Below are 42,468 nucleotides of genomic sequence, written 5' to 3' on the forward strand. Positions count from 1 at the left end.
CGACCATCCAAAACAGTCACGTTGGTCGTGCGTTGGTCACGTGGCCAACCCTGCTGCCACATCACCGGGAGCCCGTCAGTGCGCCAGTACACCCTTGACGATCTGGACCCGCCGCAGGGAAGCTCGTGCAAGTTGGCGTAAGCCACTCGACACCGGAGGCAGTCATGGCACTACGGTTCATCGGGATTGATCCAGACACCGGGCAACAGGGTTCCCCCACCGTTTGGGTGGACGAAGAGAAGAGGGAACTCGTGCTCCAGGGTTGGAAGCCAGACGAGAAGCTAGAGGCAGAGTGCGCAGCGTTCGAGGCTCCCGGACACGCGCCGGGCATTCCGGCGCACGAAGCCGTCATTCGGATTCCGGCCCGCATGGTGCCGATGCTCAGGGAGGCGTGTGATGTCGCAGAACGAGCCGGGCTTTAACGAACTGCTGGCGGCAGCCAAGTACTCAGCCGTGCATCTGGAGATGCGCGACTCGTACGGGGTGGGCGATGAGGCCGAGGACTTCGAGAACTGGAAGCGCACGGGGCAACGCGACGTGGACCCCGCCTCCGAGTACTGGACGCCTTGGGTCGATTTGATTCGGAGCACGGTGGCCAGAGGCGTTGCGGTTCGTCGTGCCCGCGTCGTCTCCGAACCGGTCACCGACTACATCCGGTACGAGCACGCTGGCACCGTGGTCAACCTCCAGGCTGGGGAACAAGTCCGCTGGTTGCCCAGGCGGCAGGCGTCGGACATCGCCCTGCCCGGTAATGACTGCTGGGTGTTCGACGGTGAGACCGTGCTTTTCAACCACTTCTCGGGTGATGGAAACTGGTCCGAACCGGGCTGGGAGGTTCGCACTGAACCGGCCGTAGCCAGGCTGACATCAGCCGCATTCGAGGCGGTGTGGGAGCGGGGCATCCCGCACGAGAAGTACCCCGTCTGACCTAGCGAAACACTGAAGAGCCAACTCATGTCCGCGTCCCCCTCGTCCAGTGCTCAGGCCGCCCGCGAAGTCCTTGCCGCTCGCCTCGGGGAGCTACGCAGAGATGCGGAGCTGACCGGACACGAGCTGGCGCTTCGGTGTGGCTGGAGTCCCGCGAAGTCGTCACGCATCGAGCGGGCGAAGACGCCCGCGTCTGATGCCGACATCCGTGCATGGTGCAAAGCGTGCGGTGCGGAAGACCAAACCGCCGATCTCGTCGCAGCGAACCGCCAAGCCGACCAAATGTACGTCCACTGGAAGAAGCTCCACCGGCACGGAATGCGCCGGGCACAGGAGGAAGTTGTTCCCCTGTACGAGGGCACGCGGCACTTTCGCGTGTACTGCTCAAACGTCGTGCCCGGCATGCTCCAGACCGAGACGTACGCGGCTGCTCTGCTCTCCACAATCGCCACCTTCCAAGGCACCCCCGATGACTCGTCCGAAGCCGCAGCCTCACGCGTGGAGCGTTCACATGTCCTCCACGAAGGCGGCCACCGGTTCGCGTTGCTCATGGAAGAAGCGGTGCTTCGCTACCGCATCGGTGACGCCGACACGATGGCCGGCCAGCTTGGCTACCTGCTCGCGGTGATGGCGCTTCCGAACGTGAGCCTCGGCATCATCCCGTTCGCCGCTGAGCGACGTGTGTGGCCCCTGGAGGCGTTCTACCTGTTCGACGACCACCGCGCGAGCGTCGAACTCCTGACGGCGGCTGTGAACGTGTCGGCTCCGAGTGAGATCAACATCTATGCCAAGGCGTTCTCCCAGCTCGCAGAAATGGCCGTGTACGGCTCGGATGCCCGCGTCCTCATCACAGAGGCGATTAGCTCGCTCCGGTAATCTGTGTGCAAGCTCATGCAAGAACATGGACTGGCAACTTTCCCTCTCTCTACTGTCCTTGACATAGCGGAGTCACCGGAGAGGGCGGGCCATGGTGGGCGAAGGCAGGACGCACGACACTCGAGCGACTGATCACATGGGCAGCAGCGAGGCCCGACAGTTTCTCTCCCGTCTCTCCGGGGCTCTGGGAGTCGGCGGCGTGCTCATGGTGCGCAAGTCCGGCCCGAGACCGGAGGGGGCGGACGTTGTCCCTGGCGACGGCCTGAAGTGGCCTAAGTGCCAGTGCGGAAGCCCCCGTTGCCCGGACTATGTGCCCCCGGCGAAGTCCGCGACGGAAGACCTGAGTCCCAGGGTGGCCGAAGCCAACAGGCGGAGTCGTAGGGGCGGACTGTGAGCATCAAGGCGGCCATGCGGTACGTGGTGCACCGGATCACGGAGCACCCGGATACGGACGTGAGCTTTGGGGCCGAGTGCCTTCACTGCAAGTGGAAGGCGACGCCTGCCGATGACTCGGCGGCTGTCGATGTGGAGTGCATGACCCACACCGGCCGGTCTGGCCACGCTGCCTTTCGGCGCATCCGTACGTCGTTCGCGATGGTGGTGCGCGCCGAGTAGAGACCCCCGCCCCGGTGGATCACGGCCCTAGGACGGCCAGAGTGCCCGCCGGGGCGGGTCAGTAAGGTGCAGTGCACCACTCCCATTTGAGAGAGGTACCACGCATGACCGTTCCCGAGTTCGAGTTCCGCACGTCCAGCGCGTGCCAGTACAACAACAACGACCCGCGCTGTGTCGAGGTCGCGACCAACGTCCCCGGCAAGGTGGCAGTCCGCAACTCCGTGACCGGCCAGACGGTTGAGTTCACCGCCGTGGAGTGGGCGGAGTTCCTTCCTGGTGCCAAGGTGGGGGAGTTCGACGTCACGGCGTAGGGAGTCGTCATGCAGCAGTGCCCCCGGTGTGGTGGCAGCGCGGAGAGAGACCCGGAGCACTCAGGGGTGATGCGCTGCCTGTCGTGTTGGGACGTGTGGGCACTGCCAACTGAACGACGTTGTCCAGGTGTAGGCCGGGGCACCTTCGCCCCCGCACTGCGGCTGTTGGAGGAGTACCGGGAGCTGAACCGCTGATCTAGCCAACGAACGCCCCTGCCGGACAACGGACGCTGTTGGTTAATCCGGGGGCCTGCGTGACGACGGCCTGTACGACCCCGTTGGGGTTGTGCAGGCCGTCGTCGTGTTCAGGGGTGGGTTCGTGTCGTTGCGTGGGGTGGAACTGGCGGAGATCCCGGGGGAAACCGTGCGGGTGGCGCGTGCGGTGTTCCCGAAGGGGTGTCTGGCAATGCGGGTGCGGGACGTGCTCGGGCCGCACTTCACCGATGCCGACTTCGAGGAGTTGTTCCCGGTGCGAGGGCGACCAGCGGTGTCGCCGGCCAGGCTGGCGCTGGTGTCGGTGTTGCAGTTCGCGGAGGGGCTGACCGACCGGCAGGCCGCGCACGCGGTCCGCTCGCGACTGGACTGGAAGTACGCCCTCTCGTTGGAGCTGACCGATACCGGTTTCGACTTCTCGGTGCTCAGCGAGTTCCGGTCTCGGCTGGTCGACGGCCACGCACGTGCTGGCCGCGACGAGGGATCTGAACCGGCTGGAGTTCGTGGTCGAGACTCTGCGGGCGGCGCTGAACCAGCTTGCCGTGGTTCGACCGCTATTCCGCCCGGCCGGAGGACAGCCGTTTCCCGTCTCGGTGGGCTGCCCGTGTCGAACACGGAGACCAGTGCGGCGCCGACGGAACGGTGCTGCTGGAGGCCCTCTGGTCGGTCTCGGCGCCGCCCGGATTGCGGGTTCTGCCTGCGGTGGAGTTCCTGCGCCGGACGTGGGTGCAGCAGTTCCACCAAGTCGATGATGTCGTGCGCTGGCGTGAGCCGAAGAACCTTCCGCCTGGCCTGATCCGCTTACGCACCCCGCATGAACCCGAGGCCAGGACCGGATCGAAGCGGGATCTGGGCTGGTCCGGCTACAAGGTCCATCTCAGCGAGACCTGCGAGCCGGACGCCCCGCACCTGATCACCCACGTCCACACCACCCCGGCCCCGGTCAACGACGTTGTCGTCCTGGAGAACATTCATACCGCCATGGCGGAGCGGGGACTACTGCCGGACGAACACCTGGTGGACGCCGGATACGTCGACGCCGAACAGATCCACCACGCCCAGCGCGATCACAACATGGAGCTGGTCGGACCGGTCAAGAAGATCTCCAACCAGAAGCAGGTCAGTGGGAACTTCTTCGATCGCCGGGCTGCACTATGCCCGGCACGGGCACTCACGTAAGAACTGAGCGCGGAAGCTCGCCGCCTCCGGTGCCGGCCGACTCGGCCTGTCGTTCCTGGTCTGATCAGGCGATTCGCTGGGCTGTTGGTCACGTGATGGGTCACGCCAAGCCGAGAAAAGCAAAAAACCCCACGCGCAGTGGGGTCCCAGCTGGTGTCCGAGGGGGGACTTGAACCCCCACGCCCGATAAAGGGCACTAGCACCTCAAGCTAGCGCGTCTGCCATTCCGCCACCCGGACTAGGTGGTCGGCCCCGGTTTCCCGCGGCGACATGGAAAACAATACCAGGGGTTGGGGGCGCGTTTCACCTGCGTATCCCGTGGTCAGTGGCTTGCGGCGGCCTTGATCGGCGCGACCCGGCCGACGTCGTTCGGTGGCGCGCACAGAGTGTTGCCATCTGTGTACGCGTAGCGTTCGCGGGATGAGTTTCGGATACGGATTCGGCCGGCGCGGGCGTGGGTCTCGGCGGCCGCGTGCGCTGTCACCGTTGCGGGAGCATCTGCGGGATACGTTCTGGTTCGCGCCCACGCTGGGGCTGGTCTGTGTGTTCGCCGTGTGGTGGGCGGCCTCGGCGCTCGATGCGGAGATCGTTGAGTATCTCCAGGGCGAGGAGGCGTACGACGAGGTCAGCGATCTGATCGGGATCGTCGAGGACGCCAAGACGATCGTCACCACGATCAGCTCAGCGATGATGACCTTCATCGGTGTGGTCTTCAGCATCTCGCTGGTGGCGGTCCAGATGGCGAGCGGGGGCTTCACGCCCCGGGTTGTGCGGATCTTCGTCCGGAGCCGGATCACCAAGCTCACGCTCACGGTGTTTCTGGCGACGTTTCTGTTCTCGCTGCTGGTGCTGACCCAGTACGACAGCAAGTCCGATCCGCGGCTGGTGACAACGGTACCGCTCGTGCAGAGCGTCCTGGTGATGACCATGGTCGTGCTGAGTTTGTTGTTGTTCATCGCTTATGTGTCTTCCACGCTGCGGCTGATGCAGGTGGGGCCCGTCGTCGACCGTATTGCGCGTGAGTCTTTCCGGGTGCTGGGCAGGCAGCCGGGTGGGGAGTCCGGTTCGGAGCCGCTCGTGCCTGAGAGTCGGAGGATCGCGCATCAGGGGCGGGCCGGTGTGCTGCGGGATGTGAATGTCGCGCGGCTGGTGCGGGCCGCCAGGCGGGAGGGTGTCGTGCTGCGGCTCATTCCCCGGATCGGGGACTTTGTCGTGCCCGGGACGCCGGTGCTGGCTGTGCACGGTGAAGGCGCGCCGTCGCGGCGGGCGCTTCAGTACACCGTGTCCGTCGGGGTGGAACGCACCTCGCATCAGGATCTCGGGTTCGGGCTGCGGCAGTTGTCCGACATTGGGTTGCGGGCGCTGTCGCCTGCCGTCAATGACCCGACGACCGCCGTGCAGTGTCTGGACCGGATCGTGCAGTTTCTCGCCGCTGTGGTGGAGATGCCGCTCGGGGCCGTCCATCACCGGGACCGCCGCGGTGTGGTGCGGCTGGTGCAGGACGTACCGGAGTGGGGTGATCTGGTGGATCTCGGGTTCGCCGAGATCAGGGGGTACGCGGTCGGCAGTCCGCAGGTGTCGCGGCGGCTGCTCGCCGGGATCGACGATCTGTTGCTGCTGGCGCCGGAGAGCAGGAGAGGACCGCTGGTGCGGCACCGTACGCTCCTCGTTCAGGCCGTGGAGCGTACGGTGCCGGAGGCGGCCGAGCGGGCGTTCGCCCTGCTTCCCGATCACCAGGGCATCGGCTAGGGCATCAGGTGGTAGTCCGGGAAGTTGCCTGGGAGGCGTTCGTCCTGCGCGCCCTCGGTCACTGAGCGGATCAGGAGTTCTCCGCCTACGAACGCGCCTCGCCAGGATGCGCCGAAGCCGCCGAAGAGTTCGTCGCGGTCGCCTCGGGAACGGGGCTTTCCGTGGCCGACCTTGAAGGAACGGATCTGGGGTGCCAGCCGTTCATACGTCGAGGGGTCATCGGTGGAAAGCGTCGCCACCAGGGCTCCGTTGGAGGCGTTCATCGCGGCGAGGAGTTCCGCCTCCGTGTCTACGAGGACGATCGTGTCCACCGGACCGAAGGGCTCCGCGTGGTGGAGGGGGGACGATGGCGGCGGGTTCAGGAGGGTGACGGGCGGCAGGTAGGCGCTGGTGTCCTGGCCGGGCAGGAAGCGGGCGTCGGTGAGGGAGCCCCGGTGGAGCGGGACCGCGCCCCGGTCTATGGCCTCGGTCACCTGGTCGGCCAGTTCCTTCGCCTTGGCCGCGTTGATGAGCGGGCCGAAGTCCAGGGTGGGGAGCGGGTCTTCGGGGTTCTCGACGGCCAGGGGGTGGCCGGTGCGGATGGAGCGTACGGCGGGCAGGTACGCCGCCAGGAACTCGTCGAACAGCGTCCGCTGGACGACGAAGCGGGGGTAGGCGGTGCAGCGCTGCTTGCCGTAGTCGAAGAGCTTGGGGATGAGGGAGGTCAGGGTGGGCCAGTCCGAGTAGTTCCAGATGCCCCAGGTGTTCAGGCCCTCCTGTTCGAGGATGTGGCGCTTGCCGAGGTCGGCCACGGCGGTGGCGATACGGGCGCCCGTGTCGCGGCCTCCGACGAACGAGACGCAGCCGATCTCCGGGGAGCGGACCAGGGACGCGGAGAGTTCGCTGCCGCTGCCGCTGAGGAGGGTGACGGGGATGCCTTCGCGGGCTGCCAGGGCCGAGGCCAGGGTGAGGCAGGCCACGCCGCCGTCGGTCGGGGTCTTGGCGATGACCGCGTTGCCGGCGAGGGCCTGCACCAGCATGGCGTGGACCAGGACGGACATCGGATAGTTCCAGCTGGCGATGTTCGAGACCGGGCCGGAGAGCGGGGTGCGGTGGGCGAGCATGGGCTCGATGCCGTCGACGTACCAGCGCACGCCGTCGATCGCGCGGTCGACGTCGGCCTGGGCGAGGCGCCACGGCTTGCCTATCTCCCAGACGAGGAGGAGGGCGAGGAGTTCGCGGTGTTCGGTGAGGGCGTCGAGCGTGGCCGCCACGCGGGCGCGGCGTTCCGGCAGGGGGACGTGGCGCCAGGCGCGGTGCTGGTCGAGTGAGGCGCGTACGGCCTGGTCGGCGGTGGGGGCGTCCAGGCGCGGCGGGCCCGCGATGGGGCTGCCGTCGATGGGTGAGGTGGCTGCCAGGGTGCGGCCGTCGGGCTTCCAGGCGGAGGCCCAGTGGTTGAGTACGCGGTCGTCCTGGAAGGCCTCCGGTGCGACTGCCTGGCAGCGCTGCCAGGCTTCGGACCATGCTGTTCCGGGCTTGAGGGTGAGGGTGGGTGCCATCTGTTCTCTCCGCTCGTGAAAGGGGGCGGGGGTGCGATGGGTCGAGTGGCGTGGCCGTCCCTGCGCCAGGGCGTGTCCGGTGGAGCTTTTCCCCTACCCGCCCCTTCCCGAACGGGGGCGCTGCCCCCGACCCCGGTCCTCAAACGCCGGACGGGCTGAGAATTGCCGCTGCGCGGCAAATCCAGCCCCGCCCGGCAATTCCAGCCCGTCCGGCGTTTGAGGACACGCCCGCAGGGCGTCCGGGGCCTGGGGCTTGCCCCAGTTCGGGAAGGGGCGGGGAGGGGAAAGCCCCGCGCAGCGGCCGCCACGCCCTCAGGGCGTTCCTGCTTGGACCGTAGTGACGTCAGCCCGCCCTGGGTATCACCGGCGGCTCAACTGTGCGCGACGTCACGCCAGTTGGGACAGCACGAGCCTCGCCGTCTCGGAGGGGGTCGAGCCGACTCGTACGCCTGCCGCCTCCAGGGCCAGCTTCTTCGCCTCCGCCGTGCCCGACGAGCCCGAGACGATCGCTCCCGCGTGGCCCATCGTCTTGCCTTCGGGGGCGGTGAAGCCCGCGATGTAGCCGACGACGGGTTTGGTGATGTGGGACGAGATGTACGCCGCCGCCCGCTCCTCCGCGTCGCCGCCGATCTCGCCTATCAGGATGATGAGTTCGGTGTCGGGGTCTTCCTCGAAGGCCGCCAGGCAGTCGATGTGGGTGGTGCCTATCACCGGGTCGCCGCCGATACCTACCGCCGTGGTGAAGCCCGTCTCGCGCAGTTCGTACATGAGCTGGTAGGTGAGCGTGCCGGATTTGGAGACCAGTCCTATGCGGCCCGGCTCGGTGGCGATGTCGGACGGGATGATGCCCGCGTTCGACTGGCCGGGGCTGATCAGGCCGGGCAGTTGGGGCCGATGATGCGGGTGCCTCGCGCTTTCGCGTACGCGTGAAAGGCGACCGCGTCGTGGACCGGGATGCCTTCCGTGATGACCACCGCTAGGCCGATGCCCGCGTCTGCCGCCTCCGTCACGGCGGCCTTGGCGAACGGCGGCGGGACGACGACGATCGTGACGTCGGCGGCCGTGGCGGCCATCGCTTCGGACACCGTGCCGAAGACCGGCACCGTACGGTCGTCGAAGTCGACCACCCGGCCCGCCTTGCGCGGGTTGACGCCGCCCACGACATCGGTGCCCGCGGCGAGCATGCGGCGGGTGTGCTTCATGCCCTCGGCTCCGGTCATGCCCTGGACGAGGACCTTGCTCTCCTTGGTCAGGTAGATGGCCATGTCGGTCTCTCCTCGGTTCAGACAGTGAGGGCTAGTTGAGCGGCTCGGCGGGCGGCGCTGTCCATCGTGGTGGCCTGGTGGACGAGGGGGTGGGCGCGGTCGTCGAGGATGGCGCGGCCCCGGGCGGCGGCGTTGCCGTCCAGGCGTACGACCAGGGGGCGGGTCAGCCGGACCGACTCCAGGGCCTGCACTATGCCGTCGGCCACCGAGTCGCAGGCCGTGATGCCGCCGAAGACGTTGACGAGGACGGACTTCACGGCCGGGTCGGAGAGGATGACGGAAAGGCCGTCGGCCATGACCCGGGCGGACGCCCCTCCCCCGATGTCGAGGAAGTTGGCGGGGCGGGCGCCGCAGCCCGCGACCACGTCGAGGGTGGACATGACGAGGCCCGCGCCGTTGCCGATGATGCCGACCTCGCCGTCGAGCTTGACGTAGTTGAGGCCCTTGGCCGTCGCCGCGGCTTCCAGCGGGTCCGTCTGCTGGTCTGACGCATACGCCCCCCAGCGCGCCTGGCGGAAGCGGGCGTTGTCGTCGACCGTGACCTTGCCGTCCAGGGCGAGGATCCGGCCGTCTGTGCACCGTACGAGCGGGTTGACCTCCACCAGCAGGGCGTCCTCCTGGGTCAGGACCTGCCACAGCTGCTGGAGTACGGGCGCCACCTCTGGCGGGAGCCCCGCCGCCGCGGCGATTTTGGCGGCCTTGGAGGCGGTGACGCCCTCGTCCGGGTCCACGGGGATGCGGGCCACCGCCCTGGGGCGGGTCGCCGCCACCTCCTCGATGTCCATGCCGCCCTCGGCCGACGCGATGGCCAGGAAGCGGCCGGCGGTGCGGTCGAGGACGTACGAGACGTAGAACTCCGTTTCGATGCCGACCGGTTGCGCCAGCATGACCTTGCGGACCGTGTGGCCCTTGATGTCCATGCCGAGGATCTGGCGGGCGGTCAGTTCGGCCGCCGCCGGGTCGACCGCGAGCTTCACCCCGCCCGCTTTACCGCGGCCCCCGGTCTTCACCTGCGCCTTGACGACGACGCGGCCGCCCAGGCGCTCCGCCGCGTCACGTGCCTCACGCGGCGTGTCCGCCACCTCGGCGTCCGGCACCAATACGCCGTACCGCGCGAAGAGTTCCCTTGCCTGGTGCTCGTACAGGTCCATACCGGCTCCTCGATCCTCAGTCAGTCGGAAAGTGCCGCACGCCCCCTGGACACCACCCACCGGATGCGGGATAACAAGCTTCATACAGTATTCGTCGACTGTATACAATTTACCGCGTCACCGCTCCAGTACGGCTCCAGCACCCCTACGAAGGGAACGGACTTCGCCATGCCCGACGACAGCCAGGAACTCATCTCCGGTGGGCATTTGGTCGCCAAGGCGCTCAAAGCAGAAGGGGTCGACCGCATCTACACCCTCTGCGGCGGCCACATCATCGACATCTACGACGGCTGCGTCGACGAGGGCATCGACGTCGTCGACGTACGCCACGAGCAGGTCGCCGCCCACGCCGCCGACGGCTACTCCCGCATCACCGGAAAGCCGGGCTGCGCCGTCGTGACGGCCGGGCCCGGCACGACCGACGCCGTCACCGGTGTCGCCAACGCCTTCCGCGCGGAGTCGCCCATGCTGCTGATCGGCGGCCAGGGCGCGCTCACCCAGCACAAGATGGGGTCCCTCCAGGACCTGCCGCACGTCGACATGATGGCGCCGATCACCAAGTTCGCCGCGACCGTGCCGGACACCGCACGGGCCGCCGACATGGTGTCCATGGCGTTCCGCGAGTGCTACCACGGCGCCCCCGGTCCTTCGTTCCTGGAGATTCCGCGCGACGTCCTCGACGCCAAGGTGCCCGTAGACAAGGCGCGGGTGCCGATGGCAGGGCAGTACCGGGCCTCCACGCGCGCCGCCGGTGACCCGGACGCGATCGAGAAGCTGGCCGATCTGCTCGTACACGCCGAGAAGCCGGCGATCCTGCTCGGCAGCCAGGTGTGGACGACCCGCGCGACGGACGCGGCAACCGAGCTCGTACGGACGCTGAACGTGCCCGCGTACATGAACGGCGCGGGGCGCGGAACGCTGCCGCCCGGCGACCCGCACCACTTCCAGCTCTCGCGGCGCTACGCGTTCGCCAACGCCGACCTCATCATCATCGTCGGTACGCCCTTCGACTTCCGGATGGGATACGGAAAGCGGCTCTCGCCGAACGCGACCGTCGTGCAGATCGACCTGGACTACCGGACCGTCGGCAAGAACAGGGACATCGACCTGGGAATCGTGGGTGACGCCTCACTGATACTGCGGTCCGCCACCCAAGCCGCGTCCGGCCGGCTCAACGGCGGCTCCGTCATGCGAAAGGCATGGCTGGAGGAGCTGCGTACCGCTGAGCAGACGGCCATCGAAAAGCGCCTGCCGCAGCTGAAGTCGGACGCGTCGCCCATCCACCCGTACCGGCTGGTGAGCGAGATCAACGACTTCCTGACCGAGGGCTCCGTCTACATCGGCGACGGCGGCGACATCGTCACCTTCTCCGGGCAGGTCGTCCAGCCCAGGACCCCCGGCCACTGGATGGACCCGGGCCCGCTCGGCACGCTCGGCGTCGGCGTCCCCTTCGTCCTCGCGGCAAAGCAGGCGCGTCCCGACAAGGAGGTCGTGGCGCTCTTCGGGGACGGCGCGTTCTCCCTCACCGGCTGGGACTTCGAGACGCTGGTCCGCTACAACCTCCCCTTCGTCGGGATCGTCGGCAACAACTCGTCGATGAACCAGATCCGTTACGGCCAGAAGGCCAAGTACGGCGACGAGCGCGAGCGGGTCGGCAACACCCTCGGCGACGTCCACTACGACAAGTTCGCGCAAATGCTGGGCGGTTACGGCGAAGAGGTCCGCGACCCCGCCGACATCGCGCCCGCCCTGCGCCGCGCCCGCGAGTCGGGGCTGCCGTCGCTGGTCAATGTGTGGCTCGACCCGGACGTGTACGCCCCCGGAACCATGAACCAGACCATGTACAAGTAGTGGAGGCCTCCCATGACCAAGGCCCTTGAGGGCGTGCGCGTCCTCGACATGACCCACGTACAGTCCGGCCCCTCCGCCACCCAGCTCCTCGGCTGGCTCGGCGCGGACGTGGTGAAGCTGGAGGCACCGACCGGCGACATCACGCGGGGGCAGCTGCGCGACCTGCCGGACGTCGACTCCCTCTACTTCACGATGCTCAACTGCAACAAGCGGAGCATCACCCTCAACACGAAGACCGAGCGCGGGAAGGAGATCCTGACCGAGCTCATCCGCCGCTCCGACGTGATGGTCGAGAACTTCGGCCCCGGCGCCGTCGACCGCATGGGCTTCACCTGGGAGCGCATCCAGGAGATCAACCCGCGGATCGTCTACGCCTCGATCAAGGGCTTCGGGGAGGGCCCGTACACCAACTTCAAGGCGTACGAAGTCGTCGCCCAGGCCATGGGCGGGTCCATGGCCACCACCGGCTTCGAGGGCGGACCGCCGCTCGCCACCGGCGCCCAGATCGGTGACTCCGGGACCGGGATCCACGCCGTCGCCGGGATCCTCGCCGCGCTCTTCCAGCGCGAGAACACCGGGCGCGGCCAGCGCGTCAACGTCGCCATGCAGCACGCCGTGCTCAACCTGTGCCGCGTGAAGCTGCGCGACCAGCAACGCCTCGCGCACGGTCCGCTCGCCGAGTATCCGAACGACGATTTCGGTGACGAGGTGCCGCGCAGCGGCAACGCGAGCGGCGGCGGGCAGCCCGGCTGGGCGGTCAAGTGCGCGCCCGGCGGGCCCAACGACTACGTGTACGTCATCGTCCAGCCCGTCGGCTGGCGGCCGCTGGCCGAGCTGATCGGCCGGCCGGAGCTGGCCGACGATCCCGAGTGGGCGACTCCGGCGGACCGGCTGCCCAAGCTCGGCAAGATGTTCCAGCTGATCGAGGAGTGGTCCTCGACCCTCCCCAAGTGGAACGTGCTGGAGCAGCTGAACGCCCACAACATCCCCTGCGGGCCCATCCTTTCGACGAAGGAGATCTTCGAGGACGCGTCGCTCGCAGCGAACGAGATGGTCGTGGAGGTCGAGCACCCCGAGCGCGGCCGCTTCACCACCGTCGGCAACCCCATCAAGCTGTCCGACTCGCCCTTCGACGTGGTCACCTCGCCGCTGCTCGGTGAGCACAACGCGGAGGTGTACGTCGGCGAGCTCGGCCTCGGCGACGAGGAGCTGCGGCTGCTCAAGACGAACGGAGTGATCTGATGGCCGCCCTGACCCATGACGTCGCTGCGGTACGGGCCGTGCTGGACGCGGCGAGCCGCGACGGCCGCAGCGCGCTCACCGCCCCCGAGGCGAAGCTCATCGCCGACGCGTACGGCATCCCGGTGCCGGCGGAGGCGCTGGCCGAGACCGTGGACGAGGCCGTCGCCTTCGCCGACCGGATTGGCTTCCCGGTCGCGCTCAAGATCGTCTCGCCCGAGATCGTGCACAAGACGGACGCGGGCGGGGTGCTGATCGGGCTGAAGTCGGCGGGCGAGGTGCGGGCGGCGTACACGGAGATCGTGGCCAATGCCCGTGCGTACGATCCGAAGGCGCGCATCCAGGGGGTCCAGGTCCAGCAGATGGTGCCGGCGGGGCAGGAGGTCATCGTCGGGGCCGTCACCGATCCGACCTTCGGGAAGATCGTGGCGTTCGGGCTTGGCGGGGTGCTGGTGGAGGTGCTGAAGGACATCACCTTCCGGCTCGCGCCCGCCTCCGAGGACGACGCGCTCTCCATGCTCGACTCGATCCGGGCCGCCGAGGTCCTGCGCGGCGTGCGGGGCGCGGCGTCCGTGGACCGTTCGGCACTCGCCGGGCTCATCGTGCGGGTCTCGGAGCTGGCCGCCGACTTCCCCGAGATCGCGGAGGTCGACCTCAACCCCGTGTTCGCGACGGCCGGCGGGGTGATGGCGGCCGACGTACGCATTCTGCTCGGCGGTCCGGCGCCCCCGCCCCGGCGCAAGTACAGCCGCGACGAGATCCTCACCTCGATGCGGCGGCTGATGCAGCCGAGGTCGGTCGCCGTCGTCGGCGCCTCCAACGAGCAGGGCAAAATCGGCAATTCGGTGATGCGCAACCTCATCGACGGCGGTTTTCCCGGCGAGATCCATCCGGTGAATCCCCGGGCCGATGACATCTTGGGCCGCAAGGCGTACAAGAGTGTGACGGACGTTCCGGGTGAGGTGGATGTGGCGGTCTTCGCGATCCCCGCCAAGTTCGTTGCGGCGGCGCTGGAGGAGGTGGGGCGCAAGGGGATTCCCAATGCCGTGCTCATCCCGTCCGGCTTCGCCGAGACCGGCGAACACGCGCTCCAGGCGGAGATCGTGGCCATCGCGGAGCGGTACGGCGTACGTCTGCTCGGGCCGAACATCTACGGCTACTACTCGACGTGGCAGGACCTCTGCGCGACGTTCTGCACGCCGTACGACGTCAAGGGCGGGGTGGCGCTGACCTCCCAGTCCGGGGGCATCGGGATGGCGATCCTCGGGTTCGCGCGTACGACCAAGACGGGTGTCTCGGCGATCGTCGGGCTCGGCAACAAGTCGGACCTCGACGAGGACGACCTGCTGACCTGGTTCGGTGAGGATCCCAACACCACGTGCATCGCCATGCACTTGGAGGACCTGAAGGACGGGCGGGCCTTCGTCGATGCGGCGCGGGCGACCGTACGGAAGAAGCCGATCGTGGTGCTGAAGGCGGGGCGTACGAGCGCGGGCGCGAAGGCCGCCGGTTCGCACACGGGGGCGCTCGCGGGTGACGACGCGGTGTACGAGGACATCCTGCGGCAGGCGGGGGTGATCAGGGCGCCCGGCCTGAACGAGATGCTGGAGTACGCGCGGGCCCTGCCGGTGCTGCCGACGCCGCAGGGCGACAACGTCGTGATCATCACGGGGGCGGGCGGGTCCGGTGTGCTGCTGTCGGACGCGATTGTCGACAACGGGCTTTCGCTGATGGAGATCCCGGATGATCTGGATGCGGCGTTCAAGGCGTTCATTCCTCCCTTCGGGGCGGCCGGCAACCCGATCGACATCACGGGTGGCGAGCCTCCTTCGACGTACGAGGCGACCATCCGGCTGGGGATGGAGGACCCGCGGATTCACGCGCTGGTGCTCGGCTACTGGCACACGATCGTCACGCCGCCGATGGTCTTCGCGGAGCTGACGGCGCGGGTGGTGGAGGAGTTCAGGGCGCGCGGCATCGAGAAGCCGGTGGTGGCGTCGCTGGCCGGTGACGTGGAGGTGGAGGAGGCCTGCGCGTACCTCTACGAGCGGGGTGTCGTCGCGTATCCGTACACGACGGAGAGGCCGGTGGAGGTGCTCGGCGCGAAGTACCGGTGGGCGCGAGCCGCCGGGCTGTTGGGGGGCGGTCGATGAGCTGAGCGGCGGCTCGGACCACCGGGGCCCCGCGGCGTCCGCTCGCCGCGCGGCCCCGGCACGAAGAACGGACAGGGGGCGCTGCCCAGGCTTCTTCGACGCAAGGGGTTCGATCGACATGGCGACAACAGACATCTCATCGTCCGTCCCGTACAGGGAGGTGACGGACGCAAACGGCCGGATGTACCGGCTGGGCGAGACCGATGTGGACATCATGGGCCGGCCGCGCAAGTGGATGGTCATCCTGCCGTGGGTGGGAATGATGGGGATCAGCTCGGCGGAGTACGCGTTCGCGTCCGCAGAGGAGACCCTGCACACCGCGCACGGGTGGGGCAGCCAGCACATCTTCTGGATGCTGGGCGTGTGGGTGTTCTTCCAGGCGGCGGTGGCCTTCCCGGCCGGAAAGCTGCGGGAGAGCGGGAAGCTGCCGGCCCGCTGGGCGATGATGCTGGGTGCGGTGGGCACTCTGCTCGGCTATCTTTCGCTGGCCTTCGCGCCGCATGTGATCGTGGCGTACGTCGGCTTCGGCATGTTCAGCGGGATGGGCGCCGGCATGGTCTACGCGACCTGCGTGAACATGGTCGGCAAGTGGTATCCGGAGCGCAAGGGCGGCAAGACCGGCTTCGTGAACGGCGGTTTCGCGTACGGCTCCGTGCCGTTCGTGTTCATCTTCACCGGCTACACGGACCTGACGAACTTCCGGTGGGTGCTGGTCGCCGTCGGTGTCTTCCTCGCCGGTGTGGTGGCCTTCGCGGGGTACTTCTTCCAGGACCCGCCGAAGAACTGGTGGCCCGCTGAGATCGACCCGCTGCGCAAGCCGGACGACCCGCGGGCGCGGCGCGCGATGGAGAAGAACCCGCCGGCCGTGAAGCAGTACACACCGAGGGAGGCGTGGCAGACGGGACGCGTGGGCCTGATGTGGTTCTGCCTGCTGTGTACGTCGGGTGTGAACATATTCGGCATCGCCTTCCAGGTGCCGTTCGGTGACGAGGCCGGGTTCGCGGGCGGCATCGTGGCCACGGCGATGTCCCTGAAGGCGATCGTGAACGGGACCGGGCGCGGGGTGATCGGCTGGCTCTCCGACCGGTACGGCCGCAAACAGTGCCTGATCTTCGTGTGCATCGTGCTGGGCCTTTCCCAGTACGGAATTCTCTTCTCCGGGAACATCGGCAACCTGCCGCTGTTCCTGCTCTTCTCCAGCATCTCCGGATTCGGCGGCGGCGCGATCTTCCCGATGTTCGCGGCGATGACCGCGGACTACTTCGGGGAGAACAACAACGCCTCCAACTACGGGCTCGTCTACAGCTCCAAGCTGGTGTCCGGGCTGCTCGGGTCCGGCATGGGCGCCGTGGTGGTGGGCGCGTGGGGGTACGGCGGAGCCTTCGTACTGGCCGGGTCGATCTCCCTGTTCGCCGGCTTCATCGCGATCTTCCTGCACCCGCCGGGGCGGCCGCGGGCCCGGCACATCAAGCCGAACCCGCAGCCGATCAGCCGCGACGCGGTCTGACCGCTGCTGCTGTCAGCAGTCCTTCTCGCGCAGTGAGTGCAGGTGCGCGCTCGACTTGCGGGCGAAGGCGAACGACTCGACCGGGTTGTCGTGTTCCGCCTGCCAGTGGTGGTCACGGCGCCCGCCGCGGGTCTTCGAGACAGCCGATATGAAGCGCTGATAGTCGATGTCTCCGTCCCCGACGTCCACCATCCGGTAGCCGTCGCGGGCGGATGCGTCGTGTTCGCCGTCCTTGACGTGGAAGAGCGGGTAGCGGTCGGGCTGCTTCAGTACGTAATCGAGGGGATCGAAGGGGGCGGGTGTGCCGTCGGCACGCTTGCCGAAGCGGAATTGGGCGGCGTACGCCCAGTAGATGTCCATCTCCAGATAGACCAGGTCGGGGTCGGTCTCGGCGAGGAGTACGTCGTAGAGGCGGACGCCCGGCTTGTCGGTCGCGAAGGAGAACTCCTCGGCGTGGTTGTGCTGGTAGAACTTCATGCCGCGCGCCTTGGCCGCCGCGCCGTACGTGTTGAAGTCCTGGGCCGCTCGCTTCCAGCCGTCGACGGTCGCGCCGTAGCGCCAGGGGCCGGACGCGGTGCCGATGTGCTTGAGGCCGAGGGCCTGGGCGTCGTCGAGGACCTTCGTGAGGTTCTGGGCGAAGGTGTACGCGTTGGGGTTGCCGTCGGAGTAGTAGCCGACGTGGCTGCCTATGCCGCGCAGGCCGTGGTCGCGGGTGAGGCGGCGGAGCTGGGCGAGGGTGATGGGGCCCGCTGAGCCCTGGGTGTACCCGGCGTACTCGACCTCGTCGTAACCGAAGCGCTCCAGCTCGGCGAAGACCTTGGCGAAACCGAGGGTGGAGACCTTGTCGCGGAGCGAGTAGAGCTGGATGCCGAGGCGGCCGGGGGGCAGGACGGGGCGGCCGTGGCCTGTCGCCGTCTGGGCGGCGGCGGTGGGCGCCGTGGCGCCGAGGAGGGCGGCCGCGGTGGCCCCGGCGGCTACGCCGAGCATGCCTCGTCTGGAGAGCTTATGGGTGAGCTCGGGGTCGGTGGTCGTACTGGTGGTGGTCTTGCGGCTCATGGGGAGAACTCCCTTTGTCAGTGCAGTCCGGCAAGATGAAGGAGCAGGGCTTTCACATCGGTGGCCGCTACGCGGCCGGTGACGGCGTGGGGGGTGGAGCACAGGATGAGCGGACCTTCTTCGTCGCGCTCCGGGAGGCGGCCGTGGCTGCCGCGAATAGGTGCGGTGTCGAGGGGCACGACCGCCATGCGGTAGCGCATGCCGAGCTTCTTGCGGGCGAGGGCCTTGGCAGCCTTGAGGCGTACGTACGGGTCGAGGGGGTCCATGAAGAGCTCGACGGGGTCGTAGCCGGGCTTGCGGTGGATCTCGACGAGCTGGGCGAAGTCGGGGGCCTTCGCGTCGTCGAGCCAGTAGTAGTACGTGAACCACGCGTCGGGTTCGGCCACGGCGACCAGTTCGCCGGAGCGGGGGTGGTCGAGGCCGTGGTTTTTCTTGCCCTCGTCGTCGAGGAGTTCGGCGATTCCGGGGACATCCGCGAGGGCCGCACGGGTCGCTGCCATGTTCTCGGGGTTCTCGGGCTGTCGTACGTAGACGTGCGCGAGCTGGTGGTCGGCCACGGCGAACGCCCGTGAGGTCATGGGGTCGAGGTACTCCATGCCGTCCTGGGTGTGGACCTCGACGAGGCCGGCGCGGCGCAGGGCCCGGTTGATGTCGACGGCGCGCGAGACGCGGGTGATGCCGTACTCGGAGAGCGCGACGACGGTACGGCCCTCGGCCCTCGCGTCGGCGAGCAGCGGCGCGACGGCGGCGTCGAGCTCTGCTGCGGCCTGATGCGCGCGGGGGTCGTCGGGGCCGTAGCGCTGGAGGTCGTAGTCGAGATGCGGGAGGTAGCACAGGGCCAGGTCGGGGTGGCGGGTGTGGAGGATGTGGCGGGTGGCGTCGATGATCCACTGGGAGGAGACGATGTCAGCGCCCGGACCCCAGAAGTGGAAGAGGGGGAACGTACCGAATTTCTCGGTGAGTTCGTCGTGGAGCGACGGGGGCCGGGTGTAGCAGTCGGGTTCCTTGCGGCCGTCGGCGTAGTAGACGGGACGGGGGGTGACGGTGAAGTCGGTGTCGGCGCCCATCGCGTACCACCAGCAGATGTTGGCGACGGTGTAGCCGGGGTGGGCGCGGCGGGCGGCGTCCCAGATCTTGTCGCCGGAGACGAGGCCGTTGTGCTGGCGCCAGAGGAGGACTTCACCGAGCTCGCGGAAGTACCAGCCGTTGCCGACGATGCCGTGCTCGGCGGGGGTGGTGCCGGTGAGGAACGTCGACTGGGCGGCGCAGGTGACGGCGGGCAGGACGGTACCGAGGGGAGCCTGGGAACCAGCTTGCGCGAGCCGCTTGAGGTTCGGCATGTGGGTGAGCAGCTGGGGGGTGAGGCCGACGACGTCCAGGACGAGGAGGGGGGTGGGCGAGGTCTCTGTCTCTGTCTTCACGGCAGCTCCTTGAGGCCGAGGTCGACCAGGAGGTCGCGGGCGAGAGTGAGTTCGGCGGCGATCCCGTGGGCGAGCTGGGTGCGGTTGCGGGGGCGCAGCTCGGGCGGGAGTGCCTGCCAGGTGTACGTCTCGACTTCGAGGTGGCGGGTGAGCGGGGCCGGGCCGCCGACGAGGCGGGCGAGCGCGTCCTGGAGTACGGGAAGGGTCGAGGCGAGCGGCGGGGCGGGCGGGGCGTGGAGGGGGACGTGGAAGTGGGCGCGCCAAGGGGCGCCGTCGGGAAGCACCGTGCCGGTGACGGCCTCGGCGAGGTCGTCGGTGCCGCGCAGGCCTGCGCTGGTGCTGGTACGGGTCTGGTGGAGGAAGCGGGGTTCGGCGAAGGCGGCGAGTACTTCGCGTACTTCGGGCAGGTGGGGGTGTTCGGCGTGCAGAGCGGCGGAGAGCTGCGCCTTGGGGACGGTGACGCCGGCCGTGGTCAGTGCGCTCAAGGCGGTCGCCGGGTCCTCGAAGGAGGTGGCGAGGTGGCAGGTGTCGACGCAGATGCCGATGCGCGCGGCGGCCTGGGCGGCCAGGTCGGTGAGGGGGCCGATGGCGTCGGCGGTCGTCTCGATGGTGCAGCCCGGCTCGGGTTCGAGGCCGATGCGGATGGACTTGCCGGTGAGCTCCTCCAGCGCGTCGAGGCGTTCGGCGAGAGTGGTGAGCGCTGTGCGGGCGGCGGCGGCGCGGGCCGTGTCGAAGGGGGTGCGCCAGGCGATGGGGAGGGTGGAGATGGTGCCTTCGGTAATGTCGTCGGGGAGCAGGGCGGCGAGGAGGTGGGCGAGGTCGGTGGTGTGGTCGAGACGCGCGGGCTCGGTCCAGTCGGGCCGGTAGACGCGGTACTTGACCTCTTCGGCGCCGAAGCCTTCGTACGGGAAGCCGTTGAGGGTGACGACTTCGAGGCCGCGCCGGTCCAGCTCGCCGCGCAGGCCGCGCAGGGCGGCCGGGTCGGTGATCAGCGCGTGCGCGGCGTCCTTCGCGAGCCACAGGCCGATGCCGAGGCGGTCCCGGCCGAGGCGTCTGCGTACGGGCTCGCAATGGTCCCGGAGCTGGGCGAGTACTCCGTCGAGGGTCTCGGCGGGGTGGACGTTGGTGCAGTACGCGAGGTGGACGGTGGAACCGTCGGGGTGGCGGAAGCGCATGATGGCTCTCCTCCCCCTCATTCCCCGCCGCGGAGGATGGAGTTGCCCTCGTGGACGGGTTCCGGAGCGTCGGACACGTCGAGCTGGAGGCGGCCGCTGAGGCCGTAGAAGGCGACGGGGTTTCGCCACAGGACCTGATCTACGTCGTCCTCGGAGAAGCCTGCGGCGAGCAGGGCGTCACCGACTTTGCGGGTCTTGAGCGGATCGCTCTTACCCCAATCGGCGGCGGAGTTGACCAGCACTTTCTCTGTCCCGAACTCCTTGATGACGGCGACCATGCGGTCCTCGTCCATCTTGGTGTCGGGGTAGATGGAGAAGCCGAGCCAGCAGCCACTGTCAGTGGCAGCCTTTACGGTTGTCTCATTGAGGTGGTCGAGCAGGACGCGGTCCGGGGGGAGGTCCGATTCGCGGATGACATCGACGGTGCGGTGGAGACCGGCGAGCTTGTCGCGGTGCGGGGTGTGGACGAGGGCGGGCAGCCCGTGGTCGGCGGCGAGCTGGAGCTGGGCGGCGAGGGCGGTGTCCTCGGCGGGGGTCATGGAGTCGTAGCCGATCTCGCCGACGGCGACGACCGAATCCTTGACGAGGTAGCGGGGAAGCGCGTCAAGAACGGGGGTACAGCGGGGGTCGTTCGCCTCTTTGGGATTGAGGGCGAGCGTGCAGTGATGGGCGATGCCGTACTGGGAGGCGCGGAAGGGCTCCCAGCCGAGGAGCGCGTCGAAGTAGTCGTAGAAGCTGGCGGGCGAGGTGCGGGGCTGGCCCAGCCAGAAGGAGGGCTCGACTACGGCGCGGACCCCGGCGGCGTACATCGCCTGGTAGTCGTCGGTGGTGCGGGAGGTCATGTGGATGTGGGGGTCGAAGATGCGCATCAGAGCTCAGGTCTCCTCTGTGGGGGCGGCCGTGAGGTACGGGCGGGCCGTGAGGGTGAGGACGCGGTGGAGATCGTCCGGGACGGGGCGGCCCGCGGCGGTGCGTTCGGCGGCGTAGTCGCGGAGCATCCGGGCGAGTTCGCTGTCGGATCGGGCGCGCGGGGCCAGGCCGTCGACGGCGTCGACCGGTACGCCGGTGAACAGGCACTTGAGGACGGCGTGCCGCCAGGCGTGCTGGTCGAGGTGCTTGGCGGCGTACGGGCCTACTGCGGCGGCGACGAGGCGGGTGTCGTTGGTGCGCAGGGCGTCTTCGACGAGCGGGAGGGCTGAACCGGCAGATCCGGCCGTGGCACTCAGGTGCGGCAGGGCGAGCAGAACCGCGCGACGTTCGGCGGCGGTGCCGTGCGTGTAGAGGCGGGTGATGGTGGCGTGGTCGGCTCGCACGGCGTGCAGGAGGAGGACGCGGGCGGCGTCGGCCAGGTCCTGGGCGGCCGGGGTGGACGGGGTGGACGGGGTGGACGGGGTGCGTTGGGCCGGTCGGCAGTGGCGGCCGGCTTCTGCGAAGCGCATTTCCCAGGTGGGCAGTTGTGTACCGGACACGGCCTCGGGGGGTGACGTGGCTTCGGCTTCCGCCTGGGCAAGGGCCTGGTGCAGCCACGCGCGGCCCGCTCCGGTCAGTTGTGCTTCGAGTGCGGCCTGGAGGGCGGAAGGCGGGACACCGTTCGTCAGTTCGGTCAGCATCGTCCACCTCCTGCCGGGAGGGCCGGTTCGGTGGGCAGCGCCTTGCGCAGGAAGTCGAGGGAGCGTTCGGCCAGGTCGGGGCCGGCGTGCGAGTGGCGGGGCAGTTCGACGACTGTCAGGCCCTGGTAGCCGGTGGCCGCGAGGGCTTCCAGTACGGGCGGGAAGTCGATCTCGCCGTCGCCGAACGGCAGGTGCTCGTGTACGCCGCGGCGCATGTCCTCGATCTGGACATGCCGCAGCCAGGGCGCGGCCTCGCGTACGCAATCGGCGGGCGAGGACGATTCCAGGCACTGGCAGTGGCCGATGTCGAGGGTGAGGCCGAGGGAGGAGGGGTCGCCGAGGGTGCGACGCAGGTGGTGGAAGTCGGCGACGGTGGAGAGGAGGTGGCCGGGTTCGGGCTCGACGGCGAGCGGTACGCCGGCAGTGGCGGCGGCGTCGATGACGGGGGCGAGTGACTCGGTCAGCCGCTGCCAGGCGGTGTCGGGCGAAACGCCGTGCGGGGTGACGCCGCTGAAGCAGTGGACGGCGTGGGCGCCGAGGTCTGCGGCGACGCGTACAGCGGTGACGAGCAGTTCGGCGCGGGCGGCGCGGCCTTGCGGATCCGGGTCGAGGAGGGACGGGCCGTGTTTGCGGCGCGGGTCGAGGACGTACCGTGCGCCGGTCTCGATGGTCACGGCGAGGCCGAGCCGGGACAGCCTGCGGCCCACTCGGCGAGTGCGGGCGGGAAGTTCGGGAGCGAGGGGGTCGAGGTGCATGTGGTCGAGGGTGAGGCCGACGCCGTCGTAACCGAGGTCGGCGAGGAGGGCGAGGGCGTCGTCGAGGCGGAGGTCGGTGAGGCCGTTGGTGCCGTAGCCGAAGCGGACGGGGGTGCGGGTGGGAGTGGCACCGGCGTTCATGTGGGGCTGACCTTTCGCGACAGCTTCCGGGCGATGGGTACGAGCCCCATGAGCGCCGCCCCGGCCCCGACCGCGCCGCTGCGCGCGGCGAGCGCGGCCTGCAGCGGGATCATGGCCCGGATCCCGCCGCCGACGGCGCGCTGGGTGAGGGGTGGGGAAGGGTTGAGTGCGGCATGGAGGAGGGGTTTGGCGGCGGTGCGGAAGTAGGCGGTGGCCGCGAGGGTGGCGCCCAGTTTGTGGCGGGTGGGCGCAGGCAGCGGGCGTTTGCGGGCGAGCAACGCGGCCAGTACGGCGGCCGCCGCGAGCGCGGTGAGCGGCGCGGCCGTCGATCCGCCTTGGGTTTCGCGGCGCGATACCGCTGTGACGGCGTAGGTGTGCGCGCCGAGCATCGCTGCGGCGGTCAGCGCGTTCCGCAGGCCGGAGTCGCCGGCCGCGGGCCTCGCGGGAGCGGGTCCTGTCCTGCGGAGCCTTTCCCCTGCCCGCCCCTTCCCGATGGTGACATGTGCGGCTCCGCCGCGTGAGGGGCTCCGCCCCAGACCCCGGCCCTCAAACGCCGGACGGACTGGATGAGGACACGCCCCCGCCCGCGTCGCCGACGCGCCCAGGAGCAGGTCCAGGGCTCGGGCCGTGGCCATCGTGGCGGGGGCCGCCGGGGTGTGTTTCAGGTGCAGGTCGTACGCCCAGATGGTGGCGGCCAAGGCGGTGGCCGTCCCCAGGGCCCGGCGGCCAGCCCCGGCTGCCAGGGCCAGGCCCGCCGCCGTCAGGGCGGCGGACGCCGCCAGGGCCGCGCCGGGGGTGATGCGGCCCGACGGGATCGGGCGGTGCGGGCGGTCCACCGCGTCCTCCGCGCGGTCCGCCCAGTCGTTCAGGGCCATGCCCGCCTCGTACAGGCACAGCGAGGATCCGACCACCAGGGCAGTGCCCCGGTTGGGGCGTACGCCGATGGACGCCGCGCCCGCCACCGCATCACCGGGGACGGTGAACAGGGCGGACAGGCGAAGGAGTTCCGCCCAGGCGGCGAGGCGGGCGGGCGGCGTCATCGGGCCTCCCGCAGGCGGGACCCGAAGCCCAGCAGCGCCTCGTACTGTTCCGCCAGCGCCGCCGGGCCACCGTCCGGGTCCTTGAAGTAGAAGCCGAGCTCCGGGAGCGGGCCCGAGATGCCCACCTCGTGGGCGCGCGCCAGCAGCCGGGCCAGGTCGAGAACCAGCGGCGCCGCGAGCGCCGAGTCGCAGCCCTGCCACGTCGTCTGGAGCGTCATCCGCGAGCCCAGGAAGCCGTCGAAGGCGATGTGGTCCCAGGCCGTCTTCCAGTCACCGAGCGCCGGTACGTCGTCGATGTGGACGTCGCCCTCGGGAAGCGCGCCAAGGGTGTCCGTCAGCACGCGGTTCTTGCCCGCGTTCTTCGCCGCCGCCGCGGCCGGGTCGGCCAGCGCTGCCCCGTCCCCGCCGCCGAGCAGGTTCGTACCCGACCATGCCCGTACGGACAGGGCACGCTGCACGAACATCGGGGCAAGTACGGAACGGAGCAGCGTCTGGCCCGTCTTGCCGTCGCGTCCCGCGTGGGGAAGGCCGCTGGCCGCGACGGCGTCCTGGAGGGCTGCCGCGCGCAGCCCGGTGGAAGGGGTGAAGTTGACGTACGGGCAGCCGACCCGCAGCGCCGCCGCCGCGTAGAGCGAGCTGGGCGGCAAGGAGTGGGGGTCCGCCGGTGCCGGTTCCGTCGAGGCGACGTTGACGACCACGACCCGGTCGAGGCGCTGCCGGCGCGTGAAGTCCAGCAGGTGCGCGGCGAAGGCGTCGATGAGTTCCTCGTCGGCGCGTGTGTCGCCCGGCAGCGGCCCCCCGGTCCTGATCTCCCGTTCCGCCGCTGCCAGTTCGCTTCGTACGGCCGAGGACAGGCCGTGCGGCAGGACGCCGCCCGCCTCCAGCTCCTCGGCCCGCTTGGGCAGGGGGCAGCTCGCCGTGTCGTGCCCGCCGAAGACGAGTGAGGAGAGCGGCGCCAGGCCGCTTCCGGCGAACGGCGGGGTCTCGGTGACCATGCCGTCCGGCGCGTGGAGGCCCGCGCTGAGGGCCGCACAGCCGGCTACGGCGGTCGTGGCGACGGAGCCGCGCGCTCCGATGAACCACACTCCGGTCCGTGCCGTGTGCGTCGCCGTTGCGTCTTCGGAATGGGGCGTGGTCGTCACGGGCTGCCTCCCTGCCAGAGAGATCGAGATATGAACAGGTCCACAAGACGGCGGGCGGGGGCTCGGCGTGCTCCCGCCCGCCGCCGGTCCTGGTGGTGTCGGCCTCAGGAGCCTGCGGGCAGCTCCTTGACCTTGATGTTGCGGAAGGAAACCTGGTCGTCGGCGCCGTGGTTCTGGATGCCGATGTGGCCCTGGGCCAGGCTGCGGGCGGGGTCGGTGTTCGTGAAGTCGTTGATCTTCACGCCGTTGAGGAAGACGCGGAGCCGTTCTCCCTCGACCCTGATCTCGTACGCGTTCCACTCCCCCGGCGGCTTGAGCGCGGCGTCGCGCGCGGTGATGTTCGCCGCCTTGAAGCCGTACACGGACCCGGTGGTGCGGTCGGGGGCGTCGGTCGCGTCGATCTGGATCTCGTACCCCTTGTTGACGGCCGACCACGGGTCGTCGGAGGCCGGGAAGCCCACGAAGATTCCGGAGTTGTCGTCACCGGTCATCTTCCAGTCGAGTTTGAGTGAGTACGACTTGAGTTCCTTGGCCTGGTGCCACAGGAGGCCCATGCCGCCGACGGAGTTCAGCGTGCGGTCCTTGACTTCGAAGGAACCGGGGCCTGCCTGCTTCCATCCGTCGAGGGTCTCGCCGTTGAAGATCGACCGGTAGCCCTTGGCAGGCCTGCAGTCGGCCTTGGCGATCCCGGTGGCGTACAGCATTCCGCCCAGCAGGTGCTTGCGGAACGCCGGTTCGGCGTACGACTCCTTCGTGTGGCCGCCGCCCGTGTAGAAGGAGCGCCCGCCCTCGTACGGCTGGCACCAGGCGATCGGGTGGTCGCCCTTCATGTTGCCGCCGGTGTAGCTGGTCTCGTCGAGGGTGGCCAGGACACGGGCCTGCTCACGCGGGTTGGTGCGGTAGTTGTACCACTCGTCGGTGCGCTGCCAGCTGGTGTCCAGGTGCGCGGTCGCGGGGTGGTCGTGGTCCTCCACGCGTGCGGTCGCGGACTGGATCTGCGGGTGCGAGTGGAAGTACGCGCCGACGAGTCCGCCGTAGAACTTCCAGTCGTACTCGGTGTCGGCGGCGGCGTGGATGCCCAGGTAGCCGCCTCCGTCGGCGACGTACTGCTCGAAGACCGTCTGCTGGTTGGTGTTCAGGACGTCACCGGTCGTGGAGAGGAAGGCGACCGCGTCGTAGCGGGCGAGGTTCTCCGGTGTGAACTGCTTCGCCTCCTCGGTGGCGTCGACGGCGAGGCCGCGCTCCGCGCCGAGTTCCTTGAGTGCGGTGATGCCCGCCCCGATGGAATCGTGGCGGAAGCCGGCCGTCTTGGAGAAGACCAGGACCCGCTTCTTGGGGGTGGCGTCACTCTTCGCCGTGGAGAAGGTGAAGTCGTCGACGTCATAGAGGGCTCCGGCGCTGCCCTTGAAGACGAGGTAGAGGGTGGTGGTCCCGGTCGGGGGCCGCTTGATGGTGGTGGTGACGTTCTGGAAGACGTCCCAGCCGCCGGTCACGGGTACGACGGTGGAGCCGATGAGCCTGCCGTCCGGTGATCCCGTACGGATTTCGAGGGTGCCGCCCGCTCCGCCCGACGAGACGCGCGCGGTGAGGGAGGTGGCGTCACCCACGCGGTACGGCTTGAAGGCGATCCAGTCGCCATCGCTGATGTCGCCGACGGTCTTGCCGCCGTGCGCTGTCGGCTTGCTCTGCGGGGCTACGCCGCTCTGGCTGGAGTAGTGCTCGGCCTGGCGCTGCTTGGGCTGGAGCACCTTCTGGTCGTGGCTGGTCAGCGGGGCCTGGCCGCCGCCTCCGCCGTCCGTGTACTCGGCGTCGAAGACCGCGAAGATGTTGGCGTTGGGGTCGTGGCTGCTGTCGGCGGGGGTCTTGACGGTGCCGGTGCAGCCGTTGGCCGACGTGATCGGGTGGCCGTGGCTGTCGTGGCCGAGGATGTACGTCACCTTGACCTTGGCGCAGTCGACCGTGCCGTCCTCGGGGTCGGTGACCTTCACCTTGAAGGGCACGTCGTCGCCGAAGTTGAACAGCTGGCCGTCACCGGGCAGTTCCAGCGTCACCTTCGGCGCGGTGTTGCCGACGACGATCTGTACGCTCGCCGAACCGGTCCGCCCGGTGGTGTCCTTGGCGGTCACGGTCGCGGTGTACGTGCCGTTCTTCTTGTACGTGTAGGTCGGGTTGGCGGCCGTGGACTTGCCGCCGTCACCGAACGTCCAGGAGTAGGTGAGGGCGTCGCCGTCGGAGTCGGTGGTGCCGGCGGAGGAGAACTTCACGCGCAGCGGGGCCTGGCCCGATGTCTTGTCGGCCTTGGCCTCCGCGACCGGTGAGTGGCCGTCGGTCGCGTTCTCGATGCGGTAGAGACCGGAGTGCTCGTTGCCGCCGAACCAGGCGGTGCCGTAGTCGAGTACGTACAGCGCGCCGTCGGGGCCGAAGGCGGAGTCCATGACCTGGGTGCCAGTCCAGGGGAAGGGGTTGATGGACTGTACGGCGCCGTTGGCGTCGTGCTCGACGCGCTTGATCCAGCGCCGGCCGAACTCGCCCGCGAAGAAGTCGCCGTCGTACGCCTCGGGGAACTTCACCGGCGAGTCGAGGTTCGCGTCGTAGCGGTAGACCGGGCCGCCCATCGGGGACTCGGAGCCGGTGCCGAACTCGGGGACGGATCCGCCGTCGTACGGGATCCAGGCCTCTTGGGAGGGCGGCAGGTCGGTCAGGCCGGTGTTGTGGGGCGAGGTGTTCTTCGGGGCGGCGCAGTCGAACTTGGCGCCGGATTCCCTGGTCGCGAAGTCGTAGTCGACGTACGCGTCGTTCTTGCCGGTGCAGAAGGGCCAGCCGAAGTTGCCGGGCTTGGTGACGCGGGCGAACTCGACCTGGCCAGCGGGGCCGCGCTTGGGGTCGGCGGCGCCTGCGTCGGGGCCGTAGTCGCCGACGTACAGCACGCCGGTGGGCTTGTCGACGCTGAAGCGGAAGGGGTTGCGGAAGCCCATGGCGTAGATCTCGGGGCGGGTCTTGGAAGTGCCGGGGGTGAAGAGGTTGCCGTCGGGAACCGTGTAGGACGCGTCCTCGTTCACCTTGATACGGAGGATCTTCCCGCGCAGATCGTTCGTGTTGCCGGAGGTGCGGCGTGCGTCGTACGCCGGGTTGCGGTTGGGGCGTTCGTCGATGGGGGTGTAGCCGTCGGAGGCAAAGGGGTTGGAGTCGTCGCCGGTCGAGAGGTAGAGGTTGCCCTGCGCGTCGAAGTCGATGTCGCCGCCGACGTGGCAGCAGATGCCGCGGGTGGCGGGTACGTCGAGGATCTTCTTCTCGCTGGCGTTGTCGAGGGTGCCGTCGGCCTTGAGTACGAAGCGTGAGAGCCGGTTGACGCCGTCGAACTTGGCGAAGTCCGCCGCTGTGCCCTCGTTGGGGGCGTCGCCCGGTGGGGTGTCCAGCGGGGGTGCGTAGTAGAGGTAGATCCGCCGGTTCTCGCTGAACTTCGGGTCTATGCCGATGCCCTGGAGGCCTTCTTCGTCGTGCGAGTAGACGGGGATCGTGCCGACGACGCGGGTGTTGCCGGCGCTGTCGGTCATGCGGAGTTCGCCGTCGCGGGACGTGTGGAGGACGCTGCGGTCCGGGAGTACGGCGAGCGACATGGGCTCGCCCGTCTCGGGCTCACCCTTGGCGAGGGTGACCTGCTGGAAGTCCTCGGCGGCGACGGGTGCTACCGGTGGGTCGGCGGCGGTGGCGGGGGCGGAGAGGGTGAGTGAAGTGGCGGCGAGGAGGCTGCCGGTGAGGAGTGCGAGGGCCTTGCGGGCCGATCCGGCTCTGAGCAGATTCCTGTGCACGAGTGTCCTCCGGGAGTGGGCCGGGCGGTGCTCGTCCTGCACCAACACCGGGCGGGAAGCTCTCTTTTCGGGAACCGGAACCGGAGTGCGCCGTCACGCCGGAACCGGACTCATGTCCTGTACACCTCAGGGACGGTAGCCGCGTTCGTCCGGAACGGAAAGTGCTTGCGCGGCGGGTAAGTTGAGCTTTTTCCCGCCGCAGGACAAAGGGGTGCGGGGCAGCCGGGACCATCCCGGCGGCGGCGGTTCCGCGGGCTGCCCTGTGGGGCTTTCCCCTACCCGCCCCTTCCCGAAGCTGGGGCTCCGCCCCAGACCCCGGTCCTCAAACGCCGGACGGGCTGAAGTGGCCAGGGGCGGGCTGGGCTGCGCCCCAGCTAGTCCCCGCCCCCGAACGCCGCGTCGAACGACGCGCTCGGCGGGTCGAAGTCGTACCGCTTCAGCGTGGCAAGCGCCTCCGGCGCCCCAGTCAGGCGGTCCATCCCCGCGTCCTCCCACTCCACCGACACCGGGCCCTCGTACCCGATCGAGCGCAGCATCCGGAATACGTCCTCCCACGGCACGTCACCGTGTCCCGCCGACACGAAATCCCACCCCCGCCGCGGGTCCCCCCACGGCAGGTGGGAGCCGAGCCGGCCGTTGCGGCCGTCGAGCCGCTTGCGGGCCTCCTTGCAGTCCACGTGGTAGATCCGGTCCCGGAAGTCGTACAGGAAGCCCACCGGGTCCAGGTCCTGCCACACGAAGTGGCTGGGGTCGAAGTTGAGGCCGAAGGCCTGGCGATGGCCAACCGCCTCCAGGGCCCTGTGCGTGGTCCAGTAGTCGTACGCGATCTCGCTCGGGTGCACCTCGTGCGCGAAGCGAACACCCTCCGCGTCGAAGACGTCGAGGACGGGGTTCCAGCGCTCGGCGAAGTCCTCGTAACCCCGCTCGATCATGTGCGGCGGTACGGGCGGGAACATCGCCACCAGGTGCCAGATCGACGACCCGGTGAAGCCGATGACCGTACGGACGCCGAAGGCCGCCGCCGCCCTGGCCGTGTCGGCCATCTCGGCCGCGGCCCGCTGCCGTACGCCCTCGGGCTCCCCGTCGCCCCAGATCCGCGACGGGAGAATGGCCTGGTGCCGTTCGTCGATGGGCGCGTCGCAGACCGCCTGGCCGACCAGGTGGTTGGAGATCGCCCAGCACTTCAGGCCGTACTTGTCGAGCAGCTGATGCCTGCCCTCCAGATAGCCGGGTTCGCTCAGTGCCTTGTCGACTTCGAAGTGATCGCCCCAGCAGGCCAGTTCGAGGCCGTCGTAACCGAAGTCGCGGGCCAGTCGGCAGACCTCCTCCAGCGGCAGATCGGCCCACTGGCCGGTGAAGAGCGTGAATGGACGTGGCATACGGAAACGACCTCCTACGGGAGTACGGGCGTGTAGACCGCGTTCTTCTCGGCGCTCTCCTCCACCGCCGCCAGCACCCGCTGCACCTGCAGCCCGTCCGCGAAGGACGGCTCCGGCGAGGTCCCGGTGGCGATGGCGTGCAGCAAGTCGCGCGCCTGGTGGACGAAGGTGTGCTCGTACCCCAGGGCGTGGCCGGGCGGCCACCACGCCTCCAGGTACGGATGGCCGGGCTCGGTCACCAGGATCCGCCGGAAGCCGGAGGAGACGGCGGGCTCGGTGTGGTCGTGGAAGGACAGTTCGTTCAGCCGCTCCAGGTCGAAGGCCAGTGAGCCGCGCTCGCCGTTGAGTTCGATGCGCAGCGCGTTCTTTCGGCCCGCCGCCGTACGGGTCGCCTCGAAGGAAGCCAGCGCGCCCGAGGCGAGCCGTCCGGTGAAGAGCGCCGCGTCGTCGACCGTCACCGCCCCGCGTTCGGAGCCCCCGGCCCCCGAAAGCCCCTCCGTCGCGCCCGCCGGCAGCGGCCTCGACCGTACGAACGTCTCCGTGATGGCCGAGACCCCCACCAGCGGCTCCCCCGCCAGGTACTGCGCGAGGTCCACGATGTGCGCGCCGAGGTCGCCGAGCGCGCCGGAGCCCGCGTACTCCCGCTGGAGCCGCCAGGTCAGCGGGAACTCCGGGTCGACGAGCCAGTCCTGGAGGTAGGTGACCCGTACGTGCCTCAGCGCCCCCAGCCTGCCCTCCGCGATCAGCCGGCGGGCGTACGTCATGGCCGGCACCCGGCGGTAGTTGAAGCCGACCATCGCCACCTGGCCCCGCCCACGGGCGCGCTCGGCGGCGGCCGTCATGGCCTCCGCCTCGGCGACCGAGTTGGCCAGCGGCTTTTCGCACAGCACGTGCTTTCCCGCGTCCAGCGCGGCGACGGCGATCTCCGCGTGGCTGTCCCCGGGCGTGCAGATGTCGACGATCTGCACGTCGTCGCGGGCGATCAGGTCCCGCCAGTCGGTCTCCGCCGCCGCCCACCCGTGCTGGTCCGCCGCCGCACGTACGGCCGTACGGTCGCGTCCGCAGACGGCCGCGAGGACCGGCCGCGCCGGCAGGTCGAAGACGCGGCCCGCGGTGCGCCAGCCCTGTGAGTGGGCGGCTCCCATGAACGCGTATCCGACCATGCCGACACCGAGCGTCGGCGGGGCGTCATCAGCGACCGCCTCCGCACCTGTCTCCGTCTCTTCCTTACCGGCCATACGGATTCCTCCTCGTCGAACTCGTCACTCGCACAGTGGGGGCTGGCGCGCGCGGCCCGGTCAGCTGAAGCCCGTCGGCAGGTATTCGTCGACGTTGTCCTTGGTGACGACGGCCGAGTAGAGGGTGATCGAGGCTGGAATCTCCAGCTCCGCCATGCCGCCGACGCCCTTGCCCTGGCCGAGCGCGCGCGCCAGGTCGATGGCCGAGGCGGCCATGGTCGGCGGGTAGAGGACGGTGGCTTTCAGCACGCTGTTGTCCGCCTTGATGGCGTCCATCGCGGCCTTGGCCCCTGCCCCGCCGACCATCAGGAAGTCGTCGCGCCCGGCTTGCTGGATGGCGCGCAGGGCGCCCACGCCCTGGTCGTCGTCGTGGTTCCACAGCGCGTCGAACTGCTTCTGCGCCTGGAGCAGTTGCGCCATTTTCGCCTGGCCCGACTCGACGGTGAAGTCGGCGGCCTGGCGGGCGACGCGCTTGACGTTGGGGTAGTTCTTGAGGGCGTCGGCGAAGCCCTGGCTGCGCTGCTTGGTGAGCTCCAGGTTGTCGAGCCCGGCGAGCTCCACCACCTTGGCGTTCGGCTTGTCCTTGAGCTGCTCGCCGATGTAGTTGCCCGCGTTCAGGCCCATGCCGTAGTTGTCGCCGCCGATCCAGCAGCGGTAGGCCTGCGGCGAGGCGAAGATGCGGTCCAGGTTGATGACGGGGATGCCCGCCTTCATCGCCTGGAGGCCGACCTGGGTGAGCGCCTTGCCGTCGGCCGGCAGGATCACCAGTACGTCGACCTTCTTGTTGATCAGCGTCTGGACCTGGCCGATCTGCGCCGCGGTGTCGTTCGACCCCTCGGTGATCTCCAGGGTCACCTCGGAGTACTTCGCGGCGCGCGACTTGGCGTTCTCGTTGATGGCGTTCAGCCAGCCGTGGTCGGCCTGCGGGCCCGCGAACCCGATCGTGACCTTCTTGCCGGGCTTGTCGTCGGCGGTGGCCGGCTCGCTGTTGGCGGCCGGTGCCTTCTCCTTGGGCTCGTTGCTGGTGCATGCGGTGAGCAGGGCGCCCGCGGAGACGGCTGCGGTGCCGAAGAGCAGCCCTCTGCGACTGGTTTGTGGCATGGCGGTTCCCATCCTTCGGTCAGGGCGTACGAACGTGTGGGAGAAAAGCGGTGCGGGGTCAGGCCTCGCCGTCGCGCGCGGTGCGGCGCTGGACCAGTACGGCGGCGACGATGATCGCGCCCTTGGCGATCTGCTGTACGTCGCTCTGCAGGTTGTTGAGCGCGAAGATGTTGGTGATCGTGGTGAAGACGAGGACACCGAGTACGGAACCGACGATCGTGCCCCGCCCGCCGCTGAGCAGCGTCCCGCCGATGATCGCGGCGGCGATGGCGTCGAGTTCGTAGAGGTTGCCGTTCGTGTTCTGGCCGGACCCCGACAGGATGATCAGCAGGAAGGCCGCGATTCCGCAGCACAGTCCGGACAGCAGGTAGAGGTAGAGGCGCTGGCGGCGTACGTCGATGCCGGCGAGCCTGGCCGCTTCCGCGTTGCCGCCGACCGCGACCGTACGCCGCCCGAAGGTGGTGCGGTTGAGCAGCAGCCAGCCGACGACGGTGACGACCGCGAAGACCAGGACCAGTGGCGGAATGCCGAGGACGTACGAGTCCGGGATGCCGAGGTCGAGTACGGACTCGACGGTGACGATCTGCGTCTTGCCGTCCGTGATCTGGAGGGCGAGTCCGCGAGCCGAGGCCAGCATGGCGAGCGTCGCGATGAACGGCACCATCCCGCCGTACGCGATGAGCAGTCCGTTGACGAGTCCGCAGGCCAGGCCGACGACCACCGCCGTGAAGAGGATGCCCGCGAAGCCGTACTCCTGGGTGGCGAGCGTCGTCGCCCACACCGAGGCCAGCGCCACGATCGCGCCGACCGAGAGGTCGATGCCGCCGCTGGTGATGACGAAGGTCATGCCGACGGTGACGACGCCGATGACGGAGGCCTGGGTGAGGACGAGCTGGAGGTTGCTGCTGTCCAGGAACTGCTCGGGTTTCGTGAAGCCACCGACCGCGACAAGGACCGCGAGTACGCCGAGCAGCGACAGGTTGCGTACGTCGAGGCGCAGCCCGAGCCTGCGCCAACCGGCCTGTTCGGTGGGCGTCTTGGCCGTGGTGACGACCGGTCCGTCCTGCTGATGCTGTTGCTGCGCCGGTGAGACAGGCTGCGTCATGGCGTCGGGCTCCCTTCCATCACGAGGTCGAGTACGCGGTGCTCGTCGAGCTCCCGGGCGGGCGCCGTGTGGACGACGCGCCCTTCCCTGAGCACCAGCACCCGGTCGGCGAGGCCCAGGACTTCCGGGACTTCGCTGGATACGAGAAGTACGGCGAGGCCTTCGTCGGCCAGCCTGCGGATCACGGCGTACAGCTCGGCGCGCGCCCCGACGTCGACGCCGCGCGTCGGCTCGTCGAGCAGCAGGACACGGCAGCCGCGCAGCAACCAGCGTGCGAGTACGGCCTTTTGCTGGTTGCCGCCGGAAAGGGTGCGGATGCGGGCGTCGGGGTGGTCGGGCCGCAGGGACAGTTCGCGGGTGGCTGCCTGGGCGGCCTTGCGTTCGGCCGTACGGTCGAGCCAGCCGCCGCGCGAGAAGCGGGACAGGGTCGACACGGACACGTTGCGGGTGACGGATTCGAGCATCAACAGGCCCTGGGCCTTGCGCTCTTCGGGTGCGAGGCCGATGCCGGCGCGGACGGCGGCGCGGACGCTGCCGGGGCGCAGGGGACGCCCGTCGACGAGGACGCGCCCGGTGGTGGGTTTGCGCGCCCCGTAGATCGTCTCCAGGACTTCGGAGCGCCCGGAGCCGACGAGACCGGCCAGGCCGACGATCTCACCGGGCCGGATGTCGAGATCGAGTGCCGCGAACTCCCCTTCTCGGGCGAGCCCTTCGACCCTGAGTACGGGATCGGCGGCTGAAGGGTCTTCCGCGCGGCGCTCGGGAAAGACGTACTCCACATCGCGCCCCGTCATCAGCGCGACGACGTCACGCGTCGGGGTGCTCTTGGCGGGCAGTCCGACCGCGACCGCGCGTCCGTCCTTGAGTACGGTCACGCGGTCGCCGATGCGGCGGATCTCTTCGAGCCGGTGGGAGATGTAGACGACGGCGACGCCGTCCGCCGTGAGCCCGGCGACGATACGGAAGAGGTTGTCGACCTCGTCGGGGTCGAGGGCGGCGGACGGCTCGTCCATCACGATGAGGCGTACGTCGTGGGACAGCGCCCGCGCCATGGAGACGATCTGCTGCTGGGCGGCGGAGAGCGTACCGACCAGGCTGCCGGAGTCGATCTCGCAGTGCCCGAGCCGTTTCAGCAGGGCGGTCGCGGACGCGCGGGCCTCCCTGCCGCGTACGACAAAGCCGGCGGTGGTCGGCTCGTGGCCGAGGAAGATGTTCTCGGCGACCGACAGGCCCTCCACCAGGTCGAGTTCCTGGTAGATGGTGGCGATGCCGAGGCGCATGGCGGCGATGGGCGACTTGAGGGTGACCGTGGCGCCCTGCCAGGTGATCTCACCGCCGTCGGGCTGGTGTACGCCCGCGAGCACCTTGATGAGGGTGGACTTTCCGGCGCCGTTCTGGCCTAGCAGGCAGTGGACCTCGCCCGCCTGGACCTCCAGGTCCACGCCGTCGAGGGCGCGAACGCCGGGGAAGGACTTGGTGATGCCGGACATCGTGAGAAGAAGGGGCGGGGCTGCGTGGGGTGGGGCTGCTTGCGGTGGTGCCATGACGGTTCCCCTCGGCTGGTGCGGCGGCCGGTGAGCGAGCAGGGCAGGGCAAATCCGGGCACGGCGAAGCCGGCCTTGTGCGGTGGTGCTGTGTTGCGTACGGAGCGGTACGGGTCGTACGTGCGCCGGCCGGGGTCAGGCAGGCGAGAACAGGTGGTCGCTGATGAGTCTGGCCGCGCCGATCACGCCGGCGGCGGGCCCCAACTCGCCCAGGACGATGGGCAGATTGCCGGTCGCGAGCGGCAGCGACTGGCGGTAGACCTGGGTGCGGACGCTCGCGAGCAGGGTGTGACCGAGGCCGGTCACCCCGCCGCCGATCACCACGAGCCCGGGGTTGAAGAAGCTGACGAGGCCGGCGATGACCTGGCCGACGCGGTTGCCGCCCTCGCGGATGAGGTCGAGCGAGGTGGCGTCGCCGGCGGCGGCCGCCGCGGCGACGTCGGCGGCCGTGAGCCGTCCGGCCGCTTCGAGCCGCGCCGCCAGTTCGGGTGAGCGGCCGGAGCGGGCCGCGTCCTCGGCGTCGCGGGCGAGCGCGGCGCCGCTGAAGTGGGCTTCCAGGCAGCCCTTGTTGCCGCAGGCGCAGGCGCGGCCTTCCGGTTCGACCTGGATGTGGCCGATGTCGCCGGCGCTGCCGGTCGTACCCCGGTAGACCTCTCCGCCGACGACGATGCCGCAGCCGATGCCCGTGCCGATCTTGACGCAGAGGAAGTCGCCCACCGAGCGCGCGACGCCCGCGTGCTGCTCCCCCATGGCCATCAGGTTCACGTCGTTGTCGACCATGACGGGGCAGCCCAGCTCCTGGCTGAGTGCCTCGCGTACGGGAAAGCCGTCCCAGCCGGGCATGATCGGCGGCGCAACCGGCACACCTTCGGGAAAGCGGACCGGGCCCGGCACGCCTATCCCCGCCCCGTCGAAACCCTCGGCGAGGCCGGACGCCTTGAGCTTGGCCGCGAGCGCGAGTGCCTGCTCGAAGACCGCGACCGGGCCTTCCCGCACGTCCATGGGGTGGTTGAGGTGGCCGAGTACCTCCAGCTCCGCGTTGGTGACGGCCACGTCGATCGAGGTGGCGCCGATGTCGATGCCGAGGAAGCGCAGGGCGGGCGCGAGCCGGATGTTGTGCGAGCGGCGGCCGCCGCGCGAGGCGGCGAGGCCGTCGGCGACGACCAGACCGGTGTCGAGCAGCCGGTCGACCTCGACGGCGAGTTTGGAACGGGAGAGATCGATCTGATCGCCGAGCTGGGCGCGGGAGTTGGGTCCGCCGTCACGCAGCAGGCGGAGCAGTCGCGCCTGATGCGCGTTCGCCGGTCGAGCCGTCATCCGTCTCACGCGTCCCTCCCTGCCTCATCGGCCTTCTCCGCCGGGCTTTGGAGGGGAACGTAGCAGCGGCTGCCGGGAGTGGGAAGAAGTTGCGCAGGAATCCACTACAACTTTCTCCACAGCGAGGACAAAGAACGGCCTGCTCTAAAACGCCGAACGCGCCCGGCCGTGGCCGGGCGCGTTCGGAGCAGGTGTTTACAGGTGCTTACTGGCCCTGGGCGGGGGGCTGTTGGGTGTACGGGTTGGGGGTGCGCGGGGGCTGGTTCGGCGGAGGGGTGGGGTACGCCTGACCTTGCGGCATCGGCTGGTACGGGGGCTGGTATCCGGGCTGCTGGGGGCCCTGGTACCCGGGCTGGTACGGGTATCCGCCCTGGGCGGGTGCTGCGCCCGCGCCCTGACGGTTGCGCCGGCTCGCGACCACGGCGATGACGATGCCGAGGACTACCAGGCCCACGACGGCCGCCCCGATGAGGATCATCAATAGCATTGGGCTGTTTCCATCCTTGGGAAGTTGCTGGTGGGGGGCGGTACGGCGCGCCCTACGCCACGCGCTGATGGTAGGTCGTGCGGGTGTGCTCCGTGTGGGCGCGCATGATCTCGGTGGCCCGCTGTTCGTCGCGGTCCGAGATCGCCGCGATCAGCGCGCGGTGCTCGACCCAGGACTGTTTCCCGCGCTGCCGGGCGACCGGCGTGTAGTACCAGCGGACCCGCCGGCCCACTTGCGCCGCCAGTTCGGCGAGGACGACGTTGCCCGCCAACTCCATGACTTTGGCGTGGAATTGGGCGTTGAGCGACACGGCGAGGTCCACGTCGTCGTCCGCGACGGCCTGCTCGCCCTTCGCGCACACCTCTTCGAGCGCGGCGATCCCCGCTGACCCGGCGTTGACTGCGGCGAGTCTGGCCGCCTCCGCCTCCAGGAGCGTACGCACGGAGAGCAGTTGGTCGGCCTCTTCCTCGGTCGGCTCGTGTACGAACGCGCCCTGCGCGGGCCGCAGATCGACCCACCCCTCGGTGTTGAGCCGCTGCAACGCCTCGCGCACGGGCTGCCTGGACACTCCGAGGTGGCCGGCGAGCTCACTCTCGATCAGGTGCTGGCCGGGCCGCAGGGCCCGGGTGGTGATGAGTTCGAGCAGCGCCTCGTACACGCGCTCGCGGAGCGGTCCGGGCCTCTCCAGCTTGGGTACGGTCCCTTGCGGCAGTCCTGCGGACAACATCGCGGTGTCCCCCTTCGGGCCAACATCGGCGAGCGTCGCCAACGCTAATTGGCTATCGTCTACAGTCTACCGAGCGCACCCACGGCACAAGTCTGGGCCCCGGCGGGACACCACCGAGGCCCAGTCACCATTCCACGGAGACGCTCAGGGACAGCGGATGACCTGGCCCGCGTACGACAGGTTGCCTCCGAAGCCGAAGAGCAGGACCGGAGCGCCGGACTCGATCTCGCCGCGCTCGACCAGCTTGGACAGGGCCATCGGGATACTGGCCGCCGAGGTGTTGCCCGAGTCGACGACATCGCGGGCGATCACCGCGTTGACCGCGCCGATCTTCTGCGCGACGGGCTCGATGATCCGCAGGTTCGCCTGGTGCAGGACGACCGCCGCCAGCTCCTCCGGCGTCACGCCGGCCCGCTCGCACACCTTGCGCGCGATGGGCGGCAGCTGAGTGGTGGCCCAGCGGTAGACCGACTGGCCCTCCTGGGCGAAGCGCGGGGGCGTGCCCTCGATCCGTACGGCGTGCCCCATCTCCGGCACCGAGCCCCACAGCACCGGGCCGATCCCCGGCTCCTCGTTCTCGGCGCAGGCCTCGACGACCGCCGCGCCGGCGCCGTCGCCGACAAGCACGCAGGTGGTGCGGTCGGTCCAGTCGGCGATCTCGGCCATCTTGTCGGCGCCGATGACCAGGGCGCGGGTGGCTGATCCGGCTCGTACGGCATGGTCGGCCGTGGCGAGCGCGTGGGTGAAGCCCGAGCAGACGACGTTGAGGTCCATCACGGCGGGCGAACCCATGCCGAGGCGGGCCGCGACGCGGGCGGCCATGTTCGGGGAGCGGTTGATCGCGGTGGAGGTGGCCACCAGGACGAGGTCGATGTCTGCGGGCGTGAGACCCGCCGCGGCCAGTGCCTTGGCTCCGGCGTGCGCGGCCAGCTCGTCCACGGGCTCGTCGGGACCCGCGACGTGGCGGGTCCTGATGCCGACGCGGCTGGTGATCCACTCGTCGCTGGTGTCGACCATGGCTGCCAGATCGTCGTTCGTGAGCACCTTGGCAGGCTGATAGTGCCCGAGCGCGACGACTCGTGAGCCGGTCATTGGCGGTTCCACCCCTCTTTGCGGACAGTCGGAACGGTCCAGTCTTCTTTGCGACTCACCAGTACGACGGCATGTGAATCGACAGGATTCGCCCCCGACTCTTTGGAGCTTCTTGCTGACGGCGACCCTTGACCCCCCTAAAGGCATACTGTAGACAATATCCTGTCGACCTCCTTCCAGAGAGTCCAGCACCTTCCAGCACCTTCCCCGCTCCCCCTTACTCGGCCCCTCACCGATCGGAGAGCCCCGTGAAAGTCGCAGTTGTCGGCGCCGGAGCAATCGGCGCGTATGTCGGGGCCGCGCTCCACCGCGCGGGCGCCGAGGTCCACCTGATCGCCCGCGGCGCACACCTGACGGCCATGCGCCGTGACGGCGTACGCGTCCTCAGCCCGCGCGGCGACTTCACCGCGCGGCCCGCCGCGACCGACGATCCCGCCGAGGTCGGACCCGTCGACTATGTCTTCCTCGGCCTCAAAGCCAACTCGTACGCGGAGTCCGGCCCCCTCGTCCACCCGCTCCTGCACGACCGTACGGCGGTGATCGCCGCCCAGAACGGCATCCCCTGGTGGTACTTCCACGGCCTGCCCGGCCCGTACGCCGGCCGCCGCATCGAGAGCGTCGACCCGGCGGGCGCGGTCACCGCGACGCTGCCGCCGGCGCGCGCCATCGGGTGCGTCGTGTACGCCGCGACCGAGCTGGAGGCTCCCGGCGTCGTACGGCACCTGGAAGGAACCCGCTTCTCGATCGGCGAGCCGGGCCGTGACGTGTCGCGCCGCTGCCTGGACTTCAGCGAGGCGATGCGGGCGGGCGGCCTGAAATGCCCCGTCGAGCCGGACCTCCGCAACGACATCTGGATCAAACTGCTCGGCAATATCTCCTTCAACCCCATCAGCGCGCTGGCCCGAGCCACCATGGGTCAGATCTGCCGCCATCCGGACACCCGCGCACTGGTCGAGTCGATGATGCGCGAAACGCTGGAGGTCGCGGCCGCCGTCGGCTGTCACCCCGAGATCTCCGTGGAGCGGCGCATCGCGGGGGCCGAGCGCGTCGGCGACCACAAGACGTCCACCCTCCAGGACCTGGAGAAGGGCAAGCCGCTCGAACTCGACGTGCTGCTGGCCGCGGTCGTGGAACTCGCCCGCCTGACCGGCACCGACGTACCGACGCTGCGCGCGGTGCACGCGCTGGCGGACCTGCTGGCCACCACCTCCTCGCCGACCACCTCCTCCCCCACCTCAACCGGGAGCGCACAGTGAAGAAGAAAGACAGGCAGCCGAAGCAGTACACCCGGCTGACTCACCCGCTCGTACGTGACTCCAACGGCACTCTGCGGCAAGCGACTTGGGATGAGGCCCTGGAGCGGGCCGCGGCCGGTTTCCGGCGGGCGACGGACACGTACGGCCCGGACGCCTTCGCCATGCTGTCCTGCGCCCGTGCGACCAACGAGATGAATTACGTCGCCCAGAAGTTCACCCGGGTCGTGATGGGAACCAACAACGTCGACTCGTGCAACCGGACGTGTCACGCGCCGAGCGTCGCCGGTCTCTCGGCCGCTTTCGGCTCCGGCGGCGGCACCTCGTCGTACGAAGAGGTCGAACACGCCGACCTCATCCTGATGTGGGGCTCCAACGCACGCTTAGCTCACCCGATCTTCTTCCACCACGTCCTGAAGGGCATCAGGAACGGCGCGCGCATGTACGCCGTCGATCCGCGCCGCACCTCGACCGCCGAGTGGGCGGAGGGCTGGCTGGGCCTGAACGTCGGGACGGACATCCCGCTGGCCCACGCGATGGGGCGGGAGATCATCCACGCGGGGCTGGTGAACCGGTCGTTCGTGGAGCGCGCCACGACAGGCTTCACGGAGTACGCCGGACTGGTGGAGCCGTGGACTCTCTCGGCGGCGGAGAAGGTGACGGGCGTCCCGGCGGCCGCGATCCGGGAGCTGGCACACGCGTACGCCACCGCCGAACGGGCGCAGCTGTGCTGGACGCTGGGTATTACCGAGCACCACAACGGCACCGACAACGTGCGCGCGCTCATCAACCTGTCGCTGCTGACGGGCCATGTCGGCCGGTACGGCGCGGGGGTCCAGCCGCTGCGCGGTCAGAACAACGTCCAGGGCGGCGGCGACATGGGAGCCATCCCGAACAAGCTGCCCGGCTTCCAGGACATCCTCGACCCGGCGGCGCGGGGCAAGTTCGAACGTACCTGGGAGACGGTCATCCCGCCGCGATACGGCATGACACTGACCGCGATGTTCGAGGCGATGGAGAGCCGCGAGCTGCGAGCGGTCTACTGCATCGGTGAGAACCCGGCCCAGTCGGAGGCCGACAGCGAACAGGCGATGCGGCGGCTGGCGGCGCTTGACCACCTGGTCGTACAGGACATCTTCCTGACGAAGACCGCGCAGATGGCGGACGTGGTCCTGCCCGCGACGGCCGCTTGGGCGGAGACGGACGGGACGACGACGAACAGCGAGCGGCGCGTGCAGCGGGTGCGGGCGGCGGTGAAGCCGCCGGGCGAGGCGCGGGAGGACATCGACATCATCTGCGCACTGGCCGAACGGCTCGGCCACGACTGGAAGTTCGCGGATTCGGAGTCGGTCTGGAACGAACTGCGGTCCCTCTCCCCCGACCACTACGGCATGACGTACGACCGCCTGGAGGAACACCAGGGGTTGCAGTGGCCGTGCCCCGACACGGACCGCCTGCCCTCCAGCTTCCTGCACGCGCGCCTGTGGGAGACGGACCCGGAGCGGCGTGGCCCGGCCGCTCCCTTCGGCCTGGTGGCACACGACCCGCCGGTCGACCTGACGGACGAGGACTACCCGCTGCGGCTGACCACGGGCCGTCGGCTGGACTCGTACAACACCGGTGTCCAGAGCGGGAGTTTCGCGTCCCCGCTGCGCCGCGGCGAGTACATCGAACTCTGCCCGGAGGACGCGGCGGCGTACGGCGTCGAGGTGGGCGAGGAGGTCCGGGTCTCGTCACGGCGGGGCGCGGTAACCGCCCCGGTGTGGGTGGACCCCGGGCTGCGGCCGGGGCTGGCCTTCATGACGATGCACTTCCCCGACGAGGTCGACACGAACCAGCTGACGATCGAGGCGAACTGCCCGATCGCGGGGACGGCCGAGTTCAAGGCGTCGGCGATCCGGATAGAGAAGCTGGTGCCGGCATGGACCTGAAGTACACGAACGCGGAGCCGTCCGGGGACGAACGGGCGGCGGTGGACGAACTGCTGGGCCCGCCCGAATCGGGATGGGAGGGCGCGGACCGCTCCGGGGCCGACCTGCGGTGGGCGCGGGGCGGGGCGGCGGCGCGTGAGCGCCGGGACCTCCTCCTCCCGGCGTTGCACGCGGTCAACGACCGGGTGGGGTGGCTGAGCGAGGGCGCGCTGGACTACATCTGCCGCCGGCTGACGGTGCCGCCGGCGGAGGCGTACGGGGTGGCGACGTTCTACGCGATGTTCTCGGTGAAGCCGCGCCCAGCGAAGGTTCTGTACGTGTGCACGGACCTGGCCTGCGCGGCACGGGGGGCGGGGGCGGTGTGCGCGGGGCTGGAGGAGCAGGTCGGGGCGGCGGGCTCGGCTGCGGGGGGTGCGGTGTGGCAGCCGAGCCCGTGCCCGGGCCTGTGCGAACGGGCCCCGGCGGCGCTGCCGTTGCATGCCGGGGTTGCCGAGGACCGGGGGACGGTGTGCCGGAGCCCCACGGATACCGCCCCGCGACCCCGCGCCGCCGCCGACAGCGCCCCCGCCAC

33 protein-coding genes, 1 tRNA gene and 2 pseudogenes are annotated in these 42,468 nt (G+C 69.6%); 14 read left to right on the forward strand and 22 right to left on the reverse strand.

Going from position 1 to position 42,468, the window contains the following annotated elements; translation table 11 throughout:
* Nucleotides 1-164: 164 nt before the first annotated feature.
* The 6 genes and pseudogenes from J7E96_RS37545 to J7E96_RS20545 all read left to right on the forward strand — a co-directional run.
* Nucleotides 165-422: a hypothetical protein gene (locus J7E96_RS37545; protein WP_251070196.1), complete on the forward strand. Its 258-nt coding sequence runs from the start codon at nucleotides 165-167 to the stop codon at nucleotides 420-422.
* Nucleotides 397-927 carry a DUF6879 family protein gene (locus tag J7E96_RS20525; RefSeq protein WP_215133122.1) on the forward strand — a complete coding sequence of 177 codons (531 nt, stop codon included), beginning with the start codon at nucleotides 397-399 and terminating at the stop codon, nucleotides 925-927. The genes J7E96_RS37545 and J7E96_RS20525 overlap by 26 nt, the downstream gene beginning before the upstream one ends.
* Nucleotides 928-954: 27 nt before the next feature.
* Nucleotides 955-1,803, forward strand: coding sequence for a helix-turn-helix transcriptional regulator (locus tag J7E96_RS20530; protein WP_215133123.1), 849 nt, complete (start codon nucleotides 955-957; stop codon nucleotides 1,801-1,803).
* 390 nt (nucleotides 1,804-2,193) lie between these two features.
* Complete coding sequence (locus J7E96_RS20535) at nucleotides 2,194-2,418, forward strand: hypothetical protein (RefSeq protein ID WP_308296055.1); 225 nt, start codon at nucleotides 2,194-2,196, stop codon at nucleotides 2,416-2,418.
* 104 nt (nucleotides 2,419-2,522) lie between these two features.
* Nucleotides 2,523-2,729 carry a DUF397 domain-containing protein gene (locus J7E96_RS20540; RefSeq protein ID WP_215133124.1) on the forward strand — a complete coding sequence of 69 codons (207 nt, stop codon included), beginning with the start codon at nucleotides 2,523-2,525 and terminating at the stop codon, nucleotides 2,727-2,729.
* 319 nt (nucleotides 2,730-3,048) lie between these two features.
* Nucleotides 3,049-3,881 (forward strand): annotated as a pseudogene (locus tag J7E96_RS20545) (transposase); the annotation flags it as partial.
* 391 nt (nucleotides 3,882-4,272) lie between these two features.
* Here J7E96_RS20545 and J7E96_RS20555 read toward each other — a convergent pair.
* A tRNA-Leu gene (locus tag J7E96_RS20555) sits at nucleotides 4,273-4,360 on the reverse strand.
* A 181-nt stretch (nucleotides 4,361-4,541) separates the two neighbouring features.
* Between J7E96_RS20555 and J7E96_RS20560 the strand changes: the two genes are divergently transcribed.
* Nucleotides 4,542-5,870 carry a DUF2254 domain-containing protein gene (locus J7E96_RS20560; RefSeq protein WP_215133127.1) on the forward strand — a complete coding sequence of 443 codons (1,329 nt, stop codon included), beginning with the start codon at nucleotides 4,542-4,544 and terminating at the stop codon, nucleotides 5,868-5,870.
* On the opposite strand, the gene J7E96_RS20565 is transcribed toward J7E96_RS20560, so the two are convergent.
* The 3 genes and pseudogenes from J7E96_RS20565 to sucC all read right to left on the reverse strand — a co-directional run bounded on the left by J7E96_RS20565 (nucleotide 5,867) and on the right by sucC (nucleotide 9,824).
* A complete protein-coding gene (locus J7E96_RS20565) occupies nucleotides 5,867-7,408 on the reverse strand; it encodes an aldehyde dehydrogenase family protein (protein ID WP_215133128.1) in 1,542 nt (513 codons plus the stop codon). The two genes, J7E96_RS20560 and J7E96_RS20565, sit on opposite strands and share 4 nt — an antisense overlap.
* A 387-nt stretch (nucleotides 7,409-7,795) precedes the next feature.
* Nucleotides 7,796-8,673: pseudogene (gene sucD / locus J7E96_RS20570) on the reverse strand (succinate--CoA ligase subunit alpha).
* A gap of 17 nt (nucleotides 8,674-8,690) precedes the next feature.
* On the reverse strand, nucleotides 8,691-9,824 hold the full coding sequence (sucC, locus tag J7E96_RS20575) for an ADP-forming succinate--CoA ligase subunit beta (protein WP_215133129.1): 1,134 nt from the start codon (nucleotides 9,822-9,824) through the stop codon (nucleotides 8,691-8,693).
* A gap of 168 nt (nucleotides 9,825-9,992) precedes the next feature.
* Here sucC and J7E96_RS20580 point away from each other — a divergent pair, with 168 nt between their 5' ends.
* The 4 genes from J7E96_RS20580 to J7E96_RS20595 all read left to right on the forward strand — a co-directional run bounded on the left by J7E96_RS20580 (nucleotide 9,993) and on the right by J7E96_RS20595 (nucleotide 16,574).
* Nucleotides 9,993-11,675 carry a thiamine pyrophosphate-binding protein gene (locus J7E96_RS20580; protein WP_215133130.1) on the forward strand — a complete coding sequence of 561 codons (1,683 nt, stop codon included), beginning with the start codon at nucleotides 9,993-9,995 and terminating at the stop codon, nucleotides 11,673-11,675.
* 12 nt (nucleotides 11,676-11,687) lie between these two features.
* On the forward strand, nucleotides 11,688-12,917 hold the full coding sequence (gene frc, locus J7E96_RS20585; RefSeq protein WP_215133131.1) for a formyl-CoA transferase: 1,230 nt from the start codon (nucleotides 11,688-11,690) through the stop codon (nucleotides 12,915-12,917).
* Complete coding sequence (locus J7E96_RS20590) at nucleotides 12,917-15,067, forward strand: acetate--CoA ligase family protein (RefSeq protein WP_215133132.1); 2,151 nt, start codon at nucleotides 12,917-12,919, stop codon at nucleotides 15,065-15,067. The genes frc and J7E96_RS20590 overlap by 1 nt, the downstream gene beginning before the upstream one ends.
* Nucleotides 15,068-15,185: 118 nt before the next feature.
* Complete coding sequence (locus J7E96_RS20595) at nucleotides 15,186-16,574, forward strand: OFA family MFS transporter (protein ID WP_215133133.1); 1,389 nt, start codon at nucleotides 15,186-15,188, stop codon at nucleotides 16,572-16,574.
* 12 nt (nucleotides 16,575-16,586) lie between these two features.
* Here the strand turns inward: J7E96_RS20595 and J7E96_RS20600 are convergent, their stop codons facing one another.
* From J7E96_RS20600 to J7E96_RS20685, 18 genes are all read right to left on the reverse strand, one after another.
* A complete protein-coding gene (locus tag J7E96_RS20600; RefSeq protein WP_215133134.1) occupies nucleotides 16,587-17,630 on the reverse strand; it encodes a sugar phosphate isomerase/epimerase in 1,044 nt (347 codons plus the stop codon).
* 17 nt (nucleotides 17,631-17,647) lie between these two features.
* Nucleotides 17,648-19,051: a nucleotide pyrophosphatase/phosphodiesterase family protein gene (locus J7E96_RS20605; RefSeq protein WP_215133135.1), complete on the reverse strand. Its 1,404-nt coding sequence runs from the start codon at nucleotides 19,049-19,051 to the stop codon at nucleotides 17,648-17,650.
* Nucleotides 19,048-20,226, reverse strand: a complete 1,179-nt coding sequence (eboE, locus tag J7E96_RS20610; protein ID WP_215133136.1) for a metabolite traffic protein EboE — start codon at nucleotides 20,224-20,226, stop codon at nucleotides 19,048-19,050. Before eboE ends, J7E96_RS20605 begins: the two co-directional genes overlap by 4 nt.
* Nucleotides 20,227-20,243: 17 nt before the next feature.
* Nucleotides 20,244-21,095, reverse strand: a complete 852-nt coding sequence (locus tag J7E96_RS20615) for a TatD family hydrolase (RefSeq protein WP_215133137.1) — start codon at nucleotides 21,093-21,095, stop codon at nucleotides 20,244-20,246.
* A gap of 6 nt (nucleotides 21,096-21,101) precedes the next feature.
* The gene (locus J7E96_RS20620) at nucleotides 21,102-21,836 is read right to left on the reverse strand and encodes an EboA domain-containing protein (protein ID WP_215133138.1); all 735 of its coding nucleotides are present in this window, start codon (nucleotides 21,834-21,836) and stop codon (nucleotides 21,102-21,104) included.
* Nucleotides 21,830-22,732 (reverse strand): sugar phosphate isomerase/epimerase, encoded by a 903-nt coding sequence (locus J7E96_RS20625; protein ID WP_215133139.1) that lies wholly within the window; start codon nucleotides 22,730-22,732, stop codon nucleotides 21,830-21,832. The genes J7E96_RS20620 and J7E96_RS20625 overlap by 7 nt, the downstream gene beginning before the upstream one ends.
* Nucleotides 22,729-23,772, reverse strand: a complete 1,044-nt coding sequence (locus tag J7E96_RS20630) for an SCO3242 family prenyltransferase (protein WP_215133140.1) — start codon at nucleotides 23,770-23,772, stop codon at nucleotides 22,729-22,731. Before J7E96_RS20630 ends, J7E96_RS20625 begins: the two co-directional genes overlap by 4 nt.
* A complete protein-coding gene (locus tag J7E96_RS20635; RefSeq protein ID WP_215133141.1) occupies nucleotides 23,769-24,914 on the reverse strand; it encodes an inositol-3-phosphate synthase in 1,146 nt (381 codons plus the stop codon). Before J7E96_RS20635 ends, J7E96_RS20630 begins: the two co-directional genes overlap by 4 nt.
* 104 nt (nucleotides 24,915-25,018) lie before the next feature.
* Complete coding sequence (locus J7E96_RS20640; protein WP_215133142.1) at nucleotides 25,019-28,723, reverse strand: ThuA domain-containing protein; 3,705 nt, start codon at nucleotides 28,721-28,723, stop codon at nucleotides 25,019-25,021.
* Between the two features lie 374 nt (nucleotides 28,724-29,097).
* On the reverse strand, nucleotides 29,098-30,102 hold the full coding sequence (locus J7E96_RS20645) for a sugar phosphate isomerase/epimerase (protein WP_215133143.1): 1,005 nt from the start codon (nucleotides 30,100-30,102) through the stop codon (nucleotides 29,098-29,100).
* A gap of 14 nt (nucleotides 30,103-30,116) precedes the next feature.
* Nucleotides 30,117-31,340 (reverse strand): Gfo/Idh/MocA family protein, encoded by a 1,224-nt coding sequence (locus tag J7E96_RS20650; protein ID WP_215133144.1) that lies wholly within the window; start codon nucleotides 31,338-31,340, stop codon nucleotides 30,117-30,119.
* A gap of 60 nt (nucleotides 31,341-31,400) precedes the next feature.
* Nucleotides 31,401-32,441 (reverse strand): substrate-binding domain-containing protein, encoded by a 1,041-nt coding sequence (locus J7E96_RS20655; RefSeq protein WP_215133145.1) that lies wholly within the window; start codon nucleotides 32,439-32,441, stop codon nucleotides 31,401-31,403.
* 58 nt (nucleotides 32,442-32,499) lie between these two features.
* Complete coding sequence (locus J7E96_RS20660; protein WP_215133146.1) at nucleotides 32,500-33,546, reverse strand: ABC transporter permease; 1,047 nt, start codon at nucleotides 33,544-33,546, stop codon at nucleotides 32,500-32,502.
* Entirely contained in the window at nucleotides 33,543-35,090 is a 1,548-nt protein-coding gene (locus tag J7E96_RS20665) for a sugar ABC transporter ATP-binding protein (RefSeq protein WP_215133147.1), read from the reverse strand. The genes J7E96_RS20660 and J7E96_RS20665 overlap by 4 nt, the downstream gene beginning before the upstream one ends.
* A gap of 135 nt (nucleotides 35,091-35,225) precedes the next feature.
* Nucleotides 35,226-36,407, reverse strand: coding sequence for an ROK family transcriptional regulator (locus tag J7E96_RS20670; RefSeq protein ID WP_138901409.1), 1,182 nt, complete (start codon nucleotides 36,405-36,407; stop codon nucleotides 35,226-35,228).
* Between the two features lie 205 nt (nucleotides 36,408-36,612).
* Nucleotides 36,613-36,894 (reverse strand): hypothetical protein, encoded by a 282-nt coding sequence (locus J7E96_RS20675; RefSeq protein ID WP_215133148.1) that lies wholly within the window; start codon nucleotides 36,892-36,894, stop codon nucleotides 36,613-36,615.
* A gap of 52 nt (nucleotides 36,895-36,946) precedes the next feature.
* Nucleotides 36,947-37,621 carry a GntR family transcriptional regulator gene (locus J7E96_RS20680; RefSeq protein ID WP_215133149.1) on the reverse strand — a complete coding sequence of 225 codons (675 nt, stop codon included), beginning with the start codon at nucleotides 37,619-37,621 and terminating at the stop codon, nucleotides 36,947-36,949.
* A gap of 144 nt (nucleotides 37,622-37,765) precedes the next feature.
* Nucleotides 37,766-38,713 (reverse strand): beta-ketoacyl-ACP synthase III, encoded by a 948-nt coding sequence (locus J7E96_RS20685; protein ID WP_215133150.1) that lies wholly within the window; start codon nucleotides 38,711-38,713, stop codon nucleotides 37,766-37,768.
* 248 nt (nucleotides 38,714-38,961) lie between these two features.
* On the opposite strand from J7E96_RS20685, the gene J7E96_RS20690 reads away from it, so the two are divergent.
* From J7E96_RS20690 to J7E96_RS20700, 3 genes are all read left to right on the forward strand, one after another.
* Nucleotides 38,962-39,969, forward strand: a complete 1,008-nt coding sequence (locus J7E96_RS20690; protein WP_215133151.1) for a 2-dehydropantoate 2-reductase — start codon at nucleotides 38,962-38,964, stop codon at nucleotides 39,967-39,969.
* The gene (locus J7E96_RS20695) at nucleotides 39,966-41,897 is read left to right on the forward strand and encodes a molybdopterin oxidoreductase family protein (protein WP_215133152.1); all 1,932 of its coding nucleotides are present in this window, start codon (nucleotides 39,966-39,968) and stop codon (nucleotides 41,895-41,897) included. The genes J7E96_RS20690 and J7E96_RS20695 overlap by 4 nt, the downstream gene beginning before the upstream one ends.
* A partial coding sequence (locus J7E96_RS20700; RefSeq protein ID WP_215133153.1) for an NAD(P)H-dependent oxidoreductase subunit E occupies nucleotides 41,888-42,468 on the forward strand: 581 nt, incomplete at its 3' end. The genes J7E96_RS20695 and J7E96_RS20700, both read left to right, overlap by 10 nt.

The organism is Streptomyces sp. ISL-96 (assembly GCF_018614035.1).
GTDB lineage: Bacteria > Actinomycetota > Actinomycetes > Streptomycetales > Streptomycetaceae > Streptomyces.

What these genes read in the sequence shown, in the direction of transcription:
- J7E96_RS20630 (WP_215133140.1), bottom strand. Translation starts at nt 23,772, where the DNA reads ATGACGCCGCCCGCCCGCCTCGCCGCCTGGGCGGAACTCCTTCGCCTG.
- J7E96_RS20680 (WP_215133149.1), bottom strand. Translation starts at nt 37,621, where the DNA reads ATGTTGTCCGCAGGACTGCCGCAAGGGACCGTACCCAAGCTGGAGAGG.
- J7E96_RS20660 (WP_215133146.1), bottom strand. Translation starts at nt 33,546, where the DNA reads ATGACGCAGCCTGTCTCACCGGCGCAGCAACAGCATCAGCAGGACGGA.
- J7E96_RS20540 (WP_215133124.1), top strand. Translation starts at nt 2,523, where the DNA reads ATGACCGTTCCCGAGTTCGAGTTCCGCACGTCCAGCGCGTGCCAGTAC.
- J7E96_RS20665 (WP_215133147.1), bottom strand. Translation starts at nt 35,090, where the DNA reads ATGGCACCACCGCAAGCAGCCCCACCCCACGCAGCCCCGCCCCTTCTT.
- J7E96_RS20590 (WP_215133132.1), top strand. Translation starts at nt 12,917, where the DNA reads ATGGCCGCCCTGACCCATGACGTCGCTGCGGTACGGGCCGTGCTGGAC.
- frc (WP_215133131.1), top strand. Translation starts at nt 11,688, where the DNA reads ATGACCAAGGCCCTTGAGGGCGTGCGCGTCCTCGACATGACCCACGTA.
- J7E96_RS20620 (WP_215133138.1), bottom strand. Translation starts at nt 21,836, where the DNA reads ATGCTGACCGAACTGACGAACGGTGTCCCGCCTTCCGCCCTCCAGGCC.
- eboE (WP_215133136.1), bottom strand. Translation starts at nt 20,226, where the DNA reads ATGCGCTTCCGCCACCCCGACGGTTCCACCGTCCACCTCGCGTACTGC.
- J7E96_RS20655 (WP_215133145.1), bottom strand. Translation starts at nt 32,441, where the DNA reads ATGCCACAAACCAGTCGCAGAGGGCTGCTCTTCGGCACCGCAGCCGTC.
- J7E96_RS20530 (WP_215133123.1), top strand. Translation starts at nt 955, where the DNA reads ATGTCCGCGTCCCCCTCGTCCAGTGCTCAGGCCGCCCGCGAAGTCCTT.
- J7E96_RS37545 (WP_251070196.1), top strand. Translation starts at nt 165, where the DNA reads ATGGCACTACGGTTCATCGGGATTGATCCAGACACCGGGCAACAGGGT.
- J7E96_RS20565 (WP_215133128.1), bottom strand. Translation starts at nt 7,408, where the DNA reads ATGGCACCCACCCTCACCCTCAAGCCCGGAACAGCATGGTCCGAAGCC.
- J7E96_RS20560 (WP_215133127.1), top strand. Translation starts at nt 4,542, where the DNA reads ATGAGTTTCGGATACGGATTCGGCCGGCGCGGGCGTGGGTCTCGGCGG.
- sucC (WP_215133129.1), bottom strand. Translation starts at nt 9,824, where the DNA reads ATGGACCTGTACGAGCACCAGGCAAGGGAACTCTTCGCGCGGTACGGC.
- J7E96_RS20600 (WP_215133134.1), bottom strand. Translation starts at nt 17,630, where the DNA reads ATGAGCCGCAAGACCACCACCAGTACGACCACCGACCCCGAGCTCACC.
- J7E96_RS20595 (WP_215133133.1), top strand. Translation starts at nt 15,186, where the DNA reads ATGGCGACAACAGACATCTCATCGTCCGTCCCGTACAGGGAGGTGACG.
- J7E96_RS20675 (WP_215133148.1), bottom strand. Translation starts at nt 36,894, where the DNA reads ATGCTATTGATGATCCTCATCGGGGCGGCCGTCGTGGGCCTGGTAGTC.
- J7E96_RS20625 (WP_215133139.1), bottom strand. Translation starts at nt 22,732, where the DNA reads ATGAACGCCGGTGCCACTCCCACCCGCACCCCCGTCCGCTTCGGCTAC.
- J7E96_RS20670 (WP_138901409.1), bottom strand. Translation starts at nt 36,407, where the DNA reads ATGACGGCTCGACCGGCGAACGCGCATCAGGCGCGACTGCTCCGCCTG.
- J7E96_RS20580 (WP_215133130.1), top strand. Translation starts at nt 9,993, where the DNA reads ATGCCCGACGACAGCCAGGAACTCATCTCCGGTGGGCATTTGGTCGCC.
- J7E96_RS20645 (WP_215133143.1), bottom strand. Translation starts at nt 30,102, where the DNA reads ATGCCACGTCCATTCACGCTCTTCACCGGCCAGTGGGCCGATCTGCCG.
- J7E96_RS20685 (WP_215133150.1), bottom strand. Translation starts at nt 38,713, where the DNA reads ATGACCGGCTCACGAGTCGTCGCGCTCGGGCACTATCAGCCTGCCAAG.
- J7E96_RS20525 (WP_215133122.1), top strand. Translation starts at nt 397, where the DNA reads ATGTCGCAGAACGAGCCGGGCTTTAACGAACTGCTGGCGGCAGCCAAG.
- J7E96_RS20615 (WP_215133137.1), bottom strand. Translation starts at nt 21,095, where the DNA reads ATGCGCATCTTCGACCCCCACATCCACATGACCTCCCGCACCACCGAC.
- J7E96_RS20650 (WP_215133144.1), bottom strand. Translation starts at nt 31,340, where the DNA reads ATGGCCGGTAAGGAAGAGACGGAGACAGGTGCGGAGGCGGTCGCTGAT.